Below are 56,225 nucleotides of genomic sequence, written 5' to 3' on the forward strand. Positions count from 1 at the left end.
GGTGAGAACTTGTTCGACTTGCTCATGGCTCAATCCTCTCAGAGTGTTGAGCCTCCTCAAAAACCGGGGCGATTCAGGCTGCTTCGATCTGGTTCCACGGCGTAGGCAATCTGATGTCCGAGAGCAACAACTCCTTGGGACCACCACGCTTCTCGATGCCGGATGCGAAAAAGGTGCGCTCTAGCGCGATGACAACCGTGCCAGAACACTTGTCGAGAAGTTCAGTCACTGTCTTCAGCGGCGAGTCAGAGCTAAAGGTGTTCCTTCCCACGGTATGCGGAACGAGCCCTTCGCTTCGAAGCCGCTCTTCAACTTCCCGAATAAATGTCTCTTGCTGTTCAGTGGCAGTTCCACCAACGCTCACGAAGACATTCAATTCATTTATGGACAAAGACTCCTAGCGGCGGGCGCGCAGACGAAATGTATTTTCTGTCGATTGTTAGCGATTTCAACGCAACATCTGATCATGCGTCCATACCGCAGGTGGCTACTTCTGAACGCGGTGATCATGCGGAGCGCTCCAGCAGCGCATCGAATGCTAAGACCACGCGCCTGACGACTCCTTCTTGGTTCGGTGTGATGCGTTAGAAGTACTATAGAAGTTGAAGTCAAGTTCAAGTCAAGGGGTTTGAAGAAGAGAGTTTTGACGTCACGGGGTGCTGGGCATGGGGCCTCGGCATGGCGGCGCTATTGCCAGGGCGAGGCGCAAGGGCCAAGGCCGCCTTCGGTTGGCAGGTCCGACTGGCGAAACATCCGAGGACCAAAACGTCAAGCGGCGGGAGAAGCTCGCCAAGAGTTCGCCCGAATGGAGGACTCGCAGACCGATGCCGAGCGCAAGGCGCTCAAGCACATACCAAAGGATTGCGAGCCGCGAAGCAGCGGTCCGAAGAAGCAGCCATCCTCGCCATGCAACGGCGTGAGGGCGTAGGAAAGAAGGGCTCGAGGTTGTTGTCGGCCCCCGAGCCGACCGAGTCCTACGAGGCGGTCGCGCCCGTCGTGAGGCGCCTCCTCAAACCTGGGTTCTCGCAGCGGTGCTCTCGCATACCCAGACCCGACAGCCGAGACGAGCTCGAGCACAAATCGCGCGCGGAGAGCAGACGTGTGGCGATGACGCCTCGTCACAGCTCTTGCTGCATCCAGGCCGAGAAGGCTCGCACGCGGTCGATGAAGTCAGTGGTAACTACCTGCGGCGGTTCGTTTCCTGGTGGCGCGGCGAACGAGTGGAAGAACGCTGCTTGCTGCGCCATCTGCGGATACGTTTCTACAAACAGAGCAATGTGGTCTTCGAGCGATTCCGGCCAAGAGGTGGATGCGACAGGCCGGAGCATGTTGGTCGCACGAATCAGCTTTCTGGAGGCTTCTCTCGCGAATCGGGCGATGGCGGCGGCGTCGGACTCAGTTCCGATGCGTCGCGCGTACCCATCCAGCACGTCGGAGAAGTCGCCGTTGACTGCGCGCGCAATTTTCCTGGATGGACGGAAGGGGGCGAGGTCACGGGCCAGGTCGTGGCCGTGGATGCATCGGCAATGGTGCTTGAGCCAGAAGCCCCAGCGGTGCAGGTTTTCTGGGGCCTGCACTTCTTCGAGAAAGCCCACGTCGAAGTCGACCTTCAAAACTTCGGGATGGCGGCTTTCCAGCGCCCGCCGTGCGGCTTCGATGTCCAGGTCCTCTTGCAAGGCCGGTTTTCCAGCGAGCACTAGCACAACGTCCAGGTCCGAACGCCCCGGTACCGCGTCGCCGCGCGCCACGCTCCCATAAAGGTAGGCGCTGTCGACTCGGTGCACAAGAGAGCCAATGAGCATGCTGCGAAGGTCATCGACCACCGTGAGAAAGGCCGCCTGGAGAGGGGCGTGCGCAATCGTGCGGATATAGCCGTTCGCGTCGACGCCTATTGTTTCGGCCAACTTTTTCTCTTGGGGTGGGTGAACGTCATGCTTTGAACGTCGACCTCCGGCCGACTGTAGCCGCTCGTGTCTGGAACCTTCTCGGCCCGAAGCGGTCATGGTCGCTGTTTCTTCAGTCGAATGTCTCCGCCACCAATCTCGACCTCGCTACCCCATCCGAGATGCCGATAGAGCCGCGCGGCGCGGCTCCCGCTGGCGGTTTCGAGCCACGCCGCAGGGTGCCGCTCGAACAATGCGCATTCACAAGTCCGGGTCAGGCGCGTGCCAATCCCGCAACCCTCTTGTTCGGGCAACACGAACAAGGCAAACAGGCACGCGCTGTCCAAGTCGACCATCGCGAAGCCAACGACTTCCTCATCGATGGTCGCGACCCACGCGCAAGGTGCGCTACTAACAGCCAGGGCGATGGCTTCCGGCGTGACGCCTATCGCTAAAAGCTCGTCCGGAGTCATCATGTTTTCTCCAACCGATGCCCTGACTTTGAACATTGCGCTCACGTCTGTGGCAGAGGCTGGCCGAATTTCTGGGGACAAGGTTCTCATGAAGGAGTGGTGGTCGCGAACGTCTGCTTTTGGCCGTGTTCTTCCGACCACACGAAGCGGCGGCGACCTCATGCACCGTCGACCGTCGGAGCATGACACGCGACGCACAGCTTGTTCCCGTCCGAGTCGCGAAAGTACGCGCCGTAGTAGTTGTCGTGGTAATGGGGGCGAAGGCCTGGCGGGCCCTCACAGGTTCCGCCATGGTCCAACGCAGTTTGGTATGACGCTCGGACGGCCTCCCTTGAGGCCGCCGCGAAGGCGACCATTTGCCCGTTTCCAGGGTGATGCGGCTGTCCGTCATAGGGCTTGCAGATGATGAAGAAGGGGCGCGTCTCGCCTGCGCTGTGCCAGCCAGCCCATGGTTTCTCGCGCTCGCAGAAGCGCAACTCAACGTCGAGGCTGTCCATCAATGCGCCGTAGAAGCGAAAGGCGCGCTCGAAATCGATGACGCCGACAAAGACATGGGAAAACACGTTGGCTCCTCAGGCAACTTGGAAAACAGCTTCCACCGTCCGGTGGTGGCAGCATCCTGCCAGCAGGACCGGGCACGGTCACCTGCTGGTTGCACCCGATATTGGGCCCTTAAGTTCCCCCTAAGTTTCGCGGCACCGGACTGGTTTCCGGCAGCCCGTTCTTCTCCTCCTCCCTCATGGGCTGCACTTAACCCGCTCCGGCGGGTTTTTCTTTGCCCATCTGGTCGACTTCCGTCGACCACGAGTTGGAGGTAGGCGAAAGTCGACTTCCGGCCGCATTCTGCCTTTGGGGCGCGCTGTCGCTCCTCCCGTCGGATAGAGAAATTCAAACGCGCGTGCGTCCGCATCGCGCAGGTTTCCCGCAACATCATCGTGCCTGTTGTGAGGGGCGGCGCAGACGAACTCTCTCGGGTCGCGGCTGACGTTGTTTCCATCTACCTGTGGGAACCCGAGTGCGGGCGACAGTCTCTGGCAGTGCGCCGCTGAAGTTGGCCATGGCGCCAAGACGGCTGCTGCTATTCGACAACCGGCGATTCGACAAACACTTGCTCGGCGAGGAAGTCAATAAACGCCCGCAGTTTCGGCGAAGGAAACCTTCCCGAAGGCCACAGAATGCGAAACGTCGTCAACCTGACTTCGGTGTGTTCTTCAAGCACCCGACGAAGGCTACCCTTGGCCAAGCCATCACGCGCCGCGAATTCCGGCAGGCAGGCGATGCCGAGCCCGCGCTCGGCAAAACAGACCCGCGCCTCTATGGTGTTGCAGACCATCGAGGTCGGCAGTGTGATTTCTGGTTCATCGGCGGCCCACCGCAGCGGCCACGTTTCCAGCTTTCCGGTGTTCGTAAAGCAATAGTGCAGGCACGCGTGACCTGCAAGGTCCGCTGGACGGTGCGGAACGCCTTGGCGTGCCAGGTATTCCGGCGAGGCCACAAGGAGCATCGGAAAAGTACCCAGTCGCCGCGACGACAGGCCGGAGTCACTTGGCTCTCCCGTGCGAAGCACCGCATCGAAGCCTTCCTCGATGACATTCACCACGCGGTCCGTCAGGTCCAAGTGCAAATCGATGTCCGGGTGGGCTTGCATGAAATCCGCCATCAACGGCAGGAACAGGGAGCCGACCAGCGGCAGACTCACCTTCAGTCGGCCACGCGGCGCCTGCGCCGCTTGCGAGAGTTCCAGCTCCGCGTCCTGAATCTCGGCCAACACCCGCCGGCACCGAGCCAGGAACATGCTGCCTTCGGCGGTCATGGTGATGCTGCGGGTGCTGCGATGAAAAAGGCGCACGCCGAGCCGCTCTTCAAGCCGGGCCATGCGCTTGCCCACGGCGGATGCCGACACCCCCGTCAGCCGACCGGTCTCCGCGAAGCTTCGGGTCTCGGCGACCTGCACAACCACGGTGAGGTCGCCCAAGCTGTCCAGCATCAGGATGGTCATTGCGGACATTCATCTCCTTAGAAAAAGGAAATGTAGCCAGCTTTTTCCGGAATAAGGACGTCCCTATGGTCGAAGTCTTTCTTGACACAAGACTTCCCATGCCGAATTCACCGACTCACCACCCGTTGTCCCGCCCACAGCTCGATGCGGCCATCGACCTGGCGCTTGCCGAGGAACGCCTTGTCGGGGCCGTCGTGCTCGTCGCGCAGCACGGCGAACTGGCCTACGCGCGGGCCGCCGGCTTTTCCGACCGCGAAGCCGGACTGCCCATGCAACAGGACGCGTTGTTTCGGCTGGCGTCAGTGTCCAAACCCATTGTGACAACCGCGGCGATGGTCCTGGTGGAGCAGGGACGGCTCGGCCTAGATGACGCAGTGCATCGCTGGTTGCCCGAATTCCGTCCACCCTTGCCGAATGGCCAAGTGGCGCACATCACCGTGCGCCAACTCATGACCCACACTGCCGGGCTCGGCTACCGCTTTCTAGAGACGGACGTCAACGGGCCCTATGCTCGCGCAGGCGTTTCCGACGGCATGGACAGGGTCGGCATCAGCCTGGCGGAGAACCTGCGTCGGCTCGCCACAGTGCCCTTGCTGTACACGCCGGGAACCGCCTGGGGTTATTCGCTCGGCATCGATGTGCTCGGGGGCGTCATCGAAGCAGTGTGTGAACAGTCGTTGGCGGTTGCGGTCGATGAGCTGGTCACTGCGCCGCTCGGGCTGCGAAACACTGGCTTCCACGCCAACCGGCCTGAGCGACTGGCCATGGCGTACGTCTCCTCCAGACCTCGGCCACGCCGGATGGACGTTCGCGAGACGGCCACGCCGTTCGATGGTCTGGTGGGCATTCAATTCGACCTGGACCGAGCGCTAGACCCTTCGGCCTTTTCCTCCGGCGGCGCAGGCATGGTCGGCACCGCCAGCGACTTTCTGCACTTGCTCGAAACCTTGCGGCAAGGAGGGGCGCCCTTGCTGTCTGCGGGCACTGTCGCAGAGATGGGGCGCAGCCAGACGGGCCCCTGGGGACCGCCCGACGGACCGGGATATGGCTTCGGGTTGGGGTTTTCGGTGCTACACAACCCGGTCGCGGCGGGGTCGCCGGAATCGCCAGGAACCTGGCGCTGGGGTGGGGCCTATGGTCACTCCTGGTTCGTCGACACGGTCCGTTGCCTGAGCGTGGTGGCCTTCACCAACACGTTGTACGAAGGCATGTCTGGCAGCTTTGTCGCCCAACTACGAGATGCCGTCTATGCGTGAAGCCCTTTTGCCGTCCTCCGATGCGCCGACGGGCATTGCGCAGGGCCCCTTCCCGTGGTCAGGCCTGCTGGCGCTGGCCACGGCCGGTTTCATCACCATCCTGACCGAAGCTTTGCCTGCCGGTCTGCTGCCGAAAATCAGTGCCGACCTCGGGGTGTCTGAAGGCATGGCCGGACAATTGGTCACGCTTTACGCCATAGGCTCCCTGGTCGCCGCCATTCCGCTGACCGCTGCGACACGTTCATGGCGTCGACGGCCCCTGCTGCTCCTGGTCATCGGCGGGTTTTCGGTGGTCAACCTGGTGACGGCGTTGTCGAGCTCTTACATCCTGACCTTGCTTGCCCGCTTTGGCGCAGGCGTGTTCGCGGGCCTGCTCTGGGCCTTGATGGCCGGCCATGCCAGTCGTATGGTGCCCAAGGCACTGCAGGGCAAGGCCATCGCGGTAGCGATGGTGGGCACGCCGCTGGCGCTTTCCCTCGGCATCCCGGCCGGAACGCTGCTAGGCAACCTGGTCGGTTGGCGCATTGCGTTTGCCATCATGTCGGTGCTGTCGGTCTTGCTGCTGGCATGGGTGCGCCTCAAGGTACCGGACTTCCCGGGTCAAGCGGCCGGCGCTCGGATGCGGATTTCCAAGGCGCTGATGCTGCCTGGGCTCAGGTCAGTCCTAGTGGTCACTTTGCTGTTCGTGTTGGCGCACAACATCCTCTACACCTATATCTCGCCATGGCTTGACGCCCTGCAGGCTCCGCAACGGGTGGACACCACTTTGCTCGTCTTCGGCCTCGCCGCACTCGCAGGCATCTGTGCGGTTGGCATGCTAGTGGACCGATGGTTGAGACCGTTGACGCTGGCGAGCATCAGTGCGTTCGGCGTCGCTGCATGTGTGCTCGGCATGCTCGGGTCGGTTCCCGCTGCGATGCTGGCCGGCGTGATGGTCTGGGGCATGGCCTTCGGCGGCACCGCGACGCTATTTCAGACAGCATCTGCGCGCACTGCGGGCGAGTTGGCCGATGTCGCGCAATCCATGATTGTGACGGCGTGGAATCTCGGCATAGCCGGAGGAGGACTTGTGGGCGCTTTGCTTTTGCAAATATGGGGGGCGCAGGCGTTTGCGTGGGCGGTGGTCGCTCTGGTGGCACTGGGTTTCCTCGTCGCGTTGAAAGCGCGGGTACACGGCTTCAACTGAGAAACTCGCCTTTAATGCAGGCTCCGAATCTGGTCGCTCTGCGCTTGCACTGAACTGAATCAATGGTGGTCAGTACAAGTCCACTTCGCGCTTTCATTTCTTGAATTTAGACGCGTTTCAGGAAGGTCCGGTCATGGCCGAACACGGTCCTCAGAGCCAGCGCGCAGCTGCGTCAGTCGCACCCATATCGGATGGTGCTCGTGATGCCATCACCGTGGCAGCAAAGTAGAAACCGACGCCTGACGTCAGAAGTTGAAGCGGCTGGCCGGCGGCGGGAATGAGATGCCACGGCAAGTTGAAAACAGCAAACGTCACGAGGCCGACGAATAGTCCAAGCTGGGACCCTTGACGATAGAACGTCAGGGTTTGACCGAGGAGCCGCAGGTTCGTCTTGGGCTCGCCTCGAAGGCGTCTTAGCAATGACATCATTTCCTCCTGATGAGTGCCGCTACGGTGAGCTTTGCCTGTTTGTGCCGCACGGTCGAGCAACCGCGCATGGACGAATTCTGCCGCACAGGCGAACGTCCGGTTCTGGCCGCTTCCTGCCCTCCACGACGGCAGTGGACTGCCCGCAGCCGTCGCTGCCCATCCGCCAGGCAGCCCTTCATCGTAGTTCCTAACCCCCGCTTGGATATCTGGGCGAACGAGAATCCGATGAACTCAAGCCTGCGCCTTTTGCTTCAGCCAAAGCCCGAAGTCCATCATCACCGTCACGACTGGCTTCAAGCGCTCGCCATCGGCCGTCAGCGCATATTCGACCCTCACAGGCGCGCTGGGATGCACGGTGCGCTTCACCAAACCCGCCTCCTCGAGCGCGCGGAGGTCGAGGGTGAGCGAGCGCTGCGAAATTCCGGGAACGTCTCGGCGCAACTCACTGAAGCGCTTGGGCCCGTCGACGAGATAGGACACGAGGAGTAGCCGCCACCTGCCGCCCAAGAGGCGCATGGCTTCCTCCACCGAGCAACCCGTCACGTTCGCTTTCATAGCACTTCTTTCAGAAAAAGGCAGTCGGTATACTTTTTTAACCTACGTGCAGTTTTATTGCCTTCTTCCAATCTTATGCCTGCGCCATAGCATGGCCCCACGGCGCGCTTCCGGCGCCTCTCACATTGGAATGAACCTGCATGAAGCTGTACTACATACCCGGGGCCTGCTCACTTTCGCCCCACATCGTCCTCAATGAACTCGGCCTGGACGTCACCTTGGTCGAGGTGGACTACAAGACTCACCGCACCGAGGACGGCCGCGACTTCCACGAAATCAGTCCGTTCGGCTATGTCCCTCTTCTGGAACTCGACGACGGCACGGCACTGCGCGAAGGCCCTGCCATCGTGCAATATTTGGCCGACTTGAAGCCGGAATCAGGCCTTGCACCGAAGAACGGCACCCTCGAACGCTATCGCCTTCAAGAGTGGTTGAGCTTCCTGACCTCCGAGGTCCACAAAGGCTTCATCCCGCTGCTGTACTCGGTGCTTGCCGGCAAATACGTCGAAGCCGTCAAGCCGAAGTTGGAGAGACGCTATGCCTGGATTGACGAACAACTGGCTGGCCGCGACTACCTCATGGGAGACACGTTGACTGTGGCCGACGCCTACCTGTACGCGCTGACTGGATGGGCCCAGGCACCGTGGTTGCAATCCGTCTACAAGGCCGACATCCATTTCGATGGTCTGCGCAATCTCGAAGCTTGGTATGTCCGCATGCGCGAGCGACCGGCCGTCCGCAAAGCGCTCGACACTGAAGGGCTCAAGTAGCCTTCCAAGCCAGGCCGGAACCACTGTAGACGTTCTTTGAAATCTGACGGCATGCGGTGCAATGCCAAGGCCGCTCGACCAAACAATCGAAGCTGAATTATTGGCGGCGGGGCCCGAAGTTCCGCTCTTGGCAGACTGTAGCCTGTCGGCTACCGGGCGCTTCGGGCCCCAAGCGGCTGTACGCCTTCGCTCCGAAGCGGTCAGTCGGATGGGGTCTGTGCCATGCTCATTTGTCTGCGAACGAAAATTCATTCCCGGGTTGCATCACGCGCTCCGCCGCGTGAACAGCAGTAGCCCACCCATCAGCGTGAACAGGCCGCCGCAGATGCGATTGACCCAGCGTACCGGGCCGCTTTGGCGCAGCAGAGGCGCTAGGCGCGACACGCTGAGCGCGCAGGTGGTGAGCACCGTGAACTCAAAGGCCATGAAGGTCAACGCGAGAATGGTGAACTGGGGTGCCATCGGCGCGGCCGGGTTCAAGAACTGCGGGAAGAACGCCGCGAAGAACAGCACGGCCTTAGGGTTGCTTGCGCCGACCAGCAGACCCTGCAGATAGAACGAGCGACGCGGTCTTCCGGCGGCGTCGCCATCGACCGCCAATGCCGACGCATCGCTGCGAAAGGTCTTGATGCCCAGCCAGACCAGGTAGGCTGCGCCAATCAGCTTGGCAGTCGTGAAGGCCGTCTCCGATGCGGCCAGCAGCGCGCCCAGGCCCATCGCGGACAGCACCATCACCACCAGTACGGCGCTCACCGAGCCGGCCACGGAGGTCATCGCCCGACGCGGGCCGTGGTTCAGCGCATTGGTCATGCACATCAGCATCGTGGGTCCAGGCGTTGCGATGAGCAACGCGACGGCTGCAACGTAGAGGAGGTAGGTGGAGAGCGTCATGGTTGAAGGTATGTACGAACTGCCGTAGCTTGACGGCCAAGCGAAAGACTGCCTCGGCAGAAGGACCGGTTATGGCCGAAGGCGGCCTGTTGAGAGAATGCTACTGTGGTCTGACGCGTTGAGGTGAGGTGCATGGCATCGTCGACGATGCCGGCCGGGCGTAAGCGTCCGGCGAACACGCCTTTGATATCGTCGAGGTGCTGATGGGCTACCTGGCAGGGGCCGAGCGACAGGCATAGCGCCCCCTCGATAGCTGAACCGTCACGACCTCTTTCTACAATTTGCGCGTTCGGGGTACCGCTTCTGTTTCGTCCCGATCCTGCCCGGTACAGCGCAGGGTCCCAGGCAGGGGTTCCCATGCGTTACCACGCACTCGCCTGGCTGCTGCTTGCAGCCAGCATCGCCGCCGAAGTGGTCGGCATCATCGCCTTGCGCTATGCCGATGGCTTCACCCGCCTGTGGCCGTCACTGGCTGTTGGGTCGCTGTATGCGCTGGCGATCTGGTTGATGTCGTTGTCCGTGCGGCATCTGGAAGTCGGCCTGGCCTATGCGGTGTGGGCCGGGGTTGGCACCGCACTCACGGCGGTGGTGGGCATGCTGTGGTTCGGCGAGTCTTTCCATTCGACACGGCTGATCGGCCTTGCCTTCGTTGTGGCCGGGGTGATCTGCTTGAACCTTGATTGGCGGTAGTTCTGCTCGCGAGTCAGGCGGATGACTTCTTCGGAGTTCGAAACCGCGGTCCATGCACGATTTGGGCGTCCACTGGATGCGCTGCTTCAGGGCGGCGCAAGCCACCATCGTTTCGGACCATTTCGCACTGCAGCGGTTCAGGCAGATCATCCCGGCCATAACTCTGTATGTCCGCGCTTGGCCGATTGTGTTGAAAAACGCGCCTTGAATCTTGCCTGCACTGGCGATCTCACAGGATTCGTAGTCGAGTTGGGGATTCGGGAACGTGGCAGCCTTGCAGGCTCACCTCACGCCGTCTTCATTTCCGTATCTACCTCAGATGGCATTAGCCACTTCGCCATTCGCCGGAGGTTTTGCGCTGTGGCCGCCATCAATCTTTGCCATCATGGAAAGGTCAAGTCCAAACCGAGCATCCTGCTAAGGCCGAGGGTGAAGAGCGAGAGGCCCAGGAGCGATAGCACGAAGACTGCGGCTACCTTGCCGCCCGCGCGTAGCACCGCGCTCTGCTTCTCCTTCCCCTTCTTCCCTTGCTCATAATGCCACTTGATGGCGAAGAACATGCCCGTGCCGAACACGAGAAGCTTGAACGCGACGAAGGCTATAGGGACCCAATCCATCATTTTTCGTATTTCTAAGCTATTTCTTGACGCTATGGTCCAAGGCGTCGGATGTCTGGTGCTGGCCGATAGCGGCAGCAACCACCATGGCTGATAGCCTTTGACTTTATCGCGTCGTTGACGACTTGAGGGTGCGGAACAAAGCAGGTTGTGGCCGCGCAGCGCGATCTACCAGTTGCTACCAGGCGCATGCCGGTGGGGTTGTACTGCGCAGTGAGGTCAAGGAGGAGGCCGCAGGCCGGAGGACACGAACGAAGCAGTGCACTCCGCCGGCATGCGCCCGCTACGACCTTCGCAAGCACGTTCAACCCTGAGAGGCTGAGAGTCTTTTGTCCATGCTCGCCTTGCACGCCAAAACACCCCGGCTCGTCGTTGCAAATGCTCGCCATAGCCCGAGCTATGGCTGCGCTTTGCGCCTCGATCCGGCGCGTTTTGACGCGCCTTTCGAGCACGGCTAAAAAACTCCAGCGCTCTGAGCGCAGCAAACGCAGCAAACGGAAACAGTCAGACCGGAAACGTGCCCGGCAACAGAATCCGCTTGTCCACATTCCGGATGTCCGTGTGCCCGCAGAAGGCCATCGTCACATCCAGCTCCTTGTGGATGAGCTGCAGCGCCTTGGTCACGCCGGCTTCACCCATCGCGCCCAGGCCGTAGGCCATCGCGCGGCCGATCATGGTGCCGCGGGCGCCGAGGGCCCAGGCCTTGAGCACGTCCTGGCCGCTGCGGATGCCGCCGTCCATCCACACTTCGAGCTTGTCGCCGACCGCCTCGACGATCGGCGGCAGCGCCTCGATGCTCGAGGGTGCGCCGTCGAGTTGGCGGCCGCCGTGGTTGCTCACGACGATCGCATCGGCGCCGACATCGACGGCCAGTTGCGCGTCTTCGGCGACCATGATCCCCTTGAGGATCAGCTTGCCGCCCCATTGCTGCTTGACCCAGGCGATATCGGCCCATGACAGCGTCGGGTCGAACTGCTCGTTGGTCCAGGCCGAGAGCGACTTCATGTCGCTCACGCCCTTCACGTGGCCCACCAGGTTGCCGAAGGTGCGACGCCTGGTGCCCAGCATGCCCAGGCACCAGCCGGGCTTGGTGGCGAGGTTGATCATGTTGCGCAGCGTCGGCCGCGGCGGCGCGGTCAGGCCGTTCTTCAGGTCCTTGTGGCGCTGGCCGATCACCTGCAGGTCGAGCGTGAGCACCAGCGCGCTGCACTTGGCGACGCGGGCACGCTCGATCATGCGGGCCATCGATTCGCGGTCGCGCATCATGTAGAGTTGGAACCAGAAGGGCGCCGTGGTGTTGGCCGCGATGTCCTCGATCGAGCAGATGCTCATGGTCGAGAGCGTGAACGGGATGCCGAACTTCTCGGCCGCGCGCGCGGCGTGGATCTCGCCGTCGGCGTGCTGCATGCCGGTCAGGCCCACCGGCGCGATGGCCACCGGCATCTTCACCGCTTGGCCGACCATCGTGGTGGCGAGCGAGCGGCCTTCCATGTTCACGGCCACGCGCTGGCGCAGCTTGATCTTCTTGAAGTCGTCGCTGTTGGCGCGGTAGGTGCTCTCGGTCCACGAACCCGAATCGGCGTAGTCGTAGAACATGCGCGGCACGCGCTTTTCGGCGAGCACGCGCAGGTCTTCGATGGTCGTGATCACGGTCATTTGACGACCATCAGGGTGAAGGGCCAGACGTAGGCTTGCATGGTGACGTAGAGGCCGACCAGGCAGGCCAGCGCGATGGAGTGGAAGAAGACGTAACGGAGGATATCGCCTTCGTGGTTGAACCAGCGCGTGGCGGTGGAGGCGACGACAATCGACTGCGCATCGATCATCTTGCCCATCACGCCGCCCGAGCTGTTGGCCGCGCCCATGAGGTTGGGCGACAGGCCCAGCTGATCGGCCGCCACCTTCTGCATGCCGCCGAAGAGCACGTTCGACGCGGTGTCCGAGCCGGTCAGCGCCACGCCGAGCCAGCCCATCAGCGTGCCGAAGAAGGGATAGAACACGCCGGTGTTGGCGAAGGCCAGGCCCAGCGTGGTGTCGGTGCCCGAGTAGCGGGTGAGCGTGCCCAGCGCGAGCATCAGCACGATGGTCAGCAGCGAATACTTCACCAGCCAGATCGTCTTGAAGAAGGTCCGCACGATGGCGACCGGGTTGTACTTCATGAAGATCGCGCTCACCACGGCCGACAGCAGGATCGCGGTGCCGGTCGCGGACAGGAGGTTGAGCGTGTAGACGGCGCCTTCCTTCGTCGGCTGGGGCACGACCGGCGGCATCTTCTCGACCAGGTTGTGCAGGCCGCCCATCGGGAAGGCCGGCGCGAACAGGCCGTTGAGCCAGGTCTTGACCTGCGGCAGGCCCCAGATGAAGACGAACACCGACAGGATGACCCAGGGCATCCAGGCGCGCACCAGGTCGGCACGGCTGTGCTGCGTCAGCGGCTGCGGCGGCTTGGCTTCGTGGGCGCTGATGTCCTTGCCGCGCAGCGAGGCCGAGGTCCAGATGGTCCTGGGCTTCCACACGCGCAGGAAGGCGACCAGGCAGGCCATCGAGACGATGGCCGCGATGATGTCCACCAGCTCCGGCCCGATGAAGTTCGACACCAGGTACTGCGGAATGGCGAAGGACAGACCCGCCACCAGAATGGCCGGCCAGATTTCCATCATGCCCTTGCGCCCGGCGAAGGCCCAGATGAGCCAGAAGGGCACCAGCAGCGAGAAGAAGGGCAGCTGACGGCCGATCATCGCGGTGACCTCCATCAGGTCGTAGCCGTGCACCTTGGCCAGCGTGATCACCGGCGTGCCCAGCGCGCCGAAGGCCACCGGCGCCGTGTTGGCGATCAGCGAGAGCCCCGAGGCCGCCAGCGGCGAGAAGCCCAGGCCGATCAGGATGGCGGCGGTCACGGCCACCGGCGTGCCGAAGCCGGCCGCACCCTCGAAGAAGGCGCCGAAGCAGAAGGCGATCAGCAGCAGCTGGATGCGCCGGTCCTCGGTGATGCCCGAGAGCGAATCCTGCAGCACCTTGAAGCTGCCGTTCTGCTCGGTCAGCTGGTGCAGGAAGATGATGTTCAGCACGATCCAGCCGATCGGCAGCAGGCCGGTGAAGCCGCCGAAGAGCGCCGCGCGCCCGGCCATTTCTGCCGGCATGCCGTAGGCGAAGACTGCCACGATGACCGCGGCGATCAGGCCCATGCCGGCGGCCACGTGGGCCTTGATATGGAAGAAGCCGAGTGCGGCCAGCATCACCACCACCGGAATCGCCGCCAGCGCGGTCGAGATGATCATGTTGCCGAAGGGGTCGTAGATTTGCTGCCAGGGCATGGGGTTCTCCGGATCGGTCGTTGAAAAGACAGCACACGCCGTCGAAGGCGCTGCGTGTGAAGAAATCGGCTCCCCGGTCGGCGGGAATTATGTTGCAGTCGACACGGCAGACGTGGCCTGCCGTGTCGCGCGTGGATCAGTCGGGCTTGATGCTGGCCTTCACCACGATCTCCTTCCAGATCTTCTGCTGCGCGGCGATGAAGGCGCCGAACTGCTCGGGCGTGTCGCCCACGCCTTGCGCGGAGTCGTGCGCGAAGCGCTCGGTCACCGGGCCGGTGCGCAGCGCCTTGAGGCTTTCTTCCTGCAGCCGCTTCACGACCGGCGCCGGTGTGCCGGCCGGGGCCAGCAGGCCGTACCACTGCGAGGTCTCGAAGCCCTTGTAGCCGCTCTCGGCGATGGTCGGCACGTCGGGCAGTGCGCCGATGCGCTGGGCCGAGCCGACCGCCAGCGCGCGCAGCTTGCCGCTCCTGATGAAGGCCGAGATGCTGGGCAGGCCGTTCATCGCCACCTGCGTGCGCCCGGCCAGCAGGTCGGTCATCTGCGGGCCGCTGCCGCGGTAGGGGATATGGGTCATGAAGAAACCGGCGGTGAGCTTGAGGTATTCCATGCTCAGATGGCCCGAGCTGCCGTTGCCGGCCGACGAGTAGTTGAGCTTGGCCGGGTTGGCCTTGGCGTAGGCGATGAACTCCTTGAAGTTCTTCACCGGCACGTCGGGGTGCACCACCAGCACGTTCGGCACCTTGGCCAAGAGCGTGACGGGCACGAAGTCCTTGTTCACGTCGTAGGGCTGGTGGGTCAGCATGTACGGGTTGACTGCCAGCGTGCCGACGTGGCCGAGGATCAGCGTGTAGCCGTCGGCACTGGCCTTGGCGACGTCCTGCATCGCGATGGTGCCGGCCGCACCCGGCTTGTTCTCGACGAACACGCTCTGGCCCAGCAGCTTGCTCAGCTCGCCCGCCACCGAACGCGCCACCACCTCGCTCGAGCCGCCCGGCGCGAAGGGCACGACCAGCCGGATCGGCTTCTGCGGCCAGCCGCCCTGGGCGTGCAGGGCGCCGGTGCCGCCGGCGGCCAGCAGCGCGATCGACTGGCAGACGAGGCGGCGCGAGACGCAGGCATCGGCTTGCGGTTGAGAGGGGGTGGCCATGCGGGCTCCTGTTGTTCTGCGTGTGGAAGGATTGTGGAAGTGCCCGCTGCGCGATTCAGCCCGGCGGCATCAGGGATTTCCCGCATGCCGGCGGCGGTTGGCCGAGGCGGGGACAATGGCGGGCTTATGAAAAAGCAACGCATCGTGGTCGGCCTGAGCGGCGGGGTCGACTCCGCCGTCACCGCGCACCTGCTCCGGCAGCAGGGCCACGAGGTGGTCGGCATCTTCATGAAGAACTGGGAAGACGACGACGACAGCGAGTACTGCTCGTCGAACATCGACTTCGTCGACGCGGCCAGCGTGGCCGACGTGCTGGGCATCGAGATCGAGCACGTCAACTTCGCGGCCGACTACAAGGACCGGGTCTTCGCCGAGTTCCTGCGCGAATACCAGGCCGGCCGCACGCCTAACCCCGACGTGCTGTGCAACGCCGAGATCAAGTTCAAGGCCTTCCTCGACCACGCGATGCGGCTTGGGGCCGAGAAGATCGCGACTGGCCACTACGCACGGGTGCGGCTGAACGACGCCACCGGTAGCCACGAGTTGCTCAAGGGCCTCGACCCGGCCAAGGATCAGAGCTACTTCCTGCACCGCCTGAACCAGGCGCAGCTCGGAAAGACGCTGTTCCCGGTCGGCGAGTTGCACAAGACCGAGGTGCGCCGCATCGCCGACGAGATCGGTCTGCCGAATGCGAAGAAGAAGGATTCGACCGGCATCTGCTTCATCGGCGAGCGGCCGTTCCGCGAGTTCCTCAACCGCTACATCTCCAAGGAACCCGGCCCGATCAAGGACGAGCGTGGTCGCACGCTGGGCGAGCACCAGGGGCTGAGCTTCTACACGCTCGGCCAGCGGCAAGGGCTGGGCATCGGCGGCGTGAAGGCGCGCGGCGCCCAGCGCGGTGCGGGTGACCATTCGCCCTGGTTCGTGGCGCGCAAGGACATGGCGACGAACACGCTGTGGGTGGTGCAGGGCCACGAGCATCCGTGGCTGCTGTCGAAGGCCCTGACGGCCGACGACGCGAGCTGGGTGGCGGGCGCGGCGCCGGTCGCTGGCGCCTATGCGGCGAAGTCGCGCTACCGCCAGGCCGATGCGGCATGCACGCTGGCCCCGGGGGCCGACGGCACCTTCGCGCTCGATTTTCCGGAAGCGCAATGGGCCGTCACGCCGGGCCAGTCGGCCGTGCTGTACGACGGCGAGGTCTGCCTCGGCGGGGGCGTGATCGCGACCGCCACCCCGGCCGTGCCCTGACGGCGCGGCGGCCCGCTCAGCGCGCCGGTGGCCCGTACACCGACGCGTCGGTGTGGATCAGCGACAGCGGGTGACTCGCGCCGCCCAGGTGGTCCTCGATGCACTGCAGCAGCAGCGGGCTGCGGTGGCGCTCGACGCTGGCGCGGATCTCCTCGGGCGTCATCCACAGGGTGCGCACGATGCCCTCGTCCAGCGCGCGCCCGGGCTCGAAGGCGCCGAGCGTGCCCGCGAAGGCGAAGCGCAGGTAGGTAATGTCCTGCTCGCTGTCGCGCCGTGCGGTGCTCGTCGTCGGCTGCCGCTGGAAGCGCGCCATGTAGACGCCGACCAGCGCGGTGGGCACGAAGTGGTGGGCCGTCTCTTCCAGCGCCTCGCGGGCGCAGCCTTCGGCCGGCGATTCGCCGGGGTCGAGGTGGCCGGCCGGCGTGTTGAGCTTGAGGCCGTGCGAGGTGTGTTCTTCGACCAGCAGATAACGGCCGTCGCGTTCGATCACCGCCGCGACGGTGACGTTGGGCTTCCAGCGCGGGTCCGACATGCCGCTCGTGCCTTCGGTCAGCGCAGCACGTAGCCGCTGAAGCGCCAGATCCGGTCGCTGTCGAGGTGGAAGCTGACCAGTTCGCGCACCATCGCGGCGGGCTTGTTGGCGAAACGCGTCTCGTACTCGACGCTGACGTACTGGCCGGCCAGGTCGGCGTCGGCGTCGTTCACCACCTGCCGGTTGATCGCGACCCAGGTGCGCTGCTGCGCGGCACCCAGCGGCTCGCGCGCCTTGCTTATCTGGCCGATGAAGTCGGCACGCGTGACGCGCTTGCGGGCCCCGGCGGCGGCGCCGTCCCACAGCTCGCCGCTCTTGGCCTGGTCGACCATCTGGATCGCCTGCAGCCCGCCGCGCACCATGTCGCTGGGCTCCACGTCCTGCGCGGCCGCCAGGCCGAGCCATCCCGCCAGGCTGGCCGCCAGGAGAAGTTTCATCATCCGGGTCATTTCGTTCATTCCTTGTGGTTGGCCGCGGCGTTGATTGTCGGCCGCAGGCTGGGTGGCGCTCATGCGAGGTCGTTGCCGGGCCCGCGGATCCCGGAAAGGTCGGTGCCTTCGATTGCTTCGAGCCGGTAGCCCAGGCCGTAGATCGCCGACAGCAGGAAGCCGTTCGAAGGACGAAGGTCGAGTTTCGTGCGAAGGCGGGAGATGTGGGTGTCGAGCGAGCGCGACGGGCTCTCGGCGCCCAGCCCCCAGACCGCCTCGCGCAGATGCTCGCGCGAGAGCAGGCGGCCGAGGTTCTGGAAGAGAAACAGGGCCAGCTCGTATTCGCGGTGCTTGAGTTCGGCCGGCACGCCCTTGAACTTGAGCACCCGCGACTGCGGAAAGAAGTGGTATGGACCGAAGACGAGTTCGGGCTCGTGCTGGGCCGGGTAGGCGCGCCGCAGCAGGGCGCGCACCCGCGCTTCGAGTTCGGCGATCCGGATCGGCTTGACCATGAAGTCGTCGGCGCCGACGCTCAGCCCCTCGACCATGTCGGCCTCCTCGCGCCGGTTGGTCACGAACAGGATCGGAAGCCGGCTGTTCAGGTCCTCCCGGATCCATTTCACGACGGCGGGGCCTTGCACGTCGGGCAGGGTCCAGTCGAGGATGAGCAGGTCGTAGGTTTGCTGGCGCAGTTCGCGTAGCAAGGATCGGCCGTCGGAAAAGCCGTGGCATTCGTGACCGATGCCTTCCATCGTCGCCTTGATCAGGTCGAGCTGACCCGATTCATCGTCAAGTGCAGCAATGCGCATTTTTTATTCCCCCCTTGTGTGACGTCACGAGTCTAGGTCTTCGAGGCGTCGGTCGCCATTGTGGCAAGGATTGCAACTGTCAACTAGTGCTCGGAACGGAATCCCAATGGTTAACAATTGTCATTAAGTGCCAAATTTACGTTTTCGGGACTTGCCTGCCGGCGCGGGGTCGGCGTCGTGCTTACAGTGCCGTCGTCGGCTGACGCAGGACACGAGGAGAGAAAGTTGAGCAGCATGTTTTTCACGGTTTTTCGCCGTCGGGGCGCCATGGCGGCGCTGTTCGCCATGGCGATGCTGCCGGGCTGCGCGACGCGCCTGAGCGAGGGCCTGACCGACGATGGCGAAGTCCGGCAGGTGGTTTTCCCGCCCCTGTCGAGCGCGACACGGCCGGAGGGCATCTTTCCTGACCGCGCGGTTCTGCGCGAGGTCGAGCCGGGCGTGCGCAAGTCGCATCTGCTGCAGTGGTTCGGACCGCCGCATTTCAGCGAAGGCATCGCGGGCGTCCGCGAGTGGGACTACATCTTTCATTTCTACAGCGGCGGCGGCATCACGACCTGCCGCTACAAGGTGATCTTCGACGCCGCGTATGTCGCACGCCGCTTCCATTGGCGGCCCGACGAGTGCGGGCAGTGGCTGTCACCGACCTTGATGCCGACCAAGCCGGCGCGCATTGCGCGCTGAGCGCCTGGCGTGCCGTGTGAAAAACGTCTTCGGGTAAGCTCGGCCGCGAAAAACAACGCAGCCCGCAGCTGCCCGAGGAGATTCACCATGTTGATTGGCGTTCCGGCCGAGACAGCGGCTGGCGAGACCCGAGTGAGCGTGACGCCCGAGACGGCGAAGAAGCTGGTGGCGCAAGGGCATGCGGTGGTGGTGCAGTCGGGGGCTGGCCTGACCGCCAGCGTCACCGACACCGCCTATGAGGCTGCAGGCGCACAGATCACCGATGCGGCGGGCGCCTTCGCCGCCGAGGTCGTGCTGAAGGTGCGCGCGCCGTCGGACGCCGAATCGGCCCTGCTCAAGCCGGGCGCCGTCGTCGTCGGCATGCTCAACCCCTTCGATGCCGCCGGCCTGCAGCGGCTCGCCACGGCCGGTGTCACGGCCTTCGCGCTCGAAGCCGCGCCGCGCACCACCCGCGCCCAGAGCATGGACGTGCTCTCATCCCAGGCCAACATCGCCGGTTACAAGGCCGTGATGATCGCGGCCGACGCCTACCAGCGCTTCTTCCCGATGCTCATGACGGCCGCCGGCACCGTGAAGGCGGCGCGCGTGGTCGTCCTGGGCGTGGGCGTGGCCGGCCTGCAGGCCATCGCCACCGCCAAGCGGCTCGGTGCCGTCATCGAGGCGAGCGACGTTCGCCCGAGCGTCAAGGAGCAGGTCGAGTCGCTGGGCGGCAAGTTCATCGAGGTGTCCTACGACACCGACGAAGAGAGGGAAGCCGCCGTGGGCGTCGGCGGCTACGCCAAGCCGATGCCGGCGAGCTGGCTGGCGCGCCAACAGGCCGAGGTCGCCAAGCGCGTGGCGCAGGCCGACGTGGTCATCAGCACCGCGCTCATTCCCGGCCGCGCGGCACCCACGCTCATCACCGAGGACATGGTCAAGTCGATGAAGCCCGGCTCGGTGATCGTGGACATCGCCGCAGGCAAGGGTCCGGACGGCGTCGGCGGCAACTGCCCGCTCACCGAGACCGACCGCACCGTGGTCAAGCACGGCGTCACGCTGGTGGGCGAGACCAACCTGCCCGCACGGGTGGCGGCGGACGCCTCGTCGCTTTATGCGCGCAACGTGCTCGACTTCCTCAAGCTCATCCTGCCGAAGGAGGGGGGCCTGAAGATCGACCTGGACGACGACATCGTCGCCGCCTGCCGCATGACCCAAGACGGTCAAGTCACAAGAAAGTAGGCCATGGATCCCGTCTCCCACACCGTCATCAACCTGATCATCTTCGTGCTGGCCATCTACGTGGGCTACCACGTGGTGTGGACCGTCACGCCCGCACTGCACACGCCGCTGATGGCGGTCACGAACGCCATCTCGGCGATCGTCATCGTCGGTGCGATGCTGGCGGCCGCGCTCACCGAAACCACGCTGGGCAAGACCATGGGCGTGCTGGCCGTGGCGCTGGCCGCGGTCAACGTGTTCGGCGGCTTTCTCGTCACCCGGCGGATGCTGGAGATGTTCAAGAAGAAAGAGAAGAAGGCGCCCGTGCCCACCAAGGGAGACGCAGCATGAGCATGAACCTGGTCACGCTGCTGTACCTGGTGGCGTCGGTCTGCTTCATCCAGGCGCTCAAGGGCCTGAGCCACCCGACCACCTCGATCCGCGGCAACGTCTTCGGCATGGCCGGCATGGCGATCGCCGTGCTGACCACCGCGGCGCTGATCGTGCAGCTGTCGGGCGGCAAGGCGCTCGGCATGGGCTGGGTGCTGCTCGGCCTGCTGGTGGGCGGCACGGCCGGCACCATCGCCGCCCGGCGCGTCGAGATGACCAAGATGCCCGAGCTGGTCGCCTTCATGCACAGCATGATCGGCCTGGCGGCGGTGTTCATCGCGGTGGCCGCGGTGGCCGAGCCCTGGGCCTTCGGCATCTCGACGCACGGCGAGCCGATCCCGGGCGGCAACCGCATCGAGCTGGCGCTCGGCGCCTTCATCGGCGCGGTCACCTTCACCGGCTCGATCATCGCGTTCGGCAAGCTCTCGGGCAAGTACAAGTTCCGCCTGTTCCGGGGCGCGCCGGTTCAGTTCAAGGGTCAGCACATCCTCAACGCGGTGCTGGGCCTGGCGGCGGCGTTCTTCGTGTTCGGCTTCTGGCACTCGCAGAGCTGGATGGACATCGTGCTGGTCATCGCGCTGGGCTTCGCGCTCGGCGTGCTGCTCATCATCCCGATCGGCGGCGCCGACATGCCGGTGGTGGTGTCGATGCTCAACAGCTACTCGGGCTGGGCGGCCGCGGGCATCGGCTTCAGCCTGAACAATGCGATGCTGATCATCGCGGGCTCGCTGGTGGGCAGCTCGGGGGCGATCCTGAGCTACATCATGTGCAAGGCGATGAACCGCTCGTTCTTCAATGTGATCCTGGGCGGCTTCGGGGGCGAGGCGACTGCGTCGGCGGCCGGCGGCGCCGTGCAGCGCCCCGTCAAGAGCGGCAGCGCCGACGATGCGGCCTTCGTGCTGAGCAACGCCGAGACGGTCGTCATCGTGCCGGGCTATGGCCTGGCGGTGGCGCGCGCGCAGCATGCGGTGAAGGAACTCGCCGCCAAGCTCACCGAGAAGGGGATCACGGTCAAGTACGCGATCCACCCCGTGGCCGGCCGCATGCCGGGCCACATGAACGTGCTGCTGGCCGAGGCCGAGGTGCCCTACGACCAGGTCTTCGAGATGGAGGACATCAACGGCGAGTTCGGTCAGGTCGACGTGGCGATCATCCTGGGGGCCAACGATGTGGTGAACCCGGCCGCGCACACCAAGGGCAGCCCGATCTACGGCATGCCGATCCTGGAGGCCTACAAGGCCAAGACGGTGATCGTGAACAAGCGCTCCATGGCCGCGGGCTATGCGGGCCTGGACAACGAACTCTTCTACATGGACAAGACCATGATGGTCTTCGGCGACGCCAAGAAGGTGGTCGAGGACATGGGCAAGGCCATCGAGTAGCAATGCGCCGCGCGCCAAGAGCGGCCTCGCGCGCGGTGGTGTCGCGCCCCATTTTTTTCTGACGTGGAGACATAGAACCATGACCGATCGCCCCTGGCTCGGCAGCTATCCGCCGGGTGTCCCGGCCGACATCGATCCTTCGCAGTACAGCTCGCTGGTCGGGCTGATGGACGAGAGCTTCACGAAGTACGCCGACCGGACCGCCTACAGCTTCATGGGCAAGGACGTGCGCTACGCCAGCGTCGACCGCCACAGCCGCGCCTTCGCCGGCTACCTGCAGGGCCTGGGGCTGGTCAAGGGGGACCGGGTCGCGGTGATGATGCCCAACTGCCCGCAGTACCCGATCGCGGTCGCAGGCATCCTGCGGGCGGGGCTGATCCTGGTCAACGTCAACCCGCTCTACACGCCGCGCGAACTCGATCACCAGTTGCAGGACAGCGGCGCGAAGACCATCGTCATCATGGAGAACTTCGCCGCGACGCTGCAGCATTGCCTGGCGTCGACGCCGATCAAGCACATCGTGCTGGGCGCGATGGGCGACCGGCTGGGGCTGCTGAAGGGCACGATCGTCAATTACGTCGTGCGCAAGGTCAAGAAGCTGGTGCCGGCCTATGAACTGCCGCAGGCGGTCCGCTTCAACGCGGCGCTGGGCGAGGGCGCGGCGCGCGGTCTGAAGGCGCCGACCATCGGCCCCGACGACGTCGCGGTGCTGCAGTACACCGGCGGCACCACCGGCGTGTCCAAGGGCGCGGTGCTGCTGCACCGGAACATCATCGCCAACGTGCTGCAGTCCGAGGCCTGGAACGACCCGGTCATGCAGAAGGTGCCGGCCGGCGAGCAGCCCACCAGCGTGTGCGCGCTGCCGCTCTATCACATCTTCGCTTTCACGGTGAACATGATGCTGGGGCTGCGCACCGGCGGGAAGGTGATCCTCATCCCCAATCCGCGCGACCTGGCGGCCACGCTGAAGGAACTGTCGAAGCACACCTTCCACAGCTTCCCGGCGGTCAACACGCTCTTCAACGGCCTCGCGAACCACCCGGACTTCGGCACCGTCAACTGGAAGAACCTGAAGGTCTCCGTCGGCGGCGGCATGGCGGTGCAGGCGGCCGTGGCCAAACTCTGGCTCGAGAAGACCGGTTGCCCGATCTGCGAGGGCTATGGCCTGTCGGAGACCTCGCCTTCGGTGAGCTGCAACCCGACCACGAGCACCGCATACACCGGCACCATCGGCGTGCCCATCCCGAGCACGTACATGACACTGCTCGACGACGCCGGCCAGCCGGTCGCGCCGGGGCAGCCGGGCGAGATCGCGATCAAGGGCCCGCAGGTGATGGCCGGCTACTGGCAACGGCCCGACGAGACGGCGAAGGTGATGACTGCCGACGGCTGGTTCAAGACGGGTGACATCGGCGTCGTCGACGATCGGGGCTTCTTCAAGATCGTCGACCGCAAGAAGGACATGATCCTGGTGTCCGGTTTCAACGTGTACCCGAACGAGATCGAGGACGTGGCAGCCATGATGCCGGGCGTGCTCGAATGCGCCGCGGTCGGCGTGGCCGACGACAAGACTGGCGAGGCCGTCAAGCTCGTCATCGTCAAGAAGGACCCGGCCCTGACCGAGGAACAGGTGCGCGATTTCTGCCGCGACAACCTCACCGGCTACAAGCGGCCGAAGGTGATCGAGTTCCGCACCGACATGCCCAAGACGCCGGTCGGCAAGATCCTGCGACGCGAACTGCGCGACGCGAAGAAGTGAGCGCCGTGGTGCGCGTGGACGCGTCCATCGCGCCCCTCGCGATCGTCGCGGCCATGCACGAGGAGCTGGCGGCGGTGCTCGACCTCATGCCCGACGAGCGCAAGGTCGTGGTGGCGGGCCGCGAGTTCTGGCAGGGGCATCTGCACGGCCACGAGGTCGTCGCGGTGCTTGCGCGCATCGGCAAGGTGGCCGCGGCCACCACGGCCGCCGTGCTGGCCGAGCGCTTCGAGGTCGGCCGTGTCGTCTTCACGGGCGTGGCCGGCGGACTGGGACACGGCGTGCAGGTGGGCGACGTGGTGGTGGCCAGCGAGTTCCTGCAGCACGACATGGACGCCTCGCCGATCTTCCCGCGCCACGAGGTGCCGCTCTACGGACGCAGCCGCTTCGCGGCCGATGCAAGCCTGGCCGCGGCGCTGTGCGAGGCGGCGCGCAGCGCGCTGCCGCAGGCGCGCGTGCATCAGGGCCTGGTCATCAGCGGCGACCGCTTCGTCTCCACCACGGCGGAAGCCCGCGCGCTGCAGACCGAGTTGCCCCATGCTTTGGCGGTGGACATGGAAGGCGCGGCCTTCGCCCAGGTGTGCCACGACTTCGGCCTGCCTTTCGCCGCGGTGCGCACCATCTCCGACCGCGCGGACGACGCCGCGCATGGCGACTTCCTGCAATTCATCCGCACGGTCGCCAGTCCGTATTCGGCGGCCATCATCGAGACACTGCTGCGCAGTCTGCCCAAGGGCTGAACTGCCGTCAGGCTGGGGCTACTTCAGCCATCCGCGGCGGCGGAAGTACCACATGGGTCCGAGCGCGCTCGCGGCCATCAGCACCAGCACATAGATGTAGGCGCCGTTGCCCAGTGCCTGCACTTCCGGGATGTTCATGTTCATCCCGTAGATGCTGGCGATCAGCGTCGGCGGCAGCAGCGCCACGCTGGCCACCGAGAAGATCTTGATGGTCTTGTTCTGGTTGATGTTGATGAAACCGACGGTCGCATCCATCAGAAAGTTGATCTTGTCGAACAGGAAGGCCGTGTGGTTGTCGAGTGATTCGATGTCGCGCAGGATCTGCCGCGCCTCCTCGAACTGCTCGGCGTTGAGCATGCGGCTGCGCATCATGAAGCTCACGGCGCGGCGCGTGTCCATCACGTTGCGGCGGATGCGGCCGTTCAAGTCTTCCTGGCGCGCGATGGCGCCCAGCACCTCGCCGGCCAGTTCGTCGCTGACGTTGCCTTCGAGCACCTTCTTGCCGGCGATCTCGAGCTCGTCGTAGATGTTCTCCAGCGTGTCGGCCGAGTATTCGGCGTCGGCGTCGAACAGCTTCAGCAGGACTTCCTTCGCATCCTCGATGAGGCCTGGCGCGCGCCGTGCACGCATGCGCAGCAGGCGGAACACCGGGATGTCCTCGTCATGGATGGAGAACAGCACGCCGCGGCTGCGCAGTTCGGCGTTGTGCTGATTCAGGATGAAGGCCACGCGCACCGAGCGCGGGTTCTCTTCCTCGTCGATCAGAAAGTCGCTGCGGATGTGCAGTTCGCCGTTGTCTTCTTCATAGAAGCGGGCGGACTCCTCGATGTCCTCGTCCATCGCATCCTCGGGGATGGACAGGCCGTAGTACTGCTTGACCCAGCGCTTCTCCTCGACCGTCGGCGATTCGAGGTCGACCCAGATGGGCTGGTATTGCGAAAGCTCTTCGAGCGCCTCGATCTCTTCCTGGACGAGGCGGCCGTTGGCGAGCGTGAAGATGTTGAGCATGGCTCACTCCCGGGGAATGGGGTCTTGCGGTTGGCGGCGGGAAGGTGGCGCTTTCAAGACCCTCGCCAACGACGCTCAGAAGGGAGTTGAAAGCTGCCGAGACGGATAGCTGTCCATGCCAAATCTCCGGGGTTGCAGCGAGGCGCGATTATGGCACTGCAGCATGGCGCCATCGGCTTTGCGGCTGGATGGACATCCAGTACAGTGCGGGCTCCGATGCCGCCTTCCGATACCGCCTCCCTGCCGCGCCCGGCCGCGTCGCAGACCACCCAGGCCGAGCGCCTGGCCGCTGCGCTGGCCACGCTCAACGACGCGCAGCGCGCTGCCGTCGAGCATGGCGTCGGTGCGGCGCTCGGCGATGTGCGGCCGCTGCTGGTGATCGCCGGCGCCGGGTCGGGCAAGACCAGCACGCTGGCGCACCGCGTGGCCAACCTCATCGCGCAGGGCGCCGATCCGCAGCGCATCCTGCTGCTCACCTTCTCGCGCCGGGCGGCCCAGGAGATGGCGCGGCGCGCCGGCCAGGTCGCCGCGCAGGTGCTCGGCCTGCGGTCCGAGGCAGCACCGGCCCTGCCCTGGGCCGGCACCTTCCACGGCGTCGGGGCCCGGCTGCTGCGCGAGTACGCGGCGCAGATCGGTCTCGACGAGAACTTCACCATCCACGACCGCGGCGACGCGGAAGACCTGATGGGCCTGGTGCGCCACGACCTCGGCCTGTCGGCGACGACCAGGCGATTCCCGCGCAAGGGGACCTGCGTGTCGATCTACTCGCGCACCGTCAACACCTGCGCGCCGCTGGCCGAGGTGCTGGCCCAGGCCTTCCCCTGGTGCGCCGAATGGGAAAGCGAGCTCAAGCGCCTGTTCGCCGCCTACGTCGAGGCCAAGCAACAGCAGCATGTGCTCGACTACGACGACCTGCTGCTGTACTGGGCCGGCATGGTGGCCGAGCCGGTGTTCGCGGCGCAGTTGGGGGCGCGCTTCGACCACGTGCTGGTCGACGAGTACCAGGACACCAACCGGCTGCAGGCCGCGATCCTGCTGGCGCTCAAGCCCGACGGGCGCGGGCTGACCGTGGTCGGCGACGACGCGCAGTCGATCTATGCCTTCCGCGGTGCCACCGTGCGCAACATCCTCGACTTCCCGACGCAGTTCGGCGAGCCGGCGCGCGTCGTGGCGCTGGAGCGCAACTACCGCTCGACGCAGCCGATCCTCGACGTCTCCAACGCGGTCATCGCCGCGGCCGCCGAGCGGCACGCCAAGACACTCTGGACCGACAAGCCGTCCGCCGGCCGGCCCCAGCTGGTGCTGGTGCCCGACGAGGCGCAGCAGGCGCAATGGGTGGCCGACCGCGTGCTCGCGCACCGCGAGGGCGGGCTGGCCCTCAAGTCGCAGGCGGTGCTGTTCCGCACCTCGTACCACAGCGCCGCGCTCGAGCTCGAGCTGGCGCGCCGCAACATCCCCTTCGTCAAGTACGGCGGCCTCAAGTTTCTCGAGGCCTCGCATGTGAAGGATCTGCTCGCCGTGCTGCGCTTCGCGCAGAACCCGCGCGGTCGCATGGCCGGCTTCCGCGTGACGCAGCTCATTCCCGGCATCGGCCCGGCCACGGCGACGCGGCTGCTCGATGCGATGGACACGGCTGCCGACCCGGCCGCCGCGGTGCAGGATTTCGTGCCGCCGGCGTCGGCGCAGGTCGAGTGGGCGCGTTTCGCCGACACCTATGCCGCGCTGCGCGCGCCGGCGCTCGAATGGCCGGCCGACATGCAACTCGCGCTGGACTGGTATCTCCCGCACCTGGAGCGGCTGCACGACGATGCTGGCGTGCGGCGCGGTGACGTGGAGCAACTCGCGCGCCTGGCCGCCGGCTACGCCTCGCGCGAGCGCTTCCTCACCGAACTCACGCTCGACCCGCCCGAGGCCACCAGCGACCGCCCTGGCCCGCCGCTGCTCGACGAGGACTACCTCATCCTCTCGACCATCCATTCGGCCAAGGGCCAGGAATGGACCTCGGTGCATGTGCTGAACGTGGTGGACGGCTGCCTGCCCGCCGACGTGGCCCAGGGTGCGCAGGAACTGGAGGAAGAGCGCCGCCTGCTCTATGTCGCCATGACACGCGCCAAGGACCACCTGCACCTGCTGGTGCCGCAGCGCTTCTACGTGACGCAGCAGTCGGCCCGCGGCGACCGGCACCTGTACGCCGGGCGCAGCCGCTTCATCACCGAAGCCGATGCCGCCCGCTTCGAGCGCTGCACCTGGCCACCGCCGCCCGTCCAGGCGCCGCACGTGCCGGCCCCGGCGGCGGCCATCGACCTGCTCGCCCGGATGCGGGCGGCCTGGCGCTGAGCTTTTCACCGCATGTCAGGGTCGGCACCAGGGCTGCTCGACAGGCGGCATTTGGTGTTCATGGCCACGGCAGCGGCGGCCACGCCTGAGTCCCGTGCTATGCAATTCGTAGCTGATCTGGGTCAATGAAAGCGGAAGTCGAAGCGAATGTGACAGGGGCATTGCAATACGCTGGGGCCTTGGGCATAGTGAACCGACCTTCCCTTCTTTCTCACGTCCTTACCCGCACCGAATTTCGCCGCCCACGCCCCAATCCCGGAGCGCTGGGCATTTTCCCAACCGTCAATCTGGAGGTCATTCATGAATTTGACGATCAGCGGTCATCACCTCGACGTTTCGCCTGCCCTGCGCAGCTACGTCACCACCAAGTTGGACCGGATCACCCGGCACTTCGATCAGGTGGTCGATGTCAAAGTGATCCTTACGGTGGAAAAGCAGAAGGAGAAGGAGGGCCGCCAGAAGGCGGAATGCAACATCCACGTGAAGGGCAGCGACATGTTCGCGGAATCCAGCCATGCTGATCTCTATGCCGCCGTCGACGAGCTGGTCGACAAGCTCGACCGCCAGGTGGTGCGCCACAAGGACCGTCTGCAGGACCACCATCACGCCGCGCCCAAGCGCCTGATGTGACCTGCCGCGGGCAAACACTCTTGCGGGCCACCTCCGGGTGGCCCTTTGCTTTTTGCGATGCGGGTGCATAATCGCCCCCGCTCCGCCCTCACCATGAATCGCCTCGCGTCCATCCTGCCGCCCGCTCAAGTCCTCGTGAGCGTCGACGCCACCAGCAAGAAACGTGCTTTCGAGGAAGCCGGCTTGCTGTTCGAGAACCTGCATGGCCTCGGCCGCGCGCTCATCACCGACAGCCTGTTCGCGCGCGAGCGGCTGGGTTCGACCGGGCTCGGCCACGGCGTGGCGATCCCGCACGGCCGCATCAAGGGCCTGAAGTCGCCCATGGCCGCCGTGTTCCAACTCGCGCAGGCCATCGGCTTCGACGCGCCGGACGAACAACCCGTCGTGCTGCTGATCTTCCTGCTGGTGCCCGAAGCCGCCACGCAGAAGCATCTCGAAATCCTCTCGGAAATCGCCGAACTGCTCAGCGACGCGAGTCTGCGCGAGCAGATCAAGTCGAGCACCGATGCGAGCGCCCTGCACGCCCTCATCGCCGGCTGGCAATCCGCGCAAGTCGCCTGAACATCCGACCTTCCCCCCGCGCATGAAGCCGACCGTCATCAGCGCGGACGCGATGTTCGAGGAGTTCCGCGGCTCGCTGCGCTGGGAGTGGCTGGCCGGGTTGGGCGCCTCCGAGCGCCATTTCGATGCCGAGGTCATCAGCCGCGCCCAGTCGGCCGCCGACCTGGTCGGCTACCTCAACTACATCCATCCCTACCGCGTGCAGATCCTGGGTGCGCGAGAGATCGCCTACCTGACCCGCGGCACGCCCGAGGACTGCGCCCGACGCATCGCCCGCATCGTCACGCTGGAGCCGCCGATGCTGGTGCTGGCCGACGGGCAGGCCGCGCCGGACGAGCTGCTGTCGATCTGCGAGCGGGCCCAGTTGCCGCTCTTCGCCACGCGCGAAGGTTCGGCCTACGTCATCGACCTGCTGCGGGCCTACCTGTCGAAGCACTTCGCCGAACGCACCTCGATGCACGGTGTGTTCATGGACATCCTGGGCCTGGGTGTGATGATCACCGGCGAATCCGGGCTGGGCAAGAGCGAGCTCGGCCTGGAGCTGATCTCGCGCGGCAACGGCTTGGTGGCCGACGACGCCGTCGACCTCTTTCGCATCAACCAGAACACGATCGAGGGCAAGTGCCCCGAGCTGCTGCAAAACCTGCTGGAAGTGCGCGGCATCGGCCTGCTCGACATCCGTGCCATCTTCGGCGAGACGGCGGTGCGCCGGAAGATGCGGCTGAAGCTGATCGTGCACCTGGTGCGGCGCGACAGCTTCGAGCGCGACTACGAGCGCATGCCGGCGGCGCCGCTGACCCAGGACGTGCTGGGCATCCCGGTGCGCAAGGTGATCATCCAGGTGGTGGCCGGCCGCAACATCGCGGTGCTGGTCGAGGCGGCGGTGCGCAACTCCATCCTGCAACTGCGCGGCATCGACACGTACGCCGATTTCGTGGCGCGGCACCACAAGGCGATGGAAGCCGGCGGCGCGGATTGAGCGGCCGGCCTACCTGCGGCTGACGCAGTCGCCGCAGAGGCCGTACAGCGACATGGCGTGGTCCTGCAGGATCCAGCCCTTGTCCTTGGCGATCATTTGCTGGCGCCGCTCGATCTCGGCGTCGTAGAACTCCTCGACCTTGCCGCACGAGGTGCAGATCAGGTGGTCGTGGTGGGTGCCTTCGTTGAGTTCGTAGACGGCCTTGCCGCTCTCGAAATGGCTGCGCTCCAGGATGCCGGCCTGCTCGAATTGCGTGAGCACGCGGTACACGGTGGCCAGGCCGATGTCGGAGTGTTCGTTGAGCAGCACGCGGAACACATCTTCGGCCGTCATGTGGCGCTGGGCGCCGGCCTGGAAGATCTCGAGGATCTTCAGCCGGGGCAGCGTGGCCTTGAGGCCGGTGTTCTTGAGTTCGTCGATGTTGCCCATGGTCTTTCCTGCGCCAGCCGTGTGGGCGGCGGCCCGAAAAAGGGCTGCCGCTACAATGGGTCGATCATATCGCTACCCCTTTTCCCGATGCTTGCCAATCCCCAAACGCGCCTGTGGTTGCTGGCGGCCGCCGTTCTCGCGAGTCTGTCGCTGGGCGCCTGCGGCAACATGACCGACCGCACGCGCAGCATGCTGTATGCCGTGACGCCCTACAAGGTCGAGGTGGTGCAGGGCAACTTCGTCTCCAAGGAGCAGGTCGACGCGCTCAAGCCGGGCATGTCGCGCCAGCAGGTGCGCGAGATTCTCGGCACCTCCTTGCTGACGGACGTGTTCCATGCCGACCGCTGGGACTACGTCTTCACCATCCGCCGCCAGGGCGTGGAAGCGCAGCAGCGCCGGCTGACGCTGTTCTTCAAGGGCGAACTGCTCGAGCGCTTCGTCGGCGACGAGATGCCCAGCGAAAAGGACTTCGTGGCCGGTCTGGACGCCCGCCGCTTCAGCGGCAAGGTGCCGGAACTGGAGGCGCCCGAGGACCAGTTGAAGAAATTCAATCCGCCGAAGAAGGACGCGACGGCCAGCGCCCCGGCGGCGCCGCTGCCTCCGCTGCCGCCCAGCTACCCGCCGCTCGAATCCACGCGCTGAGCGCGGCCGCCGTTCGGCGGCGTCGAGCGTTTCTCTCCTCCGAAGGCTGAATCCGCGTGACCGAACCCATTTCTTCCTCCTCCACGGCCCTGCGCCGCATCGCCGTCGCCGGGGCCTCCGGCCGCATGGGCCGCATGCTCATCGAAGCGGTGCGCAACGCCGACGACTGCCGGCTGGCCGGCGCGCTCGATGTGCCCGGGAGCACCGCGGTCGGCACCGACGCGGCCGCGTTCCTGGGCTTCACGAGCGGCGTCGCGATCGCCTCCGACCTGCGCACCGGTCTCAAGGACGCGCAGGTGTTGATCGACTTCACCCGCCCCGAAGGCACACTGGCGCACCTCGCCGTCTGCCGCGAAATGGGCGTGCAGGCCGTCATCGGCACCACGGGCTTCAGCGACGCACAGAAGGCCGAGATCGCCGAGATCGCCCGGGACATCGCGATCGTCATGGCCCCCAACATGAGCGTGGGTGTCAACGTCACCTTCAAGCTGCTCGAGATGGCCGCCAAGGCGCTGTCGACCGGCTACGACATCGAGATCATCGAGGCGCATCACCGCCACAAGGTCGACGCGCCCTCGGGCACCGCGCTGAAGATGGGCGAGGTCATCGCCGAGGCGCTCGGCCGCGACCTGAAGGAATGCGCCGTGTATGCCCGCGAGGGCATCACCGGCGAGCGCGACCCGTCGACGATCGGCTTCTCGGCCATCCGCGGCGGCGACATCGTCGGCGACCACACGGTGCTCTTCGCCGGCATCGGCGAGCGCATCGAGATCACGCACAAGTCGGCCAGCCGCACGACCTATGCACAGGGGAGCCTCCGCGCGGCGCGCTTCCTGGCCACGCAGAAGACCGGGCTCTTCGACATGTTCGACGTGCTCGGCCTGCGCTGAAAACGGTCCACCCATGAACGTCGTCCAGCTGCTGGCCCAGGGCGATGGCGTCAGCCGCAGCGTGGCGGCGCTTTTGCTGCTGATGTCGGTGGCGAGCTGGATCGCGATCCTGCTCAAGGCCTGGTTGCTGCGCGGCGGCACGCGCGCGGTGCTGCGCAGCATCGCCGCGTTCTGGCAGGCCCCTTCGATCACCGAGGCCGAGCAAGGGCTTCGCGCCTTCGACGGCCCGCGGCTCGTGCTGCCGGCGGTCGTGGCGCTCAAGGCCCTGGCCGCCGACAAAGGCGGGGCCACGCTCGGCCACGCGGGCGACCGCAACCAGCGCCTCACGCGCACCCTGCGCGATGCGCTGCATGCGGCGCTGCGGCGCCTGCAGTCGGGCCAGATCCTGCTGGCGACCGTCGGCGCCACGGCGCCCTTCGTCGGCCTGCTCGGCACGGTGTGGGGCATCCACGGTGCGCTGGCGGGCATCGCCGGCGAAGCGGGCGGCTTCACCATCGACAAGGTGGCGGGGCCGGTCGGCGAAGCGCTGATCATGACGGCCTTCGGCCTGGCGGTCGCGATCCCGGCGGTGCTGGGCTACAACGTGTTCGGCCGGATCATCGGCCGCATCGAGGTCGAGCTCGAAGGCTTCGCGCACGACCTGCTGGCCGTCTTCGGTGAGGCGCCCTCCGTGGCGCTGCCGCCGGCGCAGCCCCTGCCGGTCTGATCGTCTTCACGCCATGAGCTTCGGCCGCACGTCGCTCGGGTCCGGTGCCAGCGGCAGCCGCGCGACCGGCGGCGGCGGGCAGCGGCCGATGTCCGACATCAACGTGACGCCGCTGGTCGACGTGATGCTGGTGCTGCTGGTGATCTTCATCATCACGGCGCCGCTGATGGCGAGCTCGATCCGCCTCGACCTGCCGCGCACCGATGCCGGCAAGACGGGCGATGTGCCGAAGTCCGTCAGCGTGGCGGTCGACGCCAAGGGCCAGGTCTTCGTGAACGACCAGCCGGTGAGCGAGGACGAACTGGCCGCGCGCCTGGCCAGCGCCGCCGCCGCCAGCCGCGACACCGAGGTGCAGCTGCGCGCCGACCAGACCGTGCCCTACGGCCGCATCGTCGCGCTGATGGGCATCGCCAACAAGGCGGGGCTCAGCCGCATCGGCTTCGTGACCGAAGCCCCCGCAGCACCGCGTTAGCCCAGTGCCACCGGCTTGGTGTGCCAGATCTGGTGCGCGTACTCGGCGATGGTCCGGTCCGACGAGAAGGCGCCCATGCCGGCCACGTTCAGGATCGCCATGCGCGTCCATGCGTCGGCGTCGCGGTACAGCGCATCGACGCGCGCCTGCGTGGCGACGTAGCTGGCGTAGTCCGCCAGCAGCAGGTACTGGTCGCCCCAGTTCACCAGCGTGTCGAAGATACCCTGGTAGCGCGATGGTTCGCCGGGCGAGAAGACGCCGTCGCGGATCGCGTCGAGCACCCGCTGCAGTTCCGGGTTCGATTCGTAGAAGGTGCGCGGCTGGTAGCCGCCGGCGCGGATGTCCGCCACCTGGGGCGTGGTGTTGCCGAAGATGAAGATGTTGTCGTCGCCGACGTTGTCCTTCATCTCGACGTTGGCGCCGTCGAGCGTGCCGATGGTCAAGGCACCGTTGAGCGCGAACTTCATGTTGCCGGTGCCCGAAGCCTCGGTGCCGGCGGTGGAGATCTGCTCGCTCAGGTCGGCCGCCGGCATGATGATCTCGGCCAGGCTCACGCTGTAGTTCGGCAGGAACACCACCTTCAGCAGCTTGCCAACGCGTGGGTCGTTGTTGACGACCGCGGCCACGTCGTTGATGAGCCGGATGACCAGCTTGGCCGCGTGGTACGCCGAGGCCGCCTTGCCGGCGAACACCACCACGCGCGGCACCAGGTCGCTGGTCTGGCCGGCCTCGTGCGCGGCGACGATGCGCTGGTAGCGCGACACCACATGCAGCACGTTGAGCAGCTGGCGCTTGTACTCGTGGATGCGCTTGACCTGCACGTCGAACATCGCGTCAGTGTCGACCACCAGCCCCAGGTTCTGCTCGATCCAGTTGGCCAGGCGCAGCTTGTTCTCGCGCTTGGCGTGGCGGAAGGCGCGCACGAAGGGCGCCTGCTGCGCCATCGGGCGCAGGGCCTCGAGCTGCGTCAGGTCGCGCCGCCAGCCGCGGCCGATGCGCTGGTCGAGCAGGGCGGCGAGCGGCGGGTTGGCCTGCGCCAGCCAGCGCCGTGGCGTGACGCCGTTGGTCTTGTTGTTGAAGCGCTCGGGGAAGAGCTTGTTGAAGTCCGCGAAGATCGATTGCTTCATCAGCTCCGAGTGCAGCCCCGACACGCCGTTGATCGAGTGGCTCGCCAGCACCGCCACGTAGGCCATGCGCACGCGGCGCTCGCCGGTCTCGTCGATCAGCGACAGGCGGCGCAGCAGTTCGACGTCGTGGCCCAGCTTCTGCGTCACCGTCGCCAGGAAGCGCGCGTTCATCTCGTACAGGATCTGCAGGTGGCGCGGCAGGATGCGGCCCATCATCTCGACCGGCCAGGTCTCCAGTGCCTCGTGCATCAGCGTGTGGTTGGTGTAGCTGAACACCTTCTGCGTGTGCGCCCAGGCGCTGTCCCAGTCGAGGCCGTGCTCGTCGAGCAGCAGGCGCATCAGCTCGGGCACGGCCAGCACCGGGTGCGTGTCGTTCAGGTGGATGCTGACCTTGTCGGGCAGCGCGTCGAAGGTGGTATGGGTGCGCAGGTAGCGGCGCAGCAGGTCCTGCACGCTGGCGCTCACGAAGAAATACTCTTGGTGCAACCGCAGCTCGCGGCCCGAGGCGGTCGAGTCGTCGGGGTAGAGCACGCGCGAGACATTCTCCGAATGGTTCTTGCTCTCCACCGCCTGCATGTAGTTGCCGCGGTTGAAGGCCGACAGGTCGATCTCTTCCGTGGCGCGCGCCGACCACAGCCGCAGCGTGTTGGTGGCCTGCGTGCCGTAGCCGGGGATGATGGTGTCGTAGGCCACCGCGAGCACGTCGTGCGTGTCGACCCAGTCGGCCGCGCCGCTGGCCGTGGCGTCTTCGCGGCGTTGCACGTGGCCGCCGAAGCGCACACGGTAGGTCACCTCGGGCCGCTGGAATTCCCAGGGGTTGCCGCGCGTGAGCCAGTAGTCGGGCGTCTCGACCTGCTGGCCGTCGACGATCTTCTGGCGGAACATGCCGTACTCGTAGCGGATGCCGTAGCCGAAGCCCGGCACGCCGAGCGTGGCCATCGAGTCGAGGAAGCAGGCCGCCAGCCGGCCGAGGCCGCCGTTGCCCAGCGCGGCGTCGGGCTCGCGCTCGGCGAGGGCCGCGATGTCGACCCCGAAGTCGGCCAGCGCCTGCTTCACGATGTCCTGCAGCTCGAGGGCCAGGAGCGCATTCGTGAAGGTGCGGCCGATGAGGAATTCCATCGACAGGTAGTACACGCGCTTCAAGTCCTGCGCATAGCTGGCGCGGGTGGTGGCCATCCAGCGCTCGACCAGCTGGTCGCGCACGGCCAGCGCGGTGGCGTTGAGCCAGTCGTCGGGGCTGGCGGCGACGGGGTCCTTGCCGACGGCGTAGATCAGCTTGTTGGCCACCGCGCGCTTGAACGCGGCCACGTCGCGGTCGGGATGGTCGTAGGCGAATTCTTCGATCGTCATGGTGGTGAGAGGGTGAGGTGAAAAGGGGGCGTCAGGCGAGCGATTGTTCGTACACGCCGATGTACTGTGCGGCGGCGGCCTGCCAATCGGCGGGCCGCCGCATCGCGGTGCTCCGGACCCGGCGCCAGTCGGCGGGGCGGCGGTACAGCGCGAAGGCGCGGCGCAGCGCGCGGCCGTAGCCATCGGCATCGAAGCGGTCGAAGACGAAGCCGGTGGCGTGGCCGTCGGCGATGTCTTCCAGCGTGCAGTCGACCACCGTGTCGGCCAGCCCGCCCACGCGGTGCACCAGCGGCAGGCTACCGTATTTCAGGCCGTACATCTGTGTCAGTCCGCAGGGCTCGAACATCGAGGGCACCAGGGTCACGTCGCCGGCGCCGAAGAGCCGGTGGGCGAAGCGTTCGTTGTAACCGATGGTGGTGTGCACCGACTGCGGCGCCGCCGCGGCGCGCTCGCGGAACGCGTCCTCGAGCCAGCGCTCGCCGGTACCGAGCAGCGCGAGCTGGCCGCCCTGCGCGATCAGCGCGTCGAGCCCGTCGAGCACCAGGTGCTGGCCCTTCTGCTCGGTCAGGCGGCTCACCATCACGAAGAGCGGTGCGTCGGGGTCGGTGGCCAGGCCGAGTTCCTGCTGCAGGCCGGCCTTGCACAGCGCCTTGCCGCCCGGCCGGCGCACGTCGTAGGGATGCGGCAGCAGGGCGTCGGTGCCCGGGTCCCAGACGGCGTCGTCGACCGCGTTCAGGATGCCGGTGAGCACGCCGCTGCGTCCGCGCAGCAGGCCGTCCAGGCCGCAGCCCTGTTCCGGCGTCTGGATCTCCCGCGCGTAGGTGGGGCTCACGGTGGTGAGGCGGTTCGAGAAGTAGAGCCCGGACTTCATGAACGACATCTGGCCGTGGTACTCGAGGCCGTTCACATGGAACGCCGCGGGCGGCAGGCCGAGCCCGGCGAGGTCCGAGGGCGGGAACACGCCCTGGTAGGCCAGGTTGTGCACGGTGAAGACGCTGCCGACGCGCGGCCCGCCCCGCCCGCCCGACGCGGCGTCGAAGGCCAGGTAGGCGGGCGCCAGGCCGGCGTGCCAGTCGTGGGCGTGCACCACCTCGGGCTGCCAGGCCGGATCGAGGCCGCGGGCCAGGCGGGCGGCGGCCCAGCCCAGCAGCGCGAAGCGGCGCGCGTTGTCGGCGTAGGGCTGGCGCGAAGCGTCTTCGTAGGGCGTGCCGGGCCGGTCGTAGAGCGCGGGCGCGTCGAGCACGTAGGCCGTGACGTGTGTGCCGCCCGGCGCGGCGATGCGTCCGGACAGCAGCCGGGCGCGCTGGCCCCACGGTGCCTCGATGTCGGCCACTGCGGCGGCGTCGGTGAGGCCGGCCAGGATGGACGGGAAGCCGGGCAGCAGCACGCGCACGTCCTGGCCGGCTGCCGCCAGGGCGAGCGGCAGCGCCCCAGCGACATCCGCCAGCCCGCCGGTCTTGAGAAGGGGGAAGAACTCGGCGCTGACCTGGAGGATGCGCATCAGGGGGCCGGCGTCTCGAGGCGCTGGAGCATCTCGCGCGTGATCAGCACCACGCCGGCCTCGGTGCGCTCGAAGCGCGCCGCGTCGGCACCGGCGTCTTCGCCGACCACCATGCCCGCGGGAATGACGCAGCCGCGGTCGACCACCACCTTCGACAGCCGCGCACCCCGCCCGACCTCGACGTCGGGCAGCAGGACCGCCTCGTGCACGTCGCAGAAGGAGTGGATGCGCACGCCGGAGAACAGCACCGAATCCTTCACCTTCGAGCCGGACACGATGCAGCCTCCCGAGACGATGGTGTTGACCGTCATGCCGTGATGGCCGTCGATGTCGAGCACGAACTTGGCGGGAGGCAGCTGACGCTGGTAGGTCCAGATGGGCCAGTCGGTGTCATAGATGTCGAGCTCCGGGGTGATGGACGCCAGATCGAGGTTGGCCGCCCAGAATGCATCAATCGTGCCCACGTCGCGCCAGTACACCGGCGCGTCGCCGCCGCGCGCACCGCGTGTGACGCACGACATGCCGAAGGGATGGGCCAGCGCCCGGCCCTGGGCCACGGCGCGCGGGATGATGTCCTTGCCGAAGTCGTGGCTCGACGCCGGATTGGCGTTGTCTTCCTCCAGCAGCCGATAGAGGTACGCGGCATCGAAGACGTAGATGCCCATGCTGGCCAGCGCCAGCTCGGGGTGCCCCGGCATGGCCGGCGGATCGGCCGGCTTCTCGAGGAATTCGACGACGTTGCGCTCGGCGTCGATCGCCATCACGCCGAAGGCCGTGGCTTCCATGCGGGGCACCTCGATGCAGCCGACGGTGCAGCCCCGGCCGCTCTTGACATGGTCCATGAGCATGATCGAGTAGTCCATCTTGTAGATGTGGTCGCCGGCCAGCACCACGACGTAGTCATGCCGGGTGGACCGGGTCTGCAGGATGTCGAGGTTCTGGTAGACCGCGTCGGCCGTGCCGCGGTACCAGTGCTCGTCGCCGGTGCGCTGCTGCGCCGGCAGCACGTCGACCATCTCGTTGAGCTCGGCCCGCAGGAAGCTCCAGCCGCGCTGCAGATGCCGCATGAGCGAATGCGACTTGTACTGCGTGACCACCGCCATGCGCCGGATGCCGGAGTTCAGGCAGTTCGACAGCGCGAAGTCGATGATGCGGAACTTGCCGCCGAAATACACCGCCGGCTTGGCGCGGCGGTCGGTGAGCTGCTTGAGGCGTGAGCCCCGGCCGCCGGCCAGCACCACGGCGATGGTGCGGCGAACCAGTTGATGGGCCTGCAGGGGCCGGGTCGTTGCGTCGTCGGACATGTCTCTTGTCTCGCTTCCGTGGTTCGTCAACTCAGCGTAGCACCGGGACCGTCGCCGCGCACCCTGTGCGCCAGCCACAGCGATCCCGGTGGCAATCTTTCCATGGCCGCCATCGGCCGCTCCGGCGCGCCATCGTCGTCGCTCGCCAGCCGAAGCCTCCAGGGTCCGGGCGGCAGGGCGAAGTCGACGGTGTCGGTGCCGGCATGGACCAGCACGAGCCATGCCACCTCGGTCGGCGGCGCGTCGAACAGCACCATCAGCGCCGCACGGTCGTCGCGCTCCCAGTTCGCCGGTGTCATGTCGCTGCCCTCGGGGCACAGCCACCGCAGCCCGGCGTGGGCCGTGCGGGAGGCGTCGGCCGGCCACCAGTGGGCGCTGCGCAGGGGTGCGGCCTCGCGGCGCAGCGCCAGCAGGCGGGCGACGTAGCGCTGCAGCCCGGCATCGGCGCCGGCCCAGTCGAGCCAGGTCGTCGGGTTGTCCTGGCAGTAGGCGTTGTTGTTGCCCTGCTGGGTGTGGCCGATCTCGTCGCCGGCCAGCAGCATCGGCGTGCCCTGTGACAGCAGCAAGGCGGCGAGCAGTGCGCGCTGCATCTGCGCGCGCAGCGCCAGCACGGCGGGGTCGTCGGTCTCGCCTTCGACGCCGCAGTTGCGGCTCAGGTTGTTGCCGCTGCCGTCGCGGTTGCCTTCGCCATTGGCGAGGTTGTGCCGCTCGTTGTAGCTGACCAGGTCGCGCAGCGTGAAGCCGTCGTGCGCGGTGATGAAGTTGACACTGGCCGTGGGCGCCCGCCCGCCGCGCCGGAACTGCCCGCTGGACGCGGTGAAGCGATGCGCGAAGTCGCCCAGGCCGGCGCCGTGGCGCAGCCAGAAGCCGCGTTGCGTGTCGCGGAAGCGGTCGTTCCATTCGAGCCAGCCCGGCGGGAATTCGCCGACGCGGTAGCCGCCGGGGCCGATGTCCCAGGGCTCGGCGATCAGCAGCGCGCGCGACAGCACCGGGTCTTGCGCGACCGCCGCCAGGAAGGGCGCGCGCGGATCGAACTCGCCGCCGGCGCGGCGCGCCAGCACGGTTGCCAGGTCGAAGCGGAAGCCGTCGACCCCGAGTTCGGTCACCCAGTGGCGCAGGCTGTCGGTGGCGAGTTGCACCACGCGCGGTTCGGCGAAGTTCAGGCAGTTGCCGCAGCCGGTCCAGTTCTCGTAGCGGGCGTGGTCGTCGGGGCGCAGGTGGTAATAGAGCGCGTTGTCGATGCCGCGCATCGACAGCGTGGGGCCAAGCTCGTCGGTTTCGGCGCTGTGGTTGTAGACCACGTCGATCACCAGTTCCATGCCGCGGGCATGGATCGCGTCGGCCATCGCGCGGAATTCGCTCGCGGGCGTGGTGCCGGGCCGGCCGCTCCAGTAGCGCGCCTCGGGCGCGAACCAGCCGATGGTGGTGTAGCCCCAATAGTTGCTGAGCCCCATCTTGAGCAGCCGCTCCTCGTCGGCGCGGTGCTGCACCGGCATCAGGCTCAGGGTGGTCACGCCGAGCTGCTGCAGGTGGTCGAGCACGGCAGGCTCGGCCAGCCCGGCGTAGGTGCCCTGCAATTCTGACGGGACGTCCGGGTGCCGCCGCGTCTGGCCGCGCACGTGCAGCTCGTAGATCACGCGCTCGGCGGCTGCTACCCGTGGGCGCGGCACGGTCGAAGCGCCCAGGTCGGCCGTGACGCGGGCCTTGAGGGTGACCGATGCGTTGTCGCGCGTGTCCCGCTGCGACGGATGGCCCGGCATATGCCCCAGGAACAGGTCGCTCCCGTCGTAACGGCCGACGATCGCGCGGGCGTAGGGGTCGAGCAGCACCTTGGCCGGGTTGAAGCGCTGGCCCTCGTGCGGCGCCCAGGGGCCGTGCACGCGGTACCCGTAGACCAGGCCGGCCGCCGCACCGGGGAAGCGCCCGTGCCAGACGCCGTCGGTGCAGGCTGGCAGCGCCAGCCGCTGCTGCTCGCTGTGGCCCGTGGTGTCGAACAGGCAGAGTTCCACCCGGCTGGCGTGCGGGGCGGCGAGGGCGAAGTTGATGCCCCGGGGGTCGGGGGTTGCGCCCAGGGGGTAGGGGAGGCCGGGGGTCAGCATTTTTTTGTTCAGCTTATTGGCTTGGCGTGGGTCGCCCGGCAGGCGGTGCGGGCCGGGCGACCCCGGTGCGCCGGCCGCTGCGCGGCTGCCCTGCGGTGCTCGCGCCATCGGCTGCGTCGCAGAACTCGCTGCGTTCACTTCGTTCTCTTCGCTCAGACAGCTGCGACGAGTCAGATGACGAAGCGCGCTGCGCGCGCAGCCGATGGCGCTGCGCGCCTCGGCGGCACACAGGGGATCGCCCGGCCCGCACCGCCTGCCGGGCTTGGGGTGGCGCAATCGCTGCGCTCGCCGGAAAAAGGTGCACAACGATCGCGTCCACGTCGGTGGGTGGTATGCCTTTGGGCGGCTGTTGAGGCTCCGGCGAGCACCGCAGGGGCAGGCGGATCAGGGCCGCGCGTGTCTGAGCGAAGCGAGTTTGCGCGGACCCCGCCTGACGCGAGGAGCAGCAGCGAAGCCCGAAGGGCCGGAGACGTCTGCCGCCCAAAGGCATGCCACCCATCGACGCACCCCCAAGCCGCAGAACACCAGATACGTATCGCTTCATCGCTCTCCCGGAAGACGTTTTCATTGTGCATTCGAAATTCGCCCCCAAGCCCTCCGAGCCGCCCCGGCCCGCCGCAGCCGCGATAATCCGCGTTCCCCCGGCCGACCGAGCGCCGGGCCGTTGCCAAAGCCTCATGAACCCCAGCTACCAACCCGCCGACGTCGAGTCCGCCGCCCAGGCCCACTGGACCGCGTCCGACGCCTATCGTGTCATCGAAAACGCGCGTGACGCGCGGGGCCATCCCAAGAAGAAGTACTACGCCTGCTCGATGCTGCCCTACCCCAGCGGCAAGCTGCACATGGGCCATGTGCGCAACTACACGATCAACGACATGCTCACGCGCTATCTGCGCATGTCGGGCTACAACGTGCTCATGCCCATGGGCTGGGACGCCTTCGGCCTGCCGGCCGAGAACGCGGCGCTGAAGAACGGCGTGCCGCCGGCCAAGTGGACCTACGAGAACATCGACTACATGCGCGGCCAGCTCCAGGCGATGGGCCTGGCGATCGACTGGAGCCGCGAGGTCGCGACCTGCGACCCGGCCTACTACAAGTGGAACCAGTGGCTGTTCCTGAAGATGCTCGAGAAGGGCATCGCCTACCGCAAGACCCAGGTCGTCAACTGGGACCCGGTCGACCAGACCGTGCTGGCCAACGAGCAGGTGATCGACGGCAAGGGCTGGCGCACCGGTGCCACGGTCGAGCGCCGCGAGATCCCGGGCTACTACCTGAAGATCAGCGACTACGCCCCCGAACTGCTCGAGCACACCCAGCACAAGCTGCCGGGCTGGCCCGAGCGCGTGAAGCTGATGCAGGAGAACTGGATCGGCAAGAGCGAAGGCGTGCGCTTCGCCTTCACGCACGACATCCAGGGTGACGATGGCCAGGCGATCCAGGATGGCCGCCTGTACGTCTTCACGACGCGCGCCGACACCATCATGGGCGTGACCTTCTGCGCCGTGGCGCCCGAGCATCCGCTGGCGCTGCACGCCGCCAAGCGCGACCCGAAGGTCGCCGCCTTCATCGCCGAGGCCAAGGCCGGCGGCACCACCGAGGCCGAACTCGCCACGCAGGAGAAGAAGGGCGTGCCGACCGGCCTGACGGTGACGCACCCGATCACCGACGAGCCCGTGCCGGTGTGGGTCGGCAACTACGTGCTGATGAGCTACGGCGACGGTGCCGTGATGGGCGTGCCGGCGCACGACGAGCGCGACTTCGCCTTCGCCAACAAGTACGGCATCGAGATCATCCAGGTGGTGCTGGTCGACGGCGAGCCGCAGTTCGACTACCACCGGTGGCAGGACTGGTACGCCGACAAGACGCGCGGCGTGACCATCAACTCCGACAACTTCAGCGGCATGTCCTTCAAGGAAGCCGTGGCCGCCGTGGCGCACGCGCTCGCGCAGAAGGGCCTGGGCGAGCTCAAGACCACCTGGCGCCTGCGCGACTGGGGCGTGAGCCGCCAGCGCTACTGGGGCACGCCGATCCCGATCATCCATTGCGACGAGCACGGGGCCGTGCCGGTGCCGGAGAAGGACCTGCCGGTCGTGCTGCCGACCGACTGCGTGCCCGACGGTTCGGGCAACCCGCTGCTCAAGCACGAAGGCTTCCATGCCGGCGTGGTGTGCCCGGTGTGCGGCAAGCCCGCCCGCCGCGAGACGGACACGATGGACACTTTCGTCGATTCGTCCTGGTACTTCATGCGCTACTGCGACCCGAAGAACGACCAGGCGATGGTCGGCGAGGGCGCGAAGTACTGGATGCCGATGGACCAGTACATCGGCGGCATCGAGCATGCGATCCTGCATTTGCTGTACGCGCGCTTCTGGACCAAGGTCATGCGCGACCTCGGCCTGGTGAGCTGCGACGAGCCCTTCGCCAAGCTGCTCACGCAGGGCATGGTGCTCAACCACATCTACTACCGGCGCGGCCCGTCGGGCGGCAAGGACTACTTCCCGCCGCTCGAAGTCACGCCGGTGCTCGATGCGCAGGGCCGCATCGTCGGCGGTACGCTGGCCGACGGCTCGTCGGTCGAGTACGGCGGCGTCGGCAAGATGGGCAAGAGCGAACGCAACGGTGTCGATCCGCAGGACCTGATCGAGAAATACGGCGCCGACACGGCGCGCCTGTACACCATGTTCACCGCGCCGCCCGAAGCCACGCTGGAGTGGAACGACGCCGCGGTCGAGGGCAGCTTCCGTTTCCTGCGCCGCGTCTGGAATTTCGGCGTGGCGCTGCAGGCCGCGCCGCAGCCCGCGGCCACCACCGAGTTCGGCAAGGACGCCAAGGCGCTGCGCCGCGAGGTGCACACCGTGCTGCGCCAGGTCGACTACGACTACCAGCGCATGCAATACAACACGGTGGTGTCGGGCGCGATGAAGCTGCTCAATGCGCTCGAAGGCTTCAAGTCGAGCGGCGCCGCTGGCGATGCCACCGCGCTGCGCGAGGGTTTCGGCATCCTGCTGCGCGTGCTGTACCCGGCCACGCCGCACATCGCGCAGCAGCTCTGGTCGCAGCTGGGCTATGTCGAGCCATTCGGCGAATTGCTCGACGCGCCCTGGCCGGCGGTCGACACGGCAGCGCTGGCGCAGGACGAGATCGAGCTCATGCTGCAGATCAACGGCAAGCTGCGCGGCAAGGTCGTGGTGCCGGCCGGCGCGTCGAAGGACGAGATCGAGGCGCTCGCGCTGGCGTGCGACGACTTCGTGCTGCATGCGCAGGGCGCCGCGCCCAAGCGTGTGATCGTGGTGCCGGGCCGGCTCGTCAACGTGGTGATCTGACCGAATGAACAAGACAACTGCTTCCCGCCGTCGCTTCCTGGCCGCCGGCACCGCGCTGCTCGGCCTCGCCGGTTGCGGCTTCGAACTGCGCAAGGCGCCGGTCTTCGCCTTCAAGAGCCTGGTGCTGCCGGGTCGCTCGGCCTTCACCGTCTACCTGCGCCGCAACATCGCGGCGGCCGGCACGGTCGAACTTCTGCCGCCCGAACGCACTTCCGAAGCCGACGCGGTGCTCGACATCCTCGGCGAGAACCGCGAACGTGTCGTGCTGTCGACCAACGCCGCGGGCGAAGTGCGCGAGCTCGAGCTGCGGCTGACGGTGCGCTTCCGGCTACGCACGCCGGCCGGCAAGGAACTGCTGGTGGCGGACATCTCGCAGAAGCGCGACCTGACCTACAGCGAAACCAACGCGCTCGCCAAGGAAGGCGAAGCCGAGCTGCTCTACCGCGACATGCAGAACGACGTGGCGCAGCAGCTGCTGCGACGCATGGCCGCGGTCAAGGACCTCTAGGCGCACGCATGCAGCTCGCGGCCGCCCAGCTGTCGGCGCATCTCGGCAAGGGGTTGCGCGCGCTCTACACGATCCACGGCGACGAGCCGCTGCTCGCGCAGGAGGCCGCCGATGCCATCCGCGCCGCGGCGCGCGCGCAGGGCTACACCGAGCGCAGTTCGTACACCGTGGCCGGTGCGCATTTCGACTGGAGCGCGGTGCTGGCGGCCGGCGGCTCGCTCAGCCTCTTCGCCGACAAGCAGATCGTCGAGGTCCGCATTCCTTCGGGCAAGCCCGGCAAGGACGGCAGCGCCGCGCTGCAGCGCATCGCCGAGGGCGCGGCCGGCAACGACAGCACGTTGACGCTGGTGCTGCTGCCCCGCCTGGACCGTGCCACCCGTACCGGCGCATGGTTTACCGCGCTCGAGAACAACGGCGTCAGCCTGCAGGTCGACCCGGTCGAGCGGGCCGCGCTGCCGCAGTGGATCGCGCAGCGCCTGGCGCTGCAGGGCCAGCGCGTGAAGGGCGGCGAGGAGGGCCAGCGCACGCTGCAGTTCTTCGCCGATCGCGTCGAAGGCAACCTGCTCGCGGCGCACCAGGAAGTCCAGAAGCTCGCGCTGCTGCACCCGGCCGGCGAGCTGGGCTGGGAGCAGGTCGAAGCGGCCGTCAACAACGTGGCGCGCTACGACGTCTTCAAGCTGTCCGACGCGGTGCTGGCCGGCAACCCGGTGCGCGTGGCGCGCATGCTCGACGGCCTGCGCGCCGAGGGCGAGGCCGAGGTGCTGGTGCACTACACGCTGGCCGAGGACATCCGCGCGCTCAAGCGCGTGCGCGACGCGATGAACGCCGGCCGCCCGCTGCCGATGGCACTGCGCGAGAACCGCATCTGGGGCGCCAAGGAGCAGGCCTTCGAGCGCGTGCTGCCGCGGCTCGACGACCGCGCGCTGGCGCGCCTGCTGAAGGCGGCGCACACGGTCGACGGCATCGTCAAGGGCCTGAAGCAACCCGACTGGCCGGCCAGCGGCTGGCAGGCGCTGCATCGGCTGGCGCTGATGCTGTGCCGGGCCTGCATGACGCCCGCGCGCGGCTGAGCGCGCGCTACCTTCTGCGCGCGGCCCTCAGCCCTGGCCGCGCAGCCATCGCAGCGCGTCGATCACCTCCGTCGTCGGCGGCAGGTCGGCGGTCCGCCAGACCAGACGGGCCTCGCGGTCGAACAGGCTCAGGCGACCGGAATGCCGGTCGCCGGTCGATGCAGTCGCCGGCAGGCCATCGCGGCCCAGCAGGGTGAGCAGCCGATCGAGGTCGGCGGGCGCCGGTGCCGCCGCGCGCCAGGCCGGCCCGGCCGCGAAGCGCCCCAGCCAGGCATGCAGCGCCTTCGGGTCGTCGCCGAGCGGATCGATGCTCAGCGACAGCAGCTGCACGTCGGCCATGCCGCGCACGGGCAGCGTGGCCTGCAGCGAGGCGAACAGCACCCCCTGCAGCGGGCAGATCGCGCTGCAGCCGGTGAACATCAACTGCACGACCGTGGCGTGCCCGCGCAGGGCGTCGGTCAGGGTGGTTGCGCGGCCGTCGTGGCCCCGCAGGCGCAGCGCCGGCGCGGCGATCGGCGGGCGGACGCGGCCGATGTCGTCGGCGTGCACGTGCATCGCCGCGCCACCGAACGCGGCGACGCCGGCCTGCAGGAGCTGCCGGCGGGAGATCGCGCCGGCGGGGGCACCTGTCGTGTTCATGCGGGGCCCTGTGTGAGGTAGGTCCAGAGTGCTTCGCAGCGCGCGTCGTCGATCGCGAAGCGCGGCATGCTGCGCGGCAGCACCACATGGGACGGGTCGACGCCGGTGCGCAGGGCGCGGCAGAAGGTCGCGAGCTCGTAGGCCACGGGCGGGCCACCGCGGCGTGGCAGTGCGTCGCGCAGGGACGCGCGGTCCAGCAGCGGGCCGAACGACGTCGCTCTGCCGGGCGCGTCGCGCCCGGGGCCGGTGTGGCACTGGCTGCAGCGCACGCTGCCCGAGGGCAAGGCGGTGGCATGGTCGGCCAGGGTGGCGTCGAGCGCCTCGCGGCCGTCGAAGAGCCGGGCGCCCTGGGCGCTGCGCGCGGAGGGGGCGTCCCGCTCGATCGGGACGCGGGGCAAGGCCCCGTAGACGAGCGCGGCAACCAGCGCCGCCGCCAGCAGAAGCGCCGACCGGTGGCGCCACGCGCCGGCCATGGCAGGCGATGCCACGGCCGTCAGCGGATGTTGACGGTGCGCGCCACGCTCGGCACGCCCTGCGCGTCGAGCGCGAAGAGCATGTAGTTGCCGGGCAGCAGCGTGCCGCGGTCCGAAGGGATCGCCAGCGTGTAGCGGCCGGCGTCGCCGGTGAAGGACACCGGGATGCGCCGCTGGTCGGTGTTGACCGAGTGCGTGGCCGAGGCCATGCGCACCAGCGCGAACTGGCGCACCGGGCGGTCGGTCGTGACGGCGGCCTGTGCGCCCCACGTCGTGGCGGCCGGGGCCGTCTCGAGCGTTGGGCGCGCCGCGGGGGAGCCGTCCGGCGCGAGCAGGTAGGGCGGCGTCAGGATCTCCGCGTCGGGGTGGTCGCCCGCACAGGCACACAGGCCGCCGCCGCCCGCGAGCACGCGGCCGTCGGGCAGCAGCAGGGCGATGCTGTGGTAGTTGCGCGCCTTCTTCATCGGCGGCAGCGTGACGAAGCTTTCCGTGACGGGGCTCCACAGCTCGGCCGTCAGCACGGAGAAGTCGTCGGAGAAGCCCTTGGGGTAGGTCTGGCCGCCGATCACCACCACCTCGCCATTGGGCAGGGCCACGCTGTTGACGAAGGTGCGGCCGTAGGCCATCGGCGCCACCTTGCGCACCGTCGGTGCCTTCGGCGGGCCGGCGCTGATGTCGATCACGTAGGCGGTCTTGAAGGCATTGCCGCTGTCGTGGTTGGGCGCACCGCCTAGCTTGAGGATCTTGCCGGTGTCGTACATCACGGCGCTGCCGGTCATGGCGTAGGCGTCGTCGCCGCGCAGGCCGGCCTGCACGATAGCGCCGGCGCCGCGCGTGTCGATCCAGTGCATGGCCGCGCTCGGTCCGGCCTGGAACACCCAGCCGTCCCCCTGGCCGAACAACCACATGTGGTTGTCGGCGCGGTAGACCCCGGCCGCGTCGGGTCCGTTGAGCGGTGGGTTGGCGGCGTTGGCCGCAGTGGGCATGTCGGCCGGCACCGCCGGCAACGTGCGCCAGGTCTGCGTCGTCGGCGACCACACCTCGCCGAACTTGCCGCCGTAGCCGCCGTTCCAGGAGCCGCCGACGGTGAACACGCTGCCGTCCGACAACGTGGCGCTGGCGTTGTAGGCACGGGGAATGTTCATCGTGGCCGCCGGCGACCAGCGGCCGGTGCCGGGGTCGAAGCGCGAGGTCTTGCCCGCGTCGCTGCCGCCGCTGACCAGGATGCCGCCGTCGGCCAGCATGCTGAGCCCTTCGCAGAACATCTCCTGGCCGGGGTTGGTCGTGACGGTCGGTGTCGCGATGCCGCTGGCCGGATCGAACACGGTGGTGTACGTCGCCATCCCGCCGTTGCTGCCGAAGTAGGTGGTGCCTTGCGCCGACCACAGCAGCAGCTTGCCGTCGGGCAGGTTGGCCGCCGACGCCGGCACCAGCGGCAGCGCGATCGGGTCGGTCCAGGGCCGGGCCGCGGCGGTCGACTGGGCGGCGGTGTAGCCGGCCGCCGTGAAGCGGTAGTCCACCGCCGGAAGCCAGGTGTCGCCGTGGCGGGTCTGCAGGTGGACGACCAGGGTGCCGCCGTCGGCCGGCAGCCCGGCGACGGTCAGGTGGGTGCCGCTGGTCGTGCCGTCGAACAGCGCCGCGGCGGTGCCGGGCCGCTCGACCGTGAGCCGGTAGGTGTCCGCGGCGCTGGCGGTCCAGTCGAAGCGCACGCTCGTGCCGGTGAGCTTGCTGGGCGCGCCGGGGCTCAGGAGGGTGGCGGCCTGGGGTGCGGGGGCAGGCGCTGGCGCGGGGGACGGTGCGGGCGATGGCGCCGGTGCCGGTGCCGACGGAAGCACCTCGGTGCCGGCGCCGGACCCGTCGGCCGCCGCGCCGCCGGGTTCACCGCCGCCACCGCCACCGCAGGCGGCCAAAAGGGAAAGCGTGGCGCAGGCGAACGCCAGCGTCCGTGGTTGAAACGGCTTCATATGAATTCTTTCGCATTAATGTGTGACAAGGCGCAGGCTAGCCACGCCCATGGGCCTTGGCAACCCCGGTTGAACCCGGTCGCGGCAAAATGCGTGAATGAATGCGCTCAATGTTTCGGAATACGTGCAGGCCCTCGGGCTGCAGGCCAAGGCCGCGTCGGCCCTGATGGCCAAGGCGGACGCCGCCACCAAGAACAAGGCCCTGAAGGCCCTGGCCCGGCGCCTGCGCGAGAGCGCCGCCGAGCTGGCGCCGGCCAATGCGCGCGACATCGAGCGCGCCACCGCGGCCGGCCTGTCGGCGCCGATGGTCGACCGCCTCAAGCTCACGCCGAAGGTCATCGAGACGGTGGCGCTCGGCTGCGAGCAGCTCGCCGCCATGCCCGACGTGATCGGCGAGATCAGCGGCATGAAGCAGCAGCCCAGCGGCATCCGCGTGGGGCAGATGCGGGTGCCGATCGGCGTCTTCGGCATGATTTACGAGAGCCGGCCCAACGTGACGATCGAAGCCGCCAGCCTGGCGATCAAGAGCGGTAACGCCGCCATTCTGCGCGGCGGCTCGGAAGCCATCGAGTCGAACAAGGCGCTGGCCGCGCTGGTGTCGGCCTCACTGGCCGAGGCCGGCCTGCCGGTCGATGCGGTGCAGCTGGTGCAGACCACCGACCGCGAGGCGGTGGGCCAGCTCATCGCCATGCCGCAGTTCGTCGATGTGATCATTCCGCGCGGCGGCAAGGGCCTGATCGAGCGCATCAGCCGCGACGCCAAGGTGCCGGTCATCAAGCACCTCGACGGCAACTGCCACGTCTACGTCGACGACAGCGCGCCGCTGGACATGGCGCTCAAGGTGGTCGACAACGCGAAGACGCAGAAGTACAGCCCCTGCAACGCGGCCGAAGGCCTGCTGGTGGCGGCCTCGGTGGCCGAGCTGTTCCTGCCGGAGATCGGCGCCGTGTTCGCCGCCAAGGGCGTCGAGATGCGCTGCGACCCGGCGGCCGCGCGCATCCTGCGGGCCGAGGGCGCGCTGCACGGCGAGACGGGGACGATCGTCGATGCGGTCGAGTCGGACTGGTCGGAGGAGTACCTCGCCGCGGTCATCAGCATCAAGGTGGTGGAAGGCGTGGACGAGGCCATCGCGCACATCAACCGCTACTCGAGCCACCACACCGACGCGATCATCACGCGCGATCACATCAACGCGCAGCGCTTCCTGCGCGAGGTCGACTCGGCCAGTGTCATGGTGAACGCGAGCACGCGCTTCGCGGACGGCTTCGAGTTCGGGCTGGGCGCGGAGATCGGCATCAGCACCGACAAATTCCATGCGCGCGGTCCGGTGGGGATCGAAGGCCTGACCTCCCTCAAATACGTGGTGCTGGGGCAGGGCGAGATCCGGAACTGAACCGGGTCTGAGCCGGGCCGGAGGGGGCGCGCCGGAAACGCTGTGTTTTCGGCTTGTCATCGGGGCGGGTGGCCCCAAATCCTACAATTGCAGTCCACCTTTCTGCAGATATCGCATAAGAAGGCCGCCCGCATGGTCCCCCATCTCGTCACCGCCCTGACCGGCCCGATCAACGAACTCGAACAGCGCGTCCTGGATTCCACGCCAGCGATCGAACGCTGGTTCCGCCTCGAATGGATGGAGCACACGCCGCCCTTCTACAGCTCGGTCGATATCCGCAACGCCGGCTTCAAGCTGGCGCCGGTCGACACCAACCTCTTCCCCGGCGGCTGGAACAACCTGACGCAGCAGATGCTGCCGCTGGCCGTGCAGGCGGCGCAGGCGGCCATCGAGAAGATCTGCCCCGAGGCGCGCAACCTGCTCGTCATCCCGGAGAACCACTCGCGCAACACCTTCTACCTGGCGAACATCGCGCAGCTGGTGCGCATCTTCCACATGGCCGGGCTGAACGTGCGGGTGGGTTCCATCGACCCGGCCATCAAGTCCCCCAAGAAGATCGAGCTGCCCAACGGCGACACGGTGTGCCTTGAGCCGGTGGTGCGCACCAAGCGCCGCCTGGGCATCAAGAACTTCGACCCCTGCACCATCCTGCTGAACAACGACCTGTCGGCCGGCACGCCGGGCATTCTGGAAGACCTGCACGAGCAGTACCTGCTGCCGCCGGTGCATGCGGGCTGGTCGGTGCGGCGCAAGAGCAACCACTTCCGCAGCTACGAAGAGATCTCCAAGCGCTTCGGCAAGTTGCTGGGCATCGACCCGTGGCTGATCAACCCGATGTCGAGCCTGGCCGAGGGCGTGAACCTCGGTGAAGGCGTCGGCGTCGACCTGATCACCAGCCATGTCGACGCGATGCTCACCAAGGTGCGCCGCAAGTACAAGGAATACGGCATCAACGAGAAGCCCTTCGTGGTGGTCAAGGCCGACAGCGGCCCGGGCGGCACCAGCGTGATGACGGTGCGCGATGCGCGCGAGGTGGCGGCACTGAGCGCCCAGGCGCACAGCCAGACCAGTGCGAAGGGCAGCGCGCCGGCGCTGAACGACCTGATCATCCAGGAGGGCGTGCTCACCAACGAGCGTGTGCACGACGGCGTGGCCGAACCGGTGGTCTACATGATGGACCGCTACGTGGTCGGCGGCTTCTACCGCGTGCATGCCGACCGCGGCATCGACGAAAGCCTCAAGTCGCCAGGCGCAAGCTTCGTTCCGTTGGCTTTTTCCGACAGTGCGCACCTGCCGCAGCCCGGCGCCAAGCCCGGTGCCAGCGCACCGAATCGCTTCTACATGTACGGCGTGATCGGCCGTCTGGCCATGGTGGCTGCAAGCTACGAGCTCGAGGCGACCGACCCGGACGCCGAGGTCTACGAGTGAGTCCGGGCTCCCGGCGGTAGCACATTTCATCCCCTTGCGGGGACTGGCGGCACGGGCAAAATAGCCGTCCTCTACAGCCAACGGAAATTCAGGGTGGGGTGGACGCAGCGGACGCATCCGTTGCCTCAGCCCGCCGGTGCCAGGCACCGACGCCTTTTCCCACGACTTCGTGTCAGCCCCCAAATCGTCCTCCGCCGCCCTGATCATCGGCGCCATCGGCGTCGTCTACGGCGACATCGGCACCAGCGTCCTCTATGCCACCAAGGAGGTGTTCGGTCACGGCCATGTGCCGTTCACGCACGAGAACGTCTACGGCATCCTGTCGATGTTCTTCTGGACGCTGACCATCATTGTCTCGCTCAAGTACGTGGTGCTGGTGCTGCGCGCCGACAACGAGGGCGAAGGCGGCCTGGTCGCGATGCTGGCGCTGGCCTCGCGGGCGGTGGCCGACAAGCCGCGCGTGCGCAACGTGCTGCTGGCCATCGGGATCTTCGGCACCTCGCTGTTCTACGGCGACGGGGTCATCACGCCGGCCATCTCGGTGCTGTCGGCGATCGAGGGCCTGGAGGTGGTGTCGCCGCACTTCAAGCACTACGTGATCCCGATCACGCTGGTCGTGCTGTTCTGCCTCTTCGCCGTGCAGAAGCGCGGCACGGCGGGCATCGGCAAGTTCTTCGGCCCGATCACGCTGGCCTGGTTCCTCGTGCTGGCGGTGCTGGGCGTGTCGCAGATCCTCGGCCACCCGGCGATCCTCAAGGCGGTGAGCCCGCACTACGCGCTGAAATTCATCTGGGACAACCCGATGACCAGCTTCATCGTGCTGGGCGCCACCGTGCTGTGCGTCACCGGCGCCGAGGCGCTGTACGCCGACCTCGGCCACTTCGGCAAGGGGCCGATCCGCATCGCGTGGTTCTCGGTGGTGATGCCCGCGCTCACGCTCAACTACTTCGGCCAGGGGGCCCTGCTGCTGGAGAACCCGGAGGCGGTCAAGAACCCCTTCTTCATGATGGCCCCCGAGTGGGCGCTGATCCCGCTGGTGCTACTGGCGACGATGGCCACGGTCATCGCCTCGCAGGCGCTCATCACCGGCGCCTTCAGCGTGACGCGCCAGGTCATCCAGCTGGGCTACCTGCCGCGCCTGAACATCGAGCACACCAGCGTGCGGTCGGCCGGCCAGATCTACATCCCCTTCGTCAACTGGGGCCTGTTCGTGGCCATCGTGCTGGCGGTGGTGATGTTCCGCTCGTCGAGCAACCTGGCGGCGGCCTACGGCATCGCGGTGACCACCGACATGCTGATCACCACGGTGCTCACCTTCTTCGTCATCCGCTACGCCTGGAAGCTGCCGCTGCTGCTGTGCATCGGCGCCACGGCCACCTTCTTCGTGGTCGACTTCGCCTTCTTCGCGTCGAACCTCCTGAAGCTGCCCGAAGGCGGCTGGTTCCCGCTGCTGATCGGCGGCGGCATCTTCATGCTGATGATCACCTGGAAGGAAGGCCGGCGCCTGATGGGCGAGACGCAGCGCACGGATGCGATCGACCTGCGCAGCTTCCTCGATGCCGTCTTCGTGAGCCCGCCGGCGCGGGTCGATGGCACGGCCGTGTTCCTCACCGCCGAGCCGGGCGTCACGCCCAATGCGCTGCTGCACAACCTCAAGCACAACAAGGTGCTGCACGAGCAGAACCTGTTTGTCACCGTACGCAACCACGAGGTGCCCTGGATTCCGATGGACAAGCGCATCGAGGTGGAGTCGCTCGGCCGTCACTGCTGGCAGGTGATGGTGCACTACGGCTTCAAGAACGACGTCGACCTGCCGCGCGCGCTTGAGAACGCCCGCCTGCGCGGCTGCCAGCTGGAGCCGATGACGACCAGCTACTTCCTGTCGCGCGACGTCGTCATCCCCACGCTCGGCAGCGGCATGGCGCCGTGGCGCGAGAAGCTCTTCGCGCAGATGCACCACAACGCGAGTGGCGCGGCGAACTTCCTGAACCTGCCGAACAACGCGGTGGTCGAACTGGGCTCGAAGATCGAAATCTGAGGCGGACCACGGCGACGGCAAGGTTCGTGCTTGAGGTGGGTCAGGCCCTTGCCCCGACCCCGCCATGCACCACCCCGCCACCACCGCCATGCCCTCCCTGCGCCACAGCCACTTCGAGGACGCCCAGGCGATCTTCGCCGGCACGCTGTTCGTGTCGCTGGCGCTCATCCTGTTCAACCAGGTCGGCCTCCTGACCGGCGGCGCGGCGGGCCTGGCCTTCCTGCTGCACTACGTCACCGGCATCAGCTTCGGCAAGCTGTTCTTCCTGATCAACCTGCCCTTCTACGGCTTCGCCTGGATGCGCATGGGGCGCGAATTCACGATCAAGACCTTCGTCGCGATCTCCCTGCTGTCGGCCATGACGGAGTGGTCGCCCGCGCTCTTCGCCATCGATCGCCTGCACCCGGCCTATGCGGCCGTGCTGGGCGGGCTGCTGCTGGGCGCGGGCTGCCTGTTCCTGGCGCGGCACCGCGGCAGCCTGGGCGGCGCGACCATCGTGTCGCTGTACATGCAGGAGAAGCACGGCTGGCGCGCCGGCAAGGTGCAGATGTGCATCGATTGCAGCATCGTCGCGCTGGCCTTCCTCGTCATCGAACCCAGCCGGGTGCTGTACTCGGTGCTGGCGGCGGTGGTGATGAGCGTGTTCCTCGCCGTCAACCACAAGCCCGGCCGCTACGTCGCGATGTAGCGGTGCGAGGTCGCGTGCTCAGCCGAAGTCGGCCGGCCGCTCGCGCGCCAGCGCATCCATGTGCGAGGCGATCGCGCCCGGCGTGGTGAACCACACATCGCCGCGGTCGCGCGCGCGTGCCAGGTGCCCAAGCGCCGTGCGCAGATGCCGCAGCCGGTATGGCTGCCCCACGATGTAAGGGTGCAGCGCGAGGCCCATCACCAGCGGCTGCGTGCGCGACTGGTCGAGCATTTCGTCGAAGTTGTCGATCACCATCGCCGTGAAGTCCTTCGCGTCCATCAGGCGTCCGACGATCATCGGGATGTCGTTGAGCTCCTGCGGATACGGCACCGACCAGAGCGCACCGCCGCCGCGCGTGCGCATGCGCACCGGCTGGTCGTCGTGGCACCAGTTGAGCGTGTAGCCGTAGCCGGTCTCGGCCAGCAGGTCGGGCGTCACGCTCGTCTCGGAGATCCAGGGCGAGAGCCAGCCGGCCGGGGTCTGGCCGCTCTCGCGCTGGATGCGCTCGCGGCAGCGCACCAGCAGGGCGCGTTCGTGGTCCTCGTCGAGCACGCCCTGGCGTTCGGCGTTGCTGTGGCCATGGCCGATGAGTTCGTCGCCGCGCGCCACGAAGGCCCGCACCAGCTCCGGGCAATGGTCGTAGAGGGCCGTGTTGATGAGTGCCCCCGTCGGCAGGCCCAGCGCGTCGAACAGCTCGAGGCAGCGCCAGGCACCGACGCGGTTGCCGTATTCGCGCCAGCCGTGGTTGAGCACGTCGGGCTGGGGCGAGGCCGGCCCGATGCAGGCGCCCAGCCCATCGCCGAAGGCGAAGTGCTCGATGTTGAAGCCGAGGTACACCGCCAGCCGCGCGCCGTTGGGCCACACATGGTCGGGGCGCCGCGTGATGGGGCGGTAGTCGAAGCGGTCGTGCGCGGGGAGCCGATCGGGCCAGCGTGTCGTCATGGCAGCCATTCTCGCCGTGGCGCCGCGCCGCGCCGCCGCCGCCGCCGCGGGCAGCGGCACAATCGCCCGATGCGTTTCTTCAAGGACCTGAGTCTTTCGGCCTTCACCGCGGGCTTCGTCGCGGTGCTCGTGGGCTTCACCAGTTCGGTCGTCATCGTCTTCCAGGCCGCGCAGGCCTTCGGCGCCACGCCGGAGATGATCGCGTCGTGGATGTGGGCGCTCGGCCTCGGCATGGGCCTCGCGTCGGCGTTGCCCTCGCTCTGGCTGCGCAAGCCGGTGATGATCGCGTGGAGCACGCCCGGCGCGGCGGTGCTGGCCACGGCCGGCGCGGGCTACGGCATGGGCGAGGCGGTCGGCGCCTTCATCGTGTGCGCCGCGCTCATCACGCTGGCCGGCGCCACCGGGTGGTTCGAGCGGGTGATGAACCGGATCCCGATGGCCATCGCCTCGGCGCTGCTGGCCGGCGTGCTGGCGCGCTTCGGGCTGTCGGCCTTCGCGGCGGCACAGACCGCGCTGCCGCTGGTGCTGCTGATGCTCGGCACCTACCTCGTCGGCAAGCGCCTCGTGCCGCGCTATGCGGTGCCGCTCACGTTGGGCGTCGCCATCGCGTATGCGGCGCTGCGGGGCGAGCTCGCGTGGTCGGCGGTGCACTTCAGCCTGGCGGTGCCGGTGTTCACCATGCCCGTCTTCACCTGGCAGGCGGCGGTGAGCCTGGCGCTGCCCTTGTTCGTGGTGACGATGGCCTCGCAGAACCTGCCGGGCGTGGCGGCCATCCGCGCGGCGGGCTACGACATGCCGGTCTCGAAGATCATCACGCTCACCGGCGTGGCGACGCTGGTGCTCGCGCCCTTTGGCGGCTACGCGCTCAACCTGAGCGCCATCACGGCCGCCATCTGCATGGGCCGGGAGGCGCACGAAGACCCGGCGCGGCGCTACACCGCCGCCGTGAGCTGCGGCGCGATCTATGTCGTGATCGGCCTGTTCGGCGCGGCCGTCACCGGCCTGCTCACCGCCTTCCCGAAGGAACTGGTCGCCGCCATCGCCGGGCTGGCGCTGCTGGGCACCATCGGCGGCGGCCTGGCGGCGGCGGTGCGCGACGAGTCGCACCGCGAGGCGGCGCTCATCACCTTCCTGGTCACGCTCTCGGGCGTGACCCTCGCCGGCATCGGCTCGGCCTTCTGGGGCGTGGTGGCGGGCGCCGTCGCCCTGGCGATCCAGCAGGGCGGGAAAAGAGCCGTCGCGGGCAAGGACATCGCGCCTGCCTGCAAGATCAAGCAAGACAGCAAGGTGGCACAACGCGCCGCCGGAAAGACACCATGAGCCGCAACATCCTCTTCGTCGCCGACCCGCT

General features: G+C 67.2%; 52 protein-coding genes (1 of these 52 running past the window's edge). 28 read left to right on the top strand and 24 right to left on the bottom strand.

Annotated features, from left to right (window positions below; translation table 11 throughout):
- Positions 1-73: 73 nt before the first annotated feature.
- The 5 genes from N8A90_RS21295 to N8A90_RS21315 form a co-directional block, all read right to left on the bottom strand.
- On the bottom strand, positions 74-364 hold the full coding sequence (locus N8A90_RS21295; RefSeq protein WP_262077118.1) for a hypothetical protein: 291 nt from the start codon (positions 362-364) through the stop codon (positions 74-76).
- Between the two features lie 754 nt (positions 365-1,118).
- On the bottom strand, positions 1,119-1,904 hold the full coding sequence (locus tag N8A90_RS21300) for a nucleotidyltransferase family protein (protein WP_262077120.1): 786 nt from the start codon (positions 1,902-1,904) through the stop codon (positions 1,119-1,121).
- 95 nt (positions 1,905-1,999) lie between these two features.
- Positions 2,000-2,359, bottom strand: coding sequence for a GNAT family N-acetyltransferase (locus tag N8A90_RS21305; protein ID WP_262077122.1), 360 nt, complete (start codon positions 2,357-2,359; stop codon positions 2,000-2,002).
- A 155-nt stretch (positions 2,360-2,514) separates the two neighbouring features.
- Positions 2,515-2,919, bottom strand: a complete 405-nt coding sequence (locus N8A90_RS21310; RefSeq protein ID WP_262077124.1) for a VOC family protein — start codon at positions 2,917-2,919, stop codon at positions 2,515-2,517.
- Positions 2,920-3,434: 515 nt separating this feature from the next.
- Positions 3,435-4,340: a LysR family transcriptional regulator gene (locus N8A90_RS21315; protein WP_262077323.1), complete on the bottom strand. Its 906-nt coding sequence runs from the start codon at positions 4,338-4,340 to the stop codon at positions 3,435-3,437.
- Between the two features lie 113 nt (positions 4,341-4,453).
- Here N8A90_RS21315 and N8A90_RS21320 point away from each other — a divergent pair, with 113 nt between their 5' ends.
- Positions 4,454-5,611, top strand: coding sequence for a serine hydrolase domain-containing protein (locus N8A90_RS21320; RefSeq protein ID WP_262077126.1), 1,158 nt, complete (start codon positions 4,454-4,456; stop codon positions 5,609-5,611).
- The gene (locus tag N8A90_RS21325) at positions 5,604-6,797 is read left to right on the top strand and encodes an MFS transporter (RefSeq protein ID WP_262077128.1); all 1,194 of its coding nucleotides are present in this window, start codon (positions 5,604-5,606) and stop codon (positions 6,795-6,797) included. The genes N8A90_RS21320 and N8A90_RS21325 overlap by 8 nt, the downstream gene beginning before the upstream one ends.
- Before the next feature lie 660 nt (positions 6,798-7,457).
- On the opposite strand, the gene N8A90_RS21330 is transcribed toward N8A90_RS21325, so the two are convergent.
- Positions 7,458-7,781: a winged helix-turn-helix transcriptional regulator gene (locus tag N8A90_RS21330; protein WP_262077131.1), complete on the bottom strand. Its 324-nt coding sequence runs from the start codon at positions 7,779-7,781 to the stop codon at positions 7,458-7,460.
- Positions 7,782-7,921: 140 nt separating this feature from the next.
- Here N8A90_RS21330 and gstA point away from each other — a divergent pair, with 140 nt between their 5' ends.
- Positions 7,922-8,551 carry a glutathione transferase GstA gene (gstA, locus tag N8A90_RS21335; protein ID WP_262077133.1) on the top strand — a complete coding sequence of 210 codons (630 nt, stop codon included), beginning with the start codon at positions 7,922-7,924 and terminating at the stop codon, positions 8,549-8,551.
- Between the two features lie 264 nt (positions 8,552-8,815).
- Here the strand turns inward: gstA and N8A90_RS21340 are convergent, their stop codons facing one another.
- Positions 8,816-9,442: a LysE family translocator gene (locus N8A90_RS21340; RefSeq protein ID WP_262077138.1), complete on the bottom strand. Its 627-nt coding sequence runs from the start codon at positions 9,440-9,442 to the stop codon at positions 8,816-8,818.
- 357 nt (positions 9,443-9,799) lie between these two features.
- Here N8A90_RS21340 and N8A90_RS21345 point away from each other — a divergent pair, with 357 nt between their 5' ends.
- Positions 9,800-10,132: a DMT family transporter gene (locus N8A90_RS21345; RefSeq protein WP_262077140.1), complete on the top strand. Its 333-nt coding sequence runs from the start codon at positions 9,800-9,802 to the stop codon at positions 10,130-10,132.
- Between the two features lie 383 nt (positions 10,133-10,515).
- Here the strand turns inward: N8A90_RS21345 and N8A90_RS21350 are convergent, their stop codons facing one another.
- The 4 genes from N8A90_RS21350 to N8A90_RS21365 all read right to left on the bottom strand — a co-directional run bounded on the left by N8A90_RS21350 (position 10,516) and on the right by N8A90_RS21365 (position 15,210).
- Positions 10,516-10,752 (bottom strand): hypothetical protein, encoded by a 237-nt coding sequence (locus tag N8A90_RS21350; RefSeq protein ID WP_262077142.1) that lies wholly within the window; start codon positions 10,750-10,752, stop codon positions 10,516-10,518.
- A 501-nt stretch (positions 10,753-11,253) separates the two neighbouring features.
- Positions 11,254-12,405: an alpha-hydroxy acid oxidase gene (locus N8A90_RS21355; protein WP_262077144.1), complete on the bottom strand. Its 1,152-nt coding sequence runs from the start codon at positions 12,403-12,405 to the stop codon at positions 11,254-11,256.
- Positions 12,402-14,063, bottom strand: a complete 1,662-nt coding sequence (locus N8A90_RS21360) for an L-lactate permease (protein WP_262077146.1) — start codon at positions 14,061-14,063, stop codon at positions 12,402-12,404. Before N8A90_RS21360 ends, N8A90_RS21355 begins: the two co-directional genes overlap by 4 nt.
- Positions 14,064-14,199: 136 nt before the next feature.
- A complete protein-coding gene (locus N8A90_RS21365; protein ID WP_262077148.1) occupies positions 14,200-15,210 on the bottom strand; it encodes a Bug family tripartite tricarboxylate transporter substrate binding protein in 1,011 nt (336 codons plus the stop codon).
- Between the two features lie 126 nt (positions 15,211-15,336).
- Here N8A90_RS21365 and mnmA point away from each other — a divergent pair, with 126 nt between their 5' ends.
- Positions 15,337-16,458, top strand: a complete 1,122-nt coding sequence (mnmA, locus tag N8A90_RS21370) for a tRNA 2-thiouridine(34) synthase MnmA (RefSeq protein ID WP_262077151.1) — start codon at positions 15,337-15,339, stop codon at positions 16,456-16,458.
- Between the two features lie 16 nt (positions 16,459-16,474).
- On the opposite strand, the gene N8A90_RS21375 is transcribed toward mnmA, so the two are convergent.
- The 3 genes from N8A90_RS21375 to N8A90_RS21385 form a co-directional block, all read right to left on the bottom strand.
- Positions 16,475-16,990 (bottom strand): NUDIX hydrolase, encoded by a 516-nt coding sequence (locus tag N8A90_RS21375; RefSeq protein ID WP_262077153.1) that lies wholly within the window; start codon positions 16,988-16,990, stop codon positions 16,475-16,477.
- 17 nt (positions 16,991-17,007) lie between these two features.
- The gene (locus N8A90_RS21380; RefSeq protein ID WP_262077154.1) at positions 17,008-17,430 is read right to left on the bottom strand and encodes a DUF4019 domain-containing protein; all 423 of its coding nucleotides are present in this window, start codon (positions 17,428-17,430) and stop codon (positions 17,008-17,010) included.
- Positions 17,431-17,498: 68 nt separating this feature from the next.
- Positions 17,499-18,227, bottom strand: a complete 729-nt coding sequence (locus N8A90_RS21385) for a response regulator transcription factor (RefSeq protein WP_262077155.1) — start codon at positions 18,225-18,227, stop codon at positions 17,499-17,501.
- 234 nt (positions 18,228-18,461) lie between these two features.
- Between N8A90_RS21385 and bamE the strand changes: the two genes are divergently transcribed.
- From bamE to N8A90_RS21415, 6 genes are all read left to right on the top strand, one after another.
- The gene (bamE, locus tag N8A90_RS21390; RefSeq protein ID WP_262077325.1) at positions 18,462-18,908 is read left to right on the top strand and encodes an outer membrane protein assembly factor BamE; all 447 of its coding nucleotides are present in this window, start codon (positions 18,462-18,464) and stop codon (positions 18,906-18,908) included.
- An 87-nt stretch (positions 18,909-18,995) separates the two neighbouring features.
- Entirely contained in the window at positions 18,996-20,126 is a 1,131-nt protein-coding gene (locus N8A90_RS21395; RefSeq protein ID WP_262077157.1) for a Re/Si-specific NAD(P)(+) transhydrogenase subunit alpha, read from the top strand.
- Positions 20,127-20,129: 3 nt separating this feature from the next.
- A complete protein-coding gene (locus N8A90_RS21400; protein ID WP_262077158.1) occupies positions 20,130-20,456 on the top strand; it encodes an NAD(P) transhydrogenase subunit alpha in 327 nt (108 codons plus the stop codon).
- Entirely contained in the window at positions 20,453-21,877 is a 1,425-nt protein-coding gene (locus N8A90_RS21405; RefSeq protein ID WP_262077159.1) for an NAD(P)(+) transhydrogenase (Re/Si-specific) subunit beta, read from the top strand. The genes N8A90_RS21400 and N8A90_RS21405 overlap by 4 nt, the downstream gene beginning before the upstream one ends.
- A 79-nt stretch (positions 21,878-21,956) precedes the next feature.
- Positions 21,957-23,636 (top strand): long-chain-fatty-acid--CoA ligase, encoded by a 1,680-nt coding sequence (locus N8A90_RS21410; RefSeq protein ID WP_262077161.1) that lies wholly within the window; start codon positions 21,957-21,959, stop codon positions 23,634-23,636.
- Positions 23,633-24,373 carry a 5'-methylthioadenosine/adenosylhomocysteine nucleosidase gene (locus tag N8A90_RS21415; RefSeq protein ID WP_410087727.1) on the top strand — a complete coding sequence of 247 codons (741 nt, stop codon included), beginning with the start codon at positions 23,633-23,635 and terminating at the stop codon, positions 24,371-24,373. The genes N8A90_RS21410 and N8A90_RS21415 overlap by 4 nt, the downstream gene beginning before the upstream one ends.
- A gap of 18 nt (positions 24,374-24,391) precedes the next feature.
- Here N8A90_RS21415 and N8A90_RS21420 read toward each other — a convergent pair whose 3' ends face one another.
- Positions 24,392-25,381, bottom strand: coding sequence for a magnesium and cobalt transport protein CorA (locus N8A90_RS21420; RefSeq protein WP_262077163.1), 990 nt, complete (start codon positions 25,379-25,381; stop codon positions 24,392-24,394).
- 216 nt (positions 25,382-25,597) lie between these two features.
- Here N8A90_RS21420 and N8A90_RS21425 point away from each other — a divergent pair, with 216 nt between their 5' ends.
- The 4 genes from N8A90_RS21425 (at position 25,598) to hprK (ending at position 29,888) form a co-directional block, all read left to right on the top strand.
- Entirely contained in the window at positions 25,598-27,718 is a 2,121-nt protein-coding gene (locus tag N8A90_RS21425) for an ATP-dependent helicase (protein ID WP_262077165.1), read from the top strand.
- A gap of 300 nt (positions 27,719-28,018) precedes the next feature.
- Entirely contained in the window at positions 28,019-28,348 is a 330-nt protein-coding gene (hpf, locus tag N8A90_RS21430) for a ribosome hibernation-promoting factor, HPF/YfiA family (RefSeq protein WP_262077167.1), read from the top strand.
- Between the two features lie 93 nt (positions 28,349-28,441).
- Positions 28,442-28,909, top strand: coding sequence for a PTS sugar transporter subunit IIA (locus N8A90_RS21435; RefSeq protein WP_262077169.1), 468 nt, complete (start codon positions 28,442-28,444; stop codon positions 28,907-28,909).
- A gap of 22 nt (positions 28,910-28,931) precedes the next feature.
- On the top strand, positions 28,932-29,888 hold the full coding sequence (gene hprK / locus N8A90_RS21440; RefSeq protein ID WP_262077171.1) for an HPr(Ser) kinase/phosphatase: 957 nt from the start codon (positions 28,932-28,934) through the stop codon (positions 29,886-29,888).
- 9 nt (positions 29,889-29,897) lie between these two features.
- Here hprK and fur read toward each other — a convergent pair whose 3' ends face one another.
- Positions 29,898-30,317, bottom strand: coding sequence for a ferric iron uptake transcriptional regulator (fur, locus tag N8A90_RS21445; protein WP_262077173.1), 420 nt, complete (start codon positions 30,315-30,317; stop codon positions 29,898-29,900).
- Between the two features lie 87 nt (positions 30,318-30,404).
- Between fur and N8A90_RS21450 the strand changes: the two genes are divergently transcribed.
- From N8A90_RS21450 to N8A90_RS21465, 4 genes are all read left to right on the top strand, one after another.
- On the top strand, positions 30,405-30,959 hold the full coding sequence (locus N8A90_RS21450) for an outer membrane protein assembly factor BamE (RefSeq protein ID WP_262077175.1): 555 nt from the start codon (positions 30,405-30,407) through the stop codon (positions 30,957-30,959).
- A gap of 89 nt (positions 30,960-31,048) precedes the next feature.
- On the top strand, positions 31,049-31,849 hold the full coding sequence (dapB, locus tag N8A90_RS21455; RefSeq protein ID WP_410087729.1) for a 4-hydroxy-tetrahydrodipicolinate reductase: 801 nt from the start codon (positions 31,049-31,051) through the stop codon (positions 31,847-31,849).
- A 13-nt stretch (positions 31,850-31,862) separates the two neighbouring features.
- A complete protein-coding gene (locus N8A90_RS21460) occupies positions 31,863-32,555 on the top strand; it encodes a MotA/TolQ/ExbB proton channel family protein (protein ID WP_262077179.1) in 693 nt (230 codons plus the stop codon).
- Between the two features lie 13 nt (positions 32,556-32,568).
- Positions 32,569-33,027 carry an ExbD/TolR family protein gene (locus N8A90_RS21465; RefSeq protein ID WP_262077182.1) on the top strand — a complete coding sequence of 153 codons (459 nt, stop codon included), beginning with the start codon at positions 32,569-32,571 and terminating at the stop codon, positions 33,025-33,027.
- On the opposite strand, the gene N8A90_RS21470 is transcribed toward N8A90_RS21465, so the two are convergent.
- Genes N8A90_RS21470 through glgX form a run of 4 tightly spaced genes read right to left on the bottom strand, consistent with a single transcriptional unit; the run spans position 33,024 to position 40,408 of the window.
- Positions 33,024-35,504, bottom strand: a complete 2,481-nt coding sequence (locus tag N8A90_RS21470) for a glycogen/starch/alpha-glucan phosphorylase (RefSeq protein ID WP_262077184.1) — start codon at positions 35,502-35,504, stop codon at positions 33,024-33,026. The genes N8A90_RS21465 and N8A90_RS21470 overlap by 4 nt on opposite strands.
- 31 nt (positions 35,505-35,535) lie before the next feature.
- Positions 35,536-37,005, bottom strand: a complete 1,470-nt coding sequence (gene glgA, locus N8A90_RS21475; RefSeq protein WP_262077186.1) for a glycogen synthase GlgA — start codon at positions 37,003-37,005, stop codon at positions 35,536-35,538.
- Positions 37,005-38,309 carry a glucose-1-phosphate adenylyltransferase gene (gene glgC / locus N8A90_RS21480; protein WP_262077187.1) on the bottom strand — a complete coding sequence of 435 codons (1,305 nt, stop codon included), beginning with the start codon at positions 38,307-38,309 and terminating at the stop codon, positions 37,005-37,007. The genes glgA and glgC overlap by 1 nt, the downstream gene beginning before the upstream one ends.
- 26 nt (positions 38,310-38,335) lie before the next feature.
- Complete coding sequence (gene glgX / locus N8A90_RS21485; RefSeq protein ID WP_262077188.1) at positions 38,336-40,408, bottom strand: glycogen debranching protein GlgX; 2,073 nt, start codon at positions 40,406-40,408, stop codon at positions 38,336-38,338.
- A 677-nt stretch (positions 40,409-41,085) separates the two neighbouring features.
- On the opposite strand from glgX, the gene leuS reads away from it, so the two are divergent.
- The 3 genes from leuS to holA are packed head-to-tail and all read left to right on the top strand — an operon-like array spanning position 41,086 to position 45,309.
- A complete protein-coding gene (gene leuS, locus N8A90_RS21490) occupies positions 41,086-43,731 on the top strand; it encodes a leucine--tRNA ligase (RefSeq protein WP_262077189.1) in 2,646 nt (881 codons plus the stop codon).
- A gap of 4 nt (positions 43,732-43,735) precedes the next feature.
- Positions 43,736-44,239 (top strand): LPS assembly lipoprotein LptE, encoded by a 504-nt coding sequence (lptE, locus tag N8A90_RS21495; RefSeq protein WP_262077190.1) that lies wholly within the window; start codon positions 43,736-43,738, stop codon positions 44,237-44,239.
- 8 nt (positions 44,240-44,247) lie between these two features.
- Positions 44,248-45,309: a DNA polymerase III subunit delta gene (gene holA, locus N8A90_RS21500; RefSeq protein ID WP_262077191.1), complete on the top strand. Its 1,062-nt coding sequence runs from the start codon at positions 44,248-44,250 to the stop codon at positions 45,307-45,309.
- Between the two features lie 27 nt (positions 45,310-45,336).
- Here the strand turns inward: holA and N8A90_RS21505 are convergent, their stop codons facing one another.
- The 3 genes from N8A90_RS21505 to N8A90_RS21515 are packed head-to-tail and all read right to left on the bottom strand — an operon-like array spanning position 45,337 to position 48,385.
- A complete protein-coding gene (locus N8A90_RS21505) occupies positions 45,337-45,948 on the bottom strand; it encodes an SCO family protein (protein WP_262077192.1) in 612 nt (203 codons plus the stop codon).
- A complete protein-coding gene (locus tag N8A90_RS21510; RefSeq protein ID WP_262077193.1) occupies positions 45,945-46,436 on the bottom strand; it encodes a hypothetical protein in 492 nt (163 codons plus the stop codon). Before N8A90_RS21510 ends, N8A90_RS21505 begins: the two co-directional genes overlap by 4 nt.
- A gap of 5 nt (positions 46,437-46,441) precedes the next feature.
- Positions 46,442-48,385, bottom strand: a complete 1,944-nt coding sequence (locus N8A90_RS21515; RefSeq protein WP_262077194.1) for a galactose oxidase-like domain-containing protein — start codon at positions 48,383-48,385, stop codon at positions 46,442-46,444.
- 97 nt (positions 48,386-48,482) lie between these two features.
- Here N8A90_RS21515 and N8A90_RS21520 point away from each other — a divergent pair, with 97 nt between their 5' ends.
- From N8A90_RS21520 to N8A90_RS21535, 4 genes are all read left to right on the top strand, one after another.
- Entirely contained in the window at positions 48,483-49,778 is a 1,296-nt protein-coding gene (locus N8A90_RS21520) for a glutamate-5-semialdehyde dehydrogenase (RefSeq protein WP_262077196.1), read from the top strand.
- Between the two features lie 132 nt (positions 49,779-49,910).
- Positions 49,911-51,206 (top strand): glutamate--cysteine ligase, encoded by a 1,296-nt coding sequence (gene gshA / locus N8A90_RS21525; RefSeq protein ID WP_262077197.1) that lies wholly within the window; start codon positions 49,911-49,913, stop codon positions 51,204-51,206.
- Between the two features lie 169 nt (positions 51,207-51,375).
- Positions 51,376-53,244, top strand: coding sequence for a potassium transporter Kup (locus N8A90_RS21530; protein ID WP_262077199.1), 1,869 nt, complete (start codon positions 51,376-51,378; stop codon positions 53,242-53,244).
- A 64-nt stretch (positions 53,245-53,308) separates the two neighbouring features.
- Positions 53,309-53,932 (top strand): YitT family protein, encoded by a 624-nt coding sequence (locus tag N8A90_RS21535; protein ID WP_262077200.1) that lies wholly within the window; start codon positions 53,309-53,311, stop codon positions 53,930-53,932.
- Between the two features lie 18 nt (positions 53,933-53,950).
- Here the strand turns inward: N8A90_RS21535 and N8A90_RS21540 are convergent, their stop codons facing one another.
- On the bottom strand, positions 53,951-54,874 hold the full coding sequence (locus tag N8A90_RS21540; protein WP_262077201.1) for a polysaccharide deacetylase family protein: 924 nt from the start codon (positions 54,872-54,874) through the stop codon (positions 53,951-53,953).
- A 69-nt stretch (positions 54,875-54,943) separates the two neighbouring features.
- On the opposite strand from N8A90_RS21540, the gene N8A90_RS21545 reads away from it, so the two are divergent.
- Positions 54,944-56,194, top strand: coding sequence for a benzoate/H(+) symporter BenE family transporter (locus N8A90_RS21545; RefSeq protein ID WP_262077202.1), 1,251 nt, complete (start codon positions 54,944-54,946; stop codon positions 56,192-56,194).
- A protein-coding gene (gene gshB / locus N8A90_RS21550) for a glutathione synthase (RefSeq protein WP_262077203.1) crosses the window boundary here: on the top strand, positions 56,191-56,225 show its 5' portion. Its footprint extends 925 nt past the window's final position; the window shows 35 of its 960 coding nt (coding positions 1-35); the start codon lies at positions 56,191-56,193; its stop codon lies beyond the right edge, outside the window. Before N8A90_RS21545 ends, gshB begins: the two co-directional genes overlap by 4 nt.

Source organism: Variovorax sp. N23 (genome assembly GCF_025486315.1).
In the GTDB taxonomy this organism is placed as follows: Bacteria; Pseudomonadota; Gammaproteobacteria; order Burkholderiales; family Burkholderiaceae_C; genus Variovorax.

Excerpts from the sequence above, each read along its gene's own strand:
- N8A90_RS21305 (WP_262077122.1), bottom strand. The coding sequence starts at position 2,359 with ATGATGACTCCGGACGAGCTTTTAGCGATAGGCGTCACGCCGGAAGCC.
- N8A90_RS21320 (WP_262077126.1), top strand. The coding sequence starts at position 4,454 with ATGCCGAATTCACCGACTCACCACCCGTTGTCCCGCCCACAGCTCGAT.
- N8A90_RS21325 (WP_262077128.1), top strand. The coding sequence starts at position 5,604 with ATGCGTGAAGCCCTTTTGCCGTCCTCCGATGCGCCGACGGGCATTGCG.
- N8A90_RS21330 (WP_262077131.1), bottom strand. The coding sequence starts at position 7,781 with ATGAAAGCGAACGTGACGGGTTGCTCGGTGGAGGAAGCCATGCGCCTC.
- gstA (WP_262077133.1), top strand. The coding sequence starts at position 7,922 with ATGAAGCTGTACTACATACCCGGGGCCTGCTCACTTTCGCCCCACATC.
- N8A90_RS21340 (WP_262077138.1), bottom strand. The coding sequence starts at position 9,442 with ATGACGCTCTCCACCTACCTCCTCTACGTTGCAGCCGTCGCGTTGCTC.
- N8A90_RS21345 (WP_262077140.1), top strand. The coding sequence starts at position 9,800 with ATGCGTTACCACGCACTCGCCTGGCTGCTGCTTGCAGCCAGCATCGCC.
- N8A90_RS21350 (WP_262077142.1), bottom strand. The coding sequence starts at position 10,752 with ATGATGGATTGGGTCCCTATAGCCTTCGTCGCGTTCAAGCTTCTCGTG.
- N8A90_RS21355 (WP_262077144.1), bottom strand. The coding sequence starts at position 12,405 with ATGACCGTGATCACGACCATCGAAGACCTGCGCGTGCTCGCCGAAAAG.
- N8A90_RS21360 (WP_262077146.1), bottom strand. The coding sequence starts at position 14,063 with ATGCCCTGGCAGCAAATCTACGACCCCTTCGGCAACATGATCATCTCG.
- N8A90_RS21365 (WP_262077148.1), bottom strand. The coding sequence starts at position 15,210 with ATGGCCACCCCCTCTCAACCGCAAGCCGATGCCTGCGTCTCGCGCCGC.
- mnmA (WP_262077151.1), top strand. The coding sequence starts at position 15,337 with ATGAAAAAGCAACGCATCGTGGTCGGCCTGAGCGGCGGGGTCGACTCC.
- N8A90_RS21375 (WP_262077153.1), bottom strand. The coding sequence starts at position 16,990 with ATGTCGGACCCGCGCTGGAAGCCCAACGTCACCGTCGCGGCGGTGATC.
- N8A90_RS21380 (WP_262077154.1), bottom strand. The coding sequence starts at position 17,430 with ATGATGAAACTTCTCCTGGCGGCCAGCCTGGCGGGATGGCTCGGCCTG.
- N8A90_RS21385 (WP_262077155.1), bottom strand. The coding sequence starts at position 18,227 with ATGCGCATTGCTGCACTTGACGATGAATCGGGTCAGCTCGACCTGATC.
- bamE (WP_262077325.1), top strand. The coding sequence starts at position 18,462 with ATGTTTTTCACGGTTTTTCGCCGTCGGGGCGCCATGGCGGCGCTGTTC.
- N8A90_RS21395 (WP_262077157.1), top strand. The coding sequence starts at position 18,996 with ATGTTGATTGGCGTTCCGGCCGAGACAGCGGCTGGCGAGACCCGAGTG.
- N8A90_RS21400 (WP_262077158.1), top strand. The coding sequence starts at position 20,130 with ATGGATCCCGTCTCCCACACCGTCATCAACCTGATCATCTTCGTGCTG.
- N8A90_RS21405 (WP_262077159.1), top strand. The coding sequence starts at position 20,453 with ATGAGCATGAACCTGGTCACGCTGCTGTACCTGGTGGCGTCGGTCTGC.
- N8A90_RS21410 (WP_262077161.1), top strand. The coding sequence starts at position 21,957 with ATGACCGATCGCCCCTGGCTCGGCAGCTATCCGCCGGGTGTCCCGGCC.
- N8A90_RS21420 (WP_262077163.1), bottom strand. The coding sequence starts at position 25,381 with ATGCTCAACATCTTCACGCTCGCCAACGGCCGCCTCGTCCAGGAAGAG.
- N8A90_RS21425 (WP_262077165.1), top strand. The coding sequence starts at position 25,598 with ATGCCGCCTTCCGATACCGCCTCCCTGCCGCGCCCGGCCGCGTCGCAG.
- hpf (WP_262077167.1), top strand. The coding sequence starts at position 28,019 with ATGAATTTGACGATCAGCGGTCATCACCTCGACGTTTCGCCTGCCCTG.
- N8A90_RS21435 (WP_262077169.1), top strand. The coding sequence starts at position 28,442 with ATGAATCGCCTCGCGTCCATCCTGCCGCCCGCTCAAGTCCTCGTGAGC.
- hprK (WP_262077171.1), top strand. The coding sequence starts at position 28,932 with ATGAAGCCGACCGTCATCAGCGCGGACGCGATGTTCGAGGAGTTCCGC.
- fur (WP_262077173.1), bottom strand. The coding sequence starts at position 30,317 with ATGGGCAACATCGACGAACTCAAGAACACCGGCCTCAAGGCCACGCTG.
- N8A90_RS21450 (WP_262077175.1), top strand. The coding sequence starts at position 30,405 with ATGCTTGCCAATCCCCAAACGCGCCTGTGGTTGCTGGCGGCCGCCGTT.
- N8A90_RS21460 (WP_262077179.1), top strand. The coding sequence starts at position 31,863 with ATGAACGTCGTCCAGCTGCTGGCCCAGGGCGATGGCGTCAGCCGCAGC.
- N8A90_RS21465 (WP_262077182.1), top strand. The coding sequence starts at position 32,569 with ATGAGCTTCGGCCGCACGTCGCTCGGGTCCGGTGCCAGCGGCAGCCGC.
- N8A90_RS21470 (WP_262077184.1), bottom strand. The coding sequence starts at position 35,504 with ATGACGATCGAAGAATTCGCCTACGACCATCCCGACCGCGACGTGGCC.
- glgA (WP_262077186.1), bottom strand. The coding sequence starts at position 37,005 with ATGCGCATCCTCCAGGTCAGCGCCGAGTTCTTCCCCCTTCTCAAGACC.
- glgC (WP_262077187.1), bottom strand. The coding sequence starts at position 38,309 with ATGTCCGACGACGCAACGACCCGGCCCCTGCAGGCCCATCAACTGGTT.
- glgX (WP_262077188.1), bottom strand. The coding sequence starts at position 40,408 with ATGCTGACCCCCGGCCTCCCCTACCCCCTGGGCGCAACCCCCGACCCC.
- leuS (WP_262077189.1), top strand. The coding sequence starts at position 41,086 with ATGAACCCCAGCTACCAACCCGCCGACGTCGAGTCCGCCGCCCAGGCC.
- lptE (WP_262077190.1), top strand. The coding sequence starts at position 43,736 with ATGAACAAGACAACTGCTTCCCGCCGTCGCTTCCTGGCCGCCGGCACC.
- holA (WP_262077191.1), top strand. The coding sequence starts at position 44,248 with ATGCAGCTCGCGGCCGCCCAGCTGTCGGCGCATCTCGGCAAGGGGTTG.
- N8A90_RS21505 (WP_262077192.1), bottom strand. The coding sequence starts at position 45,948 with ATGAACACGACAGGTGCCCCCGCCGGCGCGATCTCCCGCCGGCAGCTC.
- N8A90_RS21515 (WP_262077194.1), bottom strand. The coding sequence starts at position 48,385 with ATGAAGCCGTTTCAACCACGGACGCTGGCGTTCGCCTGCGCCACGCTT.
- N8A90_RS21520 (WP_262077196.1), top strand. The coding sequence starts at position 48,483 with ATGAATGCGCTCAATGTTTCGGAATACGTGCAGGCCCTCGGGCTGCAG.
- gshA (WP_262077197.1), top strand. The coding sequence starts at position 49,911 with ATGGTCCCCCATCTCGTCACCGCCCTGACCGGCCCGATCAACGAACTC.
- N8A90_RS21535 (WP_262077200.1), top strand. The coding sequence starts at position 53,309 with ATGCACCACCCCGCCACCACCGCCATGCCCTCCCTGCGCCACAGCCAC.
- N8A90_RS21540 (WP_262077201.1), bottom strand. The coding sequence starts at position 54,874 with ATGACGACACGCTGGCCCGATCGGCTCCCCGCGCACGACCGCTTCGAC.
- N8A90_RS21545 (WP_262077202.1), top strand. The coding sequence starts at position 54,944 with ATGCGTTTCTTCAAGGACCTGAGTCTTTCGGCCTTCACCGCGGGCTTC.